General features: G+C 66.6%; 49 protein-coding genes and 6 riboswitches. Of the genes, 21 read left to right on the top strand and 28 right to left on the bottom strand.

The genetic code is table 11. The features are described from left to right. Positions 1–147 precede the first annotated feature (147 nt). On the bottom strand, positions 148–1356 hold the full coding sequence (locus tag ACFWCF_RS00830; protein WP_378555963.1) for a hypothetical protein: 1209 nt from the start codon (positions 1354–1356) through the stop codon (positions 148–150). A gap of 80 nt (positions 1357–1436) precedes the next feature. Between ACFWCF_RS00830 and ACFWCF_RS00825 the strand changes: the two genes are divergently transcribed. The 3 genes from ACFWCF_RS00825 to ACFWCF_RS00815 all read left to right on the top strand — a co-directional run bounded on the left by ACFWCF_RS00825 (position 1437) and on the right by ACFWCF_RS00815 (position 4153). Next, entirely contained in the window at positions 1437–1853 is a 417-nt protein-coding gene (locus ACFWCF_RS00825; RefSeq protein WP_378492625.1) for a DUF3151 domain-containing protein, read from the top strand. Between the two features lie 4 nt (positions 1854–1857). Beyond that, positions 1858–2982 (top strand): aromatic acid exporter family protein, encoded by a 1125-nt coding sequence (locus ACFWCF_RS00820; protein WP_378555961.1) that lies wholly within the window; start codon positions 1858–1860, stop codon positions 2980–2982. A gap of 241 nt (positions 2983–3223) precedes the next feature. Further along, positions 3224–4153, top strand: a complete 930-nt coding sequence (locus ACFWCF_RS00815) for a cation diffusion facilitator family transporter (protein WP_378555958.1) — start codon at positions 3224–3226, stop codon at positions 4151–4153. 3 nt (positions 4154–4156) lie between these two features. Here ACFWCF_RS00815 and ACFWCF_RS00810 read toward each other — a convergent pair whose 3' ends face one another. Then, positions 4157–4693 carry a histidine phosphatase family protein gene (locus ACFWCF_RS00810; RefSeq protein ID WP_378555956.1) on the bottom strand — a complete coding sequence of 179 codons (537 nt, stop codon included), beginning with the start codon at positions 4691–4693 and terminating at the stop codon, positions 4157–4159. A gap of 38 nt (positions 4694–4731) precedes the next feature. Beyond that, a riboswitch (cobalamin riboswitch) is annotated at positions 4732–4883 on the top strand. A 29-nt stretch (positions 4884–4912) separates the two neighbouring features. On the opposite strand from ACFWCF_RS00810, the gene ACFWCF_RS00805 reads away from it, so the two are divergent. From ACFWCF_RS00805 to ACFWCF_RS00790, 4 genes are read left to right on the top strand one after another with little or no spacing between them, the layout of a single operon-like run. Then, entirely contained in the window at positions 4913–5125 is a 213-nt protein-coding gene (locus ACFWCF_RS00805; RefSeq protein WP_378492621.1) for a CbtB domain-containing protein, read from the top strand. Positions 5126–5163: 38 nt separating this feature from the next. Continuing rightward, positions 5164–5943: a CbtA family protein gene (locus tag ACFWCF_RS00800; protein WP_378556651.1), complete on the top strand. Its 780-nt coding sequence runs from the start codon at positions 5164–5166 to the stop codon at positions 5941–5943. A gap of 9 nt (positions 5944–5952) precedes the next feature. Then, on the top strand, positions 5953–7446 hold the full coding sequence (locus ACFWCF_RS00795) for a cobyric acid synthase (RefSeq protein WP_378555954.1): 1494 nt from the start codon (positions 5953–5955) through the stop codon (positions 7444–7446). Then, on the top strand, positions 7443–8183 hold the full coding sequence (locus tag ACFWCF_RS00790; RefSeq protein WP_378555952.1) for a cobalt-precorrin-6A reductase: 741 nt from the start codon (positions 7443–7445) through the stop codon (positions 8181–8183). Before ACFWCF_RS00795 ends, ACFWCF_RS00790 begins: the two co-directional genes overlap by 4 nt. Here the strand turns inward: ACFWCF_RS00790 and ACFWCF_RS00785 are convergent. From ACFWCF_RS00785 to ACFWCF_RS00765, 5 genes are read right to left on the bottom strand one after another with little or no spacing between them, the layout of a single operon-like run. Further along, positions 8158–8712 (bottom strand): hypothetical protein, encoded by a 555-nt coding sequence (locus ACFWCF_RS00785; protein ID WP_378492618.1) that lies wholly within the window; start codon positions 8710–8712, stop codon positions 8158–8160. The two genes, ACFWCF_RS00790 and ACFWCF_RS00785, sit on opposite strands and share 26 nt — an antisense overlap. A 42-nt stretch (positions 8713–8754) precedes the next feature. Beyond that, positions 8755–9828 (bottom strand): cobalamin biosynthesis protein, encoded by a 1074-nt coding sequence (locus ACFWCF_RS00780; RefSeq protein WP_378555950.1) that lies wholly within the window; start codon positions 9826–9828, stop codon positions 8755–8757. Further along, positions 9810–12203 carry a cobyrinate a,c-diamide synthase gene (locus tag ACFWCF_RS00775; RefSeq protein ID WP_378555948.1) on the bottom strand — a complete coding sequence of 798 codons (2394 nt, stop codon included), beginning with the start codon at positions 12201–12203 and terminating at the stop codon, positions 9810–9812. Before ACFWCF_RS00775 ends, ACFWCF_RS00780 begins: the two co-directional genes overlap by 19 nt. A gap of 3 nt (positions 12204–12206) precedes the next feature. Further along, complete coding sequence (cobO, locus tag ACFWCF_RS00770; RefSeq protein WP_378492615.1) at positions 12207–12821, bottom strand: cob(I)yrinic acid a,c-diamide adenosyltransferase; 615 nt, start codon at positions 12819–12821, stop codon at positions 12207–12209. Further along, entirely contained in the window at positions 12821–14716 is a 1896-nt protein-coding gene (locus tag ACFWCF_RS00765) for a VWA domain-containing protein (RefSeq protein WP_378555946.1), read from the bottom strand. The genes cobO and ACFWCF_RS00765 overlap by 1 nt, the downstream gene beginning before the upstream one ends. Before the next feature lie 33 nt (positions 14717–14749). Then, a riboswitch (cobalamin riboswitch) is annotated at positions 14750–14946 on the bottom strand. A gap of 40 nt (positions 14947–14986) precedes the next feature. On the opposite strand from ACFWCF_RS00765, the gene cbiE reads away from it, so the two are divergent. Together cbiE and ACFWCF_RS00755 are read left to right on the top strand one after the other, a co-directional pair. Beyond that, entirely contained in the window at positions 14987–16186 is a 1200-nt protein-coding gene (cbiE, locus tag ACFWCF_RS00760; protein WP_378492613.1) for a precorrin-6y C5,15-methyltransferase (decarboxylating) subunit CbiE, read from the top strand. Then, the gene (locus tag ACFWCF_RS00755) at positions 16183–16938 is read left to right on the top strand and encodes a cobalt-precorrin-4/precorrin-4 C(11)-methyltransferase (protein ID WP_378492612.1); all 756 of its coding nucleotides are present in this window, start codon (positions 16183–16185) and stop codon (positions 16936–16938) included. Before cbiE ends, ACFWCF_RS00755 begins: the two co-directional genes overlap by 4 nt. On the opposite strand, the gene ACFWCF_RS00750 is transcribed toward ACFWCF_RS00755, so the two are convergent. From ACFWCF_RS00750 to ACFWCF_RS00735, 4 genes are read right to left on the bottom strand one after another with little or no spacing between them, the layout of a single operon-like run. After that, positions 16931–17767, bottom strand: a complete 837-nt coding sequence (locus ACFWCF_RS00750; protein ID WP_378555944.1) for a mycofactocin-coupled SDR family oxidoreductase — start codon at positions 17765–17767, stop codon at positions 16931–16933. The two genes, ACFWCF_RS00755 and ACFWCF_RS00750, sit on opposite strands and share 8 nt — an antisense overlap. Before the next feature lies 1 nt (position 17768). After that, on the bottom strand, positions 17769–18251 hold the full coding sequence (locus ACFWCF_RS00745) for a (2Fe-2S)-binding protein (RefSeq protein WP_378492610.1): 483 nt from the start codon (positions 18249–18251) through the stop codon (positions 17769–17771). Continuing rightward, positions 18248–19135 (bottom strand): FAD binding domain-containing protein, encoded by an 888-nt coding sequence (locus ACFWCF_RS00740; protein ID WP_378555942.1) that lies wholly within the window; start codon positions 19133–19135, stop codon positions 18248–18250. Before ACFWCF_RS00740 ends, ACFWCF_RS00745 begins: the two co-directional genes overlap by 4 nt. Next, positions 19132–21459, bottom strand: coding sequence for a xanthine dehydrogenase family protein molybdopterin-binding subunit (locus ACFWCF_RS00735; protein WP_378555940.1), 2328 nt, complete (start codon positions 21457–21459; stop codon positions 19132–19134). The genes ACFWCF_RS00740 and ACFWCF_RS00735 overlap by 4 nt, the downstream gene beginning before the upstream one ends. A 235-nt stretch (positions 21460–21694) precedes the next feature. On the opposite strand from ACFWCF_RS00735, the gene ACFWCF_RS00730 reads away from it, so the two are divergent. Then, a complete protein-coding gene (locus tag ACFWCF_RS00730; RefSeq protein ID WP_378492607.1) occupies positions 21695–23134 on the top strand; it encodes an MFS transporter in 1440 nt (479 codons plus the stop codon). Positions 23135–23141: 7 nt separating this feature from the next. Continuing rightward, entirely contained in the window at positions 23142–23687 is a 546-nt protein-coding gene (locus ACFWCF_RS00725) for a TetR family transcriptional regulator (protein ID WP_378492606.1), read from the top strand. A gap of 37 nt (positions 23688–23724) precedes the next feature. On the opposite strand, the gene ACFWCF_RS00720 is transcribed toward ACFWCF_RS00725, so the two are convergent. The 3 genes from ACFWCF_RS00720 to ACFWCF_RS00710 are packed head-to-tail and all read right to left on the bottom strand — an operon-like array spanning position 23725 to position 26965. Then, positions 23725–25245 (bottom strand): precorrin-2 C(20)-methyltransferase, encoded by a 1521-nt coding sequence (locus tag ACFWCF_RS00720; protein ID WP_378555938.1) that lies wholly within the window; start codon positions 25243–25245, stop codon positions 23725–23727. After that, positions 25242–25892 (bottom strand): precorrin-8X methylmutase, encoded by a 651-nt coding sequence (locus ACFWCF_RS00715; protein WP_378555936.1) that lies wholly within the window; start codon positions 25890–25892, stop codon positions 25242–25244. Before ACFWCF_RS00715 ends, ACFWCF_RS00720 begins: the two co-directional genes overlap by 4 nt. Next, entirely contained in the window at positions 25889–26965 is a 1077-nt protein-coding gene (locus ACFWCF_RS00710) for a cobalamin biosynthesis protein CobG (protein WP_378555934.1), read from the bottom strand. The genes ACFWCF_RS00715 and ACFWCF_RS00710 overlap by 4 nt, the downstream gene beginning before the upstream one ends. A gap of 25 nt (positions 26966–26990) precedes the next feature. Next, positions 26991–27207: riboswitch (cobalamin riboswitch) on the top strand. Between the two features lie 52 nt (positions 27208–27259). On the opposite strand from ACFWCF_RS00710, the gene cobN reads away from it, so the two are divergent. Then, positions 27260–30871, top strand: a complete 3612-nt coding sequence (gene cobN, locus ACFWCF_RS00705; protein WP_378555932.1) for a cobaltochelatase subunit CobN — start codon at positions 27260–27262, stop codon at positions 30869–30871. Continuing rightward, positions 30868–31632: a precorrin-6A synthase (deacetylating) gene (gene cobF / locus ACFWCF_RS00700; RefSeq protein ID WP_378555930.1), complete on the top strand. Its 765-nt coding sequence runs from the start codon at positions 30868–30870 to the stop codon at positions 31630–31632. Before cobN ends, cobF begins: the two co-directional genes overlap by 4 nt. On the opposite strand, the gene ACFWCF_RS00695 is transcribed toward cobF, so the two are convergent. Both ACFWCF_RS00695 and ACFWCF_RS00690 read right to left on the bottom strand, forming a co-directional pair. Next, a complete protein-coding gene (locus ACFWCF_RS00695; RefSeq protein WP_378492600.1) occupies positions 31624–32142 on the bottom strand; it encodes a hypothetical protein in 519 nt (172 codons plus the stop codon). The two genes, cobF and ACFWCF_RS00695, sit on opposite strands and share 9 nt — an antisense overlap. 99 nt (positions 32143–32241) lie before the next feature. After that, positions 32242–32517 (bottom strand): hypothetical protein, encoded by a 276-nt coding sequence (locus tag ACFWCF_RS00690; protein WP_378555928.1) that lies wholly within the window; start codon positions 32515–32517, stop codon positions 32242–32244. A 163-nt stretch (positions 32518–32680) separates the two neighbouring features. Here ACFWCF_RS00690 and ACFWCF_RS00685 point away from each other — a divergent pair, with 163 nt between their 5' ends. Next, a complete protein-coding gene (locus ACFWCF_RS00685) occupies positions 32681–33574 on the top strand; it encodes an SDR family oxidoreductase (RefSeq protein WP_378555926.1) in 894 nt (297 codons plus the stop codon). A gap of 76 nt (positions 33575–33650) precedes the next feature. Here ACFWCF_RS00685 and tatA read toward each other — a convergent pair whose 3' ends face one another. From tatA to ACFWCF_RS00670, 3 genes are read right to left on the bottom strand one after another with little or no spacing between them, the layout of a single operon-like run. Continuing rightward, positions 33651–33893 carry a Sec-independent protein translocase subunit TatA gene (tatA, locus tag ACFWCF_RS00680; protein WP_378555924.1) on the bottom strand — a complete coding sequence of 81 codons (243 nt, stop codon included), beginning with the start codon at positions 33891–33893 and terminating at the stop codon, positions 33651–33653. Then, entirely contained in the window at positions 33893–34567 is a 675-nt protein-coding gene (locus ACFWCF_RS00675) for a Rid family hydrolase (RefSeq protein WP_378555922.1), read from the bottom strand. Before ACFWCF_RS00675 ends, tatA begins: the two co-directional genes overlap by 1 nt. A 25-nt stretch (positions 34568–34592) precedes the next feature. Beyond that, positions 34593–36167: an FAD-dependent oxidoreductase gene (locus ACFWCF_RS00670; RefSeq protein WP_378556649.1), complete on the bottom strand. Its 1575-nt coding sequence runs from the start codon at positions 36165–36167 to the stop codon at positions 34593–34595. A gap of 250 nt (positions 36168–36417) precedes the next feature. Between ACFWCF_RS00670 and ACFWCF_RS00665 the strand changes: the two genes are divergently transcribed. The 5 genes from ACFWCF_RS00665 to ACFWCF_RS00645 all read left to right on the top strand — a co-directional run bounded on the left by ACFWCF_RS00665 (position 36418) and on the right by ACFWCF_RS00645 (position 41838). Further along, positions 36418–37935: an APC family permease gene (locus tag ACFWCF_RS00665; RefSeq protein ID WP_378555920.1), complete on the top strand. Its 1518-nt coding sequence runs from the start codon at positions 36418–36420 to the stop codon at positions 37933–37935. Then, a complete protein-coding gene (locus ACFWCF_RS00660; protein WP_378555917.1) occupies positions 37932–38675 on the top strand; it encodes an IclR family transcriptional regulator in 744 nt (247 codons plus the stop codon). Before ACFWCF_RS00665 ends, ACFWCF_RS00660 begins: the two co-directional genes overlap by 4 nt. Positions 38676–38731: 56 nt before the next feature. Beyond that, positions 38732–38901: riboswitch (cobalamin riboswitch) on the top strand. A 53-nt stretch (positions 38902–38954) separates the two neighbouring features. Then, positions 38955–39995, top strand: coding sequence for an ABC transporter substrate-binding protein (locus tag ACFWCF_RS00655; RefSeq protein WP_378556647.1), 1041 nt, complete (start codon positions 38955–38957; stop codon positions 39993–39995). An 86-nt stretch (positions 39996–40081) separates the two neighbouring features. Further along, complete coding sequence (locus ACFWCF_RS00650; RefSeq protein ID WP_378556645.1) at positions 40082–41044, top strand: FecCD family ABC transporter permease; 963 nt, start codon at positions 40082–40084, stop codon at positions 41042–41044. Further along, positions 41041–41838 (top strand): ABC transporter ATP-binding protein, encoded by a 798-nt coding sequence (locus tag ACFWCF_RS00645; RefSeq protein ID WP_378555915.1) that lies wholly within the window; start codon positions 41041–41043, stop codon positions 41836–41838. The genes ACFWCF_RS00650 and ACFWCF_RS00645 overlap by 4 nt, the downstream gene beginning before the upstream one ends. A gap of 20 nt (positions 41839–41858) precedes the next feature. Here the strand turns inward: ACFWCF_RS00645 and ACFWCF_RS00640 are convergent, their stop codons facing one another. Both ACFWCF_RS00640 and ACFWCF_RS00635 read right to left on the bottom strand, forming a co-directional pair. Next, positions 41859–42626 (bottom strand): SDR family oxidoreductase, encoded by a 768-nt coding sequence (locus tag ACFWCF_RS00640; protein WP_378555913.1) that lies wholly within the window; start codon positions 42624–42626, stop codon positions 41859–41861. 23 nt (positions 42627–42649) lie between these two features. After that, the gene (locus tag ACFWCF_RS00635; protein ID WP_378492458.1) at positions 42650–43102 is read right to left on the bottom strand and encodes an anthrone oxygenase family protein; all 453 of its coding nucleotides are present in this window, start codon (positions 43100–43102) and stop codon (positions 42650–42652) included. 87 nt (positions 43103–43189) lie between these two features. Here ACFWCF_RS00635 and ACFWCF_RS00630 point away from each other — a divergent pair, with 87 nt between their 5' ends. Next, a complete protein-coding gene (locus tag ACFWCF_RS00630) occupies positions 43190–43765 on the top strand; it encodes a TetR family transcriptional regulator (protein ID WP_054805766.1) in 576 nt (191 codons plus the stop codon). 55 nt (positions 43766–43820) lie between these two features. Here the strand turns inward: ACFWCF_RS00630 and ACFWCF_RS00625 are convergent, their stop codons facing one another. The 7 genes from ACFWCF_RS00625 to ACFWCF_RS00595 all read right to left on the bottom strand — a co-directional run bounded on the left by ACFWCF_RS00625 (position 43821) and on the right by ACFWCF_RS00595 (position 52154). After that, positions 43821–45038: a cobalamin-independent methionine synthase II family protein gene (locus tag ACFWCF_RS00625; RefSeq protein WP_378555911.1), complete on the bottom strand. Its 1218-nt coding sequence runs from the start codon at positions 45036–45038 to the stop codon at positions 43821–43823. Between the two features lie 26 nt (positions 45039–45064). Continuing rightward, entirely contained in the window at positions 45065–47347 is a 2283-nt protein-coding gene (gene metE / locus ACFWCF_RS00620) for a 5-methyltetrahydropteroyltriglutamate--homocysteine S-methyltransferase (protein WP_378555909.1), read from the bottom strand. Positions 47348–47493: 146 nt separating this feature from the next. Further along, positions 47494–47698, bottom strand: a riboswitch (cobalamin riboswitch). A gap of 183 nt (positions 47699–47881) precedes the next feature. After that, on the bottom strand, positions 47882–48442 hold the full coding sequence (locus tag ACFWCF_RS00615; protein ID WP_378555907.1) for a hypothetical protein: 561 nt from the start codon (positions 48440–48442) through the stop codon (positions 47882–47884). Continuing rightward, complete coding sequence (locus tag ACFWCF_RS00610) at positions 48439–49086, bottom strand: (2Fe-2S)-binding protein (RefSeq protein WP_378555905.1); 648 nt, start codon at positions 49084–49086, stop codon at positions 48439–48441. The genes ACFWCF_RS00615 and ACFWCF_RS00610 overlap by 4 nt, the downstream gene beginning before the upstream one ends. After that, positions 49079–49903, bottom strand: a complete 825-nt coding sequence (locus ACFWCF_RS00605) for an ABC transporter ATP-binding protein (RefSeq protein ID WP_378555903.1) — start codon at positions 49901–49903, stop codon at positions 49079–49081. The genes ACFWCF_RS00610 and ACFWCF_RS00605 overlap by 8 nt, the downstream gene beginning before the upstream one ends. Next, positions 49900–51000, bottom strand: coding sequence for a FecCD family ABC transporter permease (locus ACFWCF_RS00600; RefSeq protein ID WP_378555901.1), 1101 nt, complete (start codon positions 50998–51000; stop codon positions 49900–49902). The genes ACFWCF_RS00605 and ACFWCF_RS00600 overlap by 4 nt, the downstream gene beginning before the upstream one ends. Beyond that, entirely contained in the window at positions 50997–52154 is a 1158-nt protein-coding gene (locus tag ACFWCF_RS00595) for an ABC transporter substrate-binding protein (protein WP_378555899.1), read from the bottom strand. Before ACFWCF_RS00595 ends, ACFWCF_RS00600 begins: the two co-directional genes overlap by 4 nt. A 74-nt stretch (positions 52155–52228) precedes the next feature. Continuing rightward, positions 52229–52359: riboswitch (cobalamin riboswitch) on the bottom strand. A 73-nt stretch (positions 52360–52432) separates the two neighbouring features. On the opposite strand from ACFWCF_RS00595, the gene ACFWCF_RS00590 reads away from it, so the two are divergent. Beyond that, on the top strand, positions 52433–53011 hold the full coding sequence (locus ACFWCF_RS00590) for a TerD family protein (RefSeq protein WP_378555897.1): 579 nt from the start codon (positions 52433–52435) through the stop codon (positions 53009–53011). The last annotated feature ends 112 nt before the right edge of the window (positions 53012–53123 follow it).

The following is a 53123-nucleotide window of genomic DNA, read 5'->3' as shown; positions in this document are numbered from 1 at the left end:
CCCGCTGGCTTGTTGGGGGCTTCAACCCAACAATTGCCGGGGGCCCGCTGGGTGACCCCAATTTAAAACACCAGATTTAATCCTGACCCCACGCGGGGGCGCCGGCTCGAGCCGGCGCCCCTTCTTCGTCGTATCCGGTCTGCGCAGCTACTCGTCGCACACCTTCCACTCCTCACCCTGGAGCGCGAGGTCGAACGTGCGAGCGGTGACATCCGACGGCTCGCCCATCGTGTGAGCGGTGACCTCCGCGATCGCGGTGTTGTCGGTGATCTGCACTTTGTCGATACTCGACACGACGGGCACCGAGCCCTGCTCCACAGCCAACTCGTGAATGCTGTCGAACTCCGCGGGGTCGACCGTCGCATAGAACTCCGCCAAGCCCCCGCACGTCGAGGTCTGCAGGGTCGTGAGGTCGCCTGTACTCAGCGCATCCACGAACTCGTCGATGCTCGCGCGGATGTGGGCTTCCGGAGAGTTGCTCTCCCGATACTGCATGAATGCGATGACAGCAATGACGGCGATCACCAGCACGGCGGCGACACCGGCCAGGACCATCCACCTCGCGCGGCCCTTGCGCGGGGACGGAGGGATCCGTGTCGGTGCCGGGGTGGGCCGGAACGGTGCAGGCTCCGAACGCGGTGGTTCGGGTACACGCGGCGCGATGCGCTGCGGCTCGGCTTTCGGGGTATGGCTGGTGACGGGGATCTGCGTCGTGGGTGCCTCGGACGGATCCGGCGTGGGTGGCTCGGGCTGAGGAGTTTTCTGCGAGTGCTCGGTTTCGGGAGGCTCGGTTACAGGGGGCTCGGCTACAGGGGGCTCGGCCTTCTTGGCGATCGGCATCGCGACCGTCTTCGCCTCGGCGGGATCCGGCTCAGCGGTTTCGCCGGTTTCTACCGAGGTGTTCGGCTCGCTGTCTTCAGGCTCCGCAGCGACCGGGTCGTCTTTCGCTGACGTTCCACCGCTTTCCTGCTCGTCGTCCGAGAGGACGTCATCCGCGGTCTCCGCCGAATCTGCAGTCTCCCGCGAATGTGCAGTCTCCGCCGATTCGGCCGGCGCTTCGGTGTCCTCCTCATCTTCGGTGTCTTCCGTGTCTTCCACGAGCGCCGAGTCCTCGACCGCGAGCTGCTCGGCTGCGGGGGTGCTGGGTTTCGCCTCCTGAGCTGCAGCGCCCTCGTCTTCGTCATCGGGAGCCGGGGTCTCCCGCGCTTCGTCCGCGGTGTTCTCCGAATCTTTCTCCGAGTTCTTCTCCGTGGTGTCGACCTCGTCGGGAGTATCGGCCGGTCCGGTATCCGCGACCTCGCCTGCTGACGATTCCGTCGAGTCTTCGGTCGGGTCTTCGTTCTTCGGCTCCGGCACTCGCTGCACCTCGTTCGGATGATGGGTGATTATGTGGGGAGCTTATCGAGGGTGGGGGTGAGAAGGGCAGAATGGGCGCCATGACCTCATTCGGTGATCTGCTCGGACCCAAGCCCACTCTCCTCCCCGGCGACGATGAAGCGGAGTCGGACCTGCTCAACCACGAGGACCCGGCGAAGGTCGCGGCTGAGCATCCGACCGCATCGATCGCATGGGCATACCTTGCGGAAGCAGCGCTCGACTCCGGCGAGACGATCGCCGCCTACGCGTACGCGCGCACCGGCTACCATCGCGGCCTCGACCAGCTGCGTCGTAACGGGTGGAAGGGCTTCGGTCCGGTGCCCTACAGCCACGAGCCCAACCGCGGTTTCCTGCGCTGTGTAGCCGTGCTCGCGCGAGCGGCGAAGACGATCGGCGAAGCGGACGAGCACGCGCGGTGCCTCGATCTGCTCGAGGATTGCGATCCCCGCGCGGCCGAGGAACTTGGCGTCGAGTAGGTCGTTGCCCACCAGGGACGACTTCCGTCGGAAACTGCGGAAGTCGTCCCAGCGTCTCCGCTCGTCCGCACTGCCGATCGTGCAGTGCGCGCTCGCTGCCGGTATCGCCTGGTGGGTTGCGACGGCATGGATCGGCCATCCACAGCCGTTCTTCGCGCCGATCGCGGCGGTCGTGTCGCTCGGGTTGTCCCTGGGCGCGCGACTGCGACGGTCGGTCGAACTCGTGTGCGGCGTGACCGTCGGCATCGGTGTCGGCGACCTGATCGTGTCGCAGATCGGCAGCGGTCCGTGGCAGATCGCGTTGGTCGTGGTGATCGCCATGGGGGCGGCGGTGGCGCTCAACAGCGGGCCGATCTTCGCGATGCAGGCCGGCAACTCGGCGGTCCTGGTGGCCACCCTGATCCCTCCCGGCGGCACGGGTGGCATCGACCGGATGGTCGACGCACTCGTCGGCGGCCTGGTGGGGATCGCCGTGGTCGCGCTGATCCCCACCCACCCGGTACGTCGTGCGAGGAAGAACGCTGCAGACATCCTCGAGACCGCGGCCGAGGTTCTGCGGAAGGTGGAGACCGGTCTCGTCGAGAACAATCCGAAACCTATCGAGGCGGCATTGCGGCAGGCTCGTGCCACACAATCGGCAATCGACTCCATGCGCAACAACCTCCAGGGTGGTCACGAGATCAGCCGAATCTCCCCGCTCTACTGGAACAGTCGTCCGCGACTCGCGCGGCTGACGGCCGCGGCCGACCCCATCGACAACGCGGTGCGCAATATCCGTGTCCTCGCGCGGCGGTCACTGACCCTGGTCCGTGACGACGAGATCCTCGACTCTCGGCTCGTCGTCATTGTCAACGAACTCGCGGATGCGCTCGAGGTGCTCCGCGAGATGATGCTCGCCGAACCGGGTGAACAACCCGACGAGGCGGAGGCGGCCCGGGTGTTGCGCAGTGTTGCAAGGAAGATGAACCCGGAGCTGGTCGAGGGCGCCGGGGTCTCGGCCACGGTGGTGTTCGCGCAGATCCGTTCGCTGCTCGTCGATCTGCTCCAAACCGCAGGACTCAAACGCATTTCGGCGCTCGCGACATTGCCGCCCACCGTGGAGAAGCCCGGCTACCCGCCGGAGGAGTGATCGACCAGTCCCAGCAGGTCGAGGACGCGTCGGCCCTCGACCGTACGCATGAGCTCACTGTCGAATTCGACAGTCCACCGTTGCGGGTCAGCGCCGGATTTCGACCGGACTTCCCCTGCTGTGTGTGTCAGCAACGCCGGCGTCATTGTGCACGCGCCCGTGGAGCCCCACGTGGCCGGGACGTAGCGGTTGTATACATGCGCATTTGTGCATACGATGACGCGGATCTCGAAGGAGGGCCATGAGCTCGGGTCACGGACATTCACACGGCATCGGTCACGGCCATGGGCGCAACGCAGGGCCGTCGGACCGCACCATCCGCAGGATGGGTATCTCCCTCGCCGTTCTCGGTGTGTTCCTTCTCCTCGAAGCCGTAGTCGGGTTGTGGATCGGATCGCTTGCACTGCTCGCCGACGCCGGGCACATGCTCACCGACGTCGTCGGCGTGTCGATGGGCATGGTCGCGCTGATCCTCGCCCGCCGCGGCAGCGCCGCAGCTGCCCGCACTTTCGGCTGGCACCGGGCCGAAGTGCTCACCGCGATGGCCAATGCGGTTCTGCTGCTCGGCGTCGCGGCGTGGGTGATGTACGAGGCGATCAACCGGATCGGCGACACCCCCGACATCCCGGGTGCCCCGTTGATCCTCACGGCAGCGGCAGGTCTCGGAGCGAACATCGTCGTGATGTTGCTCCTGCGCGCCGATGCCAAAGGAAGTCTCGCGGTGCGCGGCGCCTACATGGAAGTGCTCGCCGACGCACTCGGCTCAGTCGGCGTTCTCGTCGCCGGCGTGCTGGTCCTGGCGTTCGGATGGAGTTTCGCCGACGTCGTCGTCGGTGTGCTGATCTCCCTGTGGGTCGTGCCGCGCGCGCTGCGGCTCGCCGCCGAATCGCTCCGCATCCTGACGCAGGCGTCGCCGAGCCACCTCGATGTCGACGCCGTCCGGGCCGATCTCGCTGCGTTGCCCGGGGTGTCCGGCGTTCACGACCTGCACGTGTGGACCCTGACCACAGGAATGGACGTGGCGACCGTGCACCTCGTCAGCGACCACGACGCGAACTGGGTGCTCGACTCGGCACGTACGACGTTGTCGTCGCACGGACTCGACCACGCGACCGTGCAGGTGGAACGGACGGTCGACGGGCGCAAGTGCGAGGAAGACGTGACGTGGTGAACCTCAGCTCAGCTTCAACGTCCAGCGACCGCCGCGACCGCTGAATCGCGTCACGCTCAGGGGACGTACGTCGACACGCCAGAATGCTGTGACGGGTGCCCCGAGTGCACAGACCGTCGCGGCTTTGACCACCGCCGGATGCGCGACCACCCCGATGCGCTCGGGCGACTCGTCGACCGTGTCCAGCCACGCCCCCACGCGCGTGATCAGGTGGGCGATCGATTCGCCGCCGTGCGGTGCTGCGTTGGGATCGGACAGCCACGCCGCGAGTTCGAGTTCCGGGATGCTGTCCATCGGTACACCGGACCAGTTCGCGTAGTCGAGGTCGCGCAGAGCCGGTTCGACAGTCGCCGGCCAGTCGAGAGCTGCTGCGGTGTCGACGGCGCGGATCTCGGGTGCCGTGAACGCGCGATCGACCACCGGTGGTGCGACACGTTCGAGCTCACGTCGTCCGCGCTCGGAGATCGGATCGTCGGCCGGGAATCGCACACGCTGCTGCGCGTGGGTGGAGGCGTGGGAGGTCAGGAACAGGCGGGTCACGGGCACAGTGTCCACCTCCCGGTGCCGCCTTCTCCGTTTGACATCGACTTACCCGTGGTGCCAAAGTTCGTCGGTAAGCATGTGCCGAGGTGCAGGGAATCCGGTGAGAATCCGGAACGGTCGCGCCACTGTAGACCGGAGATCGCAGATTTCCGGAAGTCAGAACACTCCCACGGCACGTGGCCTTTCGGATGGGACGCGTAATCCCAGGAGGTTGTCATGGCGGTAGTCCATACACCCGACGACTCACTCGGCTCGGCTGATTCACTCGGCTCGGCCGGGCTCGCTGTAGCGCTGGCCGCGACGGTGATCCTCGCCTTTGTCGTGCTCTATCTGGTCGGATTCGACCAGGGTGCGATTTCTCGTACGGGCATGTTCATGCACGAACTGATGCACGACGGCCGGCACCTCCTGGGCCTCCCGTGTCACTGAGCGATACTCGGCCGACGTCGCCGGGCGGACAGGCGATCCTGTCGGGAAGTTTTGTCCAGTTGTTGCTACGTGGCCTCCTCGCCGGCCTGCTCGCGGGTCTGCTGGCCGGTGCGGTGGCATTCGTCGTCGGCGAACCTCACATCGAGGCAGCCATTGCGATCGAAGAAGCCGCAGGTGAAGCGGCCGACCATGACCACGGTGGCGCCGCAGTCGTCGAGGAGGACGCGCACAGTCACAGCCACGGCGGCTACGCCGAGGTGAGTCGCACCGGCCAGAAGGCCGGACTGTTTCTCGCGACCAGCCTGGCAGGCCTCGCGCTCGGTGCGCTGTACGCGTCGGTGCTGCACTTCACCCGCCGCTACACCGACATGCCCGGCCGGAAGCTGGCGCTGACCGGTGCGGGTGCCGCGTGGCTGGCGATCGAAGCGGTTCCGTTCTTCAAGTACCCGGCGAACCCACCGGCGGTGGGCGATCCCGACACCATCAACGAGCGCACGTTGTGGTGGTTCGCCGCAGTCGTGCTCGGCCTTGTCGCCATCGCGGTGGCGGTCGCGGTCGCGAAGGCCCTCGCGAACCAGGATCTGCACACCGTCCGCATGGTCGGACCGCTGATCGCGTTCCTCGTAGTGGTGGGTGTGGGTTACCTCGTCATGCCGACCATCGACGAAGTGAGTGACGATTTCCCGGCAAGCCTGTTGTGGCAGTTCCGGGTTGCCTCGTTCACCGTGCAGGTCACCTTGTGGGCGGCACTCGGATTCATCTTCGCGTTTCTCACCGAACGTGCGTCGCGCGTTCGGGCCCGCGCGTTCGGGTCGTAGCCTGACGCCATGGGAACTGGGATTCTGGTTGCCGGAACTACCTCGGACGCAGGTAAGTCCGTCGTCGTTACCGGTATCTGCCGGGCATTGTCGCGGCGGGGCCTGACTGTCGCGCCGTTCAAGGCGCAGAACATGTCGAACAACTCGATGGTCGCGGTCGATGCCGCGACCGGCGACGGGGTGGAGATCGGGCGCGCCCAGTGGATCCAGTCCGTCGCCGCACGTGCGGTGCCGGAATCCGCGATGAACCCGGTGCTGCTCAAGCCGGGCAGTGATCGGCGCAGCCACGTCGTGGTGCGTGGTCGTCCTGCCGGAACTCTCGAGGCGGGAGAATTCGCGGGCGGGAGGAAGCATCTCGCGGAGGCGGCGTTCGCCGCATTCGACGATCTGCGCAGCCGTTTCGACGTCGTGGTGTGCGAAGGCGCAGGAAGTGCCGCCGAGATCAACCTGCGCGCACACGATTACGTCAACATGGGGCTCGCTCAGTACGGCGGCATGCCGACGATCGTCGTCGGTGACATCGACCGCGGCGGCGTGTTCGCATCGATGTACGGAACGTTGGCCTTGCTCGATGCCGCTGATCAGCAGTTGATCCGAGGGTTCGTGATCAACAAGTTCCGCGGCGATGTGGGTTTGCTGACACCGGGCCTCGATTCGCTCTGCGAGCTCACCGGACGTCCCGTACTCGGCGTCCTGCCCTGGCAACGCGACCTGTGGCTCGACTCCGAGGATTCCCTTGCTCTCACATCGCGACCCGCACACGACGGCGACGGTGCCCTCACGATCGCGGTGGTGATGGTGCCGCGCGTCAGTAACTTCACCGACGTCGACGCGCTCTGCCTCGAACCCGATGTGCGGGTCCGTTTCGTCGACGATCCGCGCGCACTTGCGGATGCCGACGTCGTGATCCTGCCGGGCACCCGCGCCACACTTGCCGACCTCGAGTGGCTGCGGTCGCGCGGTCTCGACACCGCCATCATCGATCACGCCCGTGCGGGCGGCGCCGTGTTGGGGATCTGCGGCGGATTCCAGATGCTCGGACGCGAGATCAACGACTCGCACGGAGTCGAGGGGCACCCCGGGGCGTCAGCGCACGGGCTCGGGTTGCTCGACGTCCGAACAGAATTCGGAACCGACAAAGTCCTACGGCTGCCTTCCGGAGCCGCGCTGGGTGCGTCTGCATCCGGCTACGAGATCCATCACGGACGCGTGGAAGTCGGCCACGCCGACGAGTTTCTCGGTGGTGCGCGCAGCGGCAACGTCTTCGGGACGATGTGGCACGGCAGCCTCGAACGAGACGAACTCCGTGGTGCGTGGCTGCGCGAGGTCGCTGCGGCGGCGGGACGTGAGATCTGTACGGGAACGGTGAGTTTCGCGTCGGCGCGTGACGAACGGATCGAGCTTCTCGCCGACATGATCGACGAGCATCTCGACGTCGATGCACTGCTCTCGATGTTGACGGACGCACCGGTGCTGCCCACCCTGTCGGGAACGCTGCGATGACGGTGCTCGTCCTCGGGGGTACGGGGGAAGCGCGGGCGCTCGCAGGTGCCCTGCACGACAGGGGAGTGGATTTCGTGTCGTCGCTCGCGGGCCGTGTCCGGAATCCGCGACTACCGGTGGGGCCGGTCCGCATCGGCGGTTTCGGAGGCGTTGACGGGCTCGCGAACTATCTGCGCGACAACGGCATTGATGCTGTCGTAGACGCGACACACCCGTTTGCCGCGGGGATCAGTGCCAACGCGGCAGCAGCATGTGCGCATGCGAACGTCTCGCTCCTGCGGTTGCAACGCCCCGGGTGGGCGGACGACGGCACTTGGGTCTGGGTCGACGGCCACGACGCCGCTGCTACCGCAGCCGCGACCGGCGAGGGCATCTTTCTCAGTACCGGACGTCAGACACTGGACCGCTTCGTCGGCCCACTCGGTGGGCATCGGGTGACGGTGCGGGTCGTCGAACCACTCGACGACGAGGTTCCTGCGTCCTGGACGGTGGTGCAGGCCCGCGGGCCCTACACCGTCGAAGGTGAGCGCAAGCTGATGCGGGACAACGGGATCGACACCCTCGTCACGAAGGACTCGGGTGGGGAACTCACCCGGGCGAAGCTTGCTGCCGCCGGTGAACTCGGGGTGCGGGTCATCGTGGTGCGTCGCCCTGCAGCACCTGCCGGAGTCGCACTGGTGGCGTCGGTCGACGAGGCCGTCGCCTGGGTACTCAGATCTGTGGCCCCTCCGATCTGAGGTCGTCGACCTTCTTCATCGCCTCCCGCAGTTCGGTGAGCCATTCGTCGGTGTGTTGTCCGGCGAGTCGCACCGTCCACTTGAGCGCGTCGGAGCGTGATCGGGCTACTCCGGCGTCGACGAGAGTGTCGAGGACCTTGCGTTCGGGTTGACGCAGTCGCGTCATGACAGGCACCGCGAGATGGGTGAACAGGACGTCGTGGCCGCCGAGCGTGACACCCCACGCGACTTTGCGGCCGTATCGGGCCTCGGCCTCGTCGGCGATGCGCATCCGTTCGGGGCGGGTGCTTTCCCGGAACCGGGAGATGCGTCCTTCGACGGCTGCGTCGGAGGTGTCGTCGGGTGTGGGAAGTTCGCCGGTCACGATGATTTCTTCGCGGTCGACCTCCACCGTGGCAGGCCCGGTGAACCAGTCGTCGGGTAGGCGGCCGGAGAACCATTCCTCGGCGTCGCCGGCATCGGGCACATCCGCCTGTTGCCAGCCCCCGGGGCGACCGAAGCCGTGTGAGTGCATACGTGGATTTCGCATGATCGTCCTCCTCGGACGGATCGACGTGCAGTTTTGCACTGATTACAGTGTTGCACTCAAGCGTGATCTACGCCACAACCGGCCGGGTGTTTCCCCCCGTCGAGAGATCGAGTGTGCACTTCGTGATTCCGCCACCTGGACTTTCTCAGGTAGTGGGCGCAACAACTGCACACTCGATTCCCGAGACCCGCAGGCGATGAGCGCGGCCACTGCCAGCGCGCCCAGCCCCACCCGGGACGCGAGCCGCGCGGTGGGACCGATGTCTTCGGGCTTCGGTGCCGGTCCGTCGCCGAGTGTGCCGCGGTCTTCGGTGCCGCCGTCGTAGACGTTGACACCACCGAGTTGCACACCGAGAGCGCCCGCGAACGACGCCTCCACCGGCCCGGCGTTGGGACTCGGATGCTTGTGCGCGTCGCGTCGCCACGCACGCATCGCAGCCCCCGGCCGGGGCCCCAGGCCGACGGCGAGCAGCGCGGACAACCGCGCGGGCGCCAGATTGAGTAGATCGTCGAACCGTGCCGACGCCCATCCGAACTTCTCGAGACGTGGAGTGCGATGACCGACGCGGGCGTCGAGAGTGTTCGCGGCGCGGTAGCCGAGGAGCCCGGCCGGGCCGAGCAGTGCACCCCAGAGGAGCGGCGCCACAACGGCGTCCGACGTGTTCTCGGCAACCGACTCGATGGTGGCGCGGGCAATACCGTTCGCGTCGAGTCGGGACGGATCGCGCCCCACCAGATGCGTCACCTGCACCCGCGCGGCCGCGAGATCACCGTCGCGCAGCTGGGCGTCGAGGGTCCGTGCTTCGCGGCTCAAGGAGCGGCCCCCGAGCACCACCCAGGTTGCGCCGGCGGTGACGGCGGTGCGCAGCCAAGGCCGCGATCGGGTGGCACGGTCGGCAGCGCCGCCGAGTGCAACCGCCGATCCGACGAGCACCGACGTGAACACCACACCTGCGGCGCGGTTGTCGGAGTGGAGGGCCTTCTCGGTGGCGCGTGCGAGCCGGCCGAATCCGCTCACCGGATGCCAGCGACGTGGATCGCCGAACACCTGATCGGCTGCGTATCCGAGCACCAGGCCCGCGGCTCGTGACGGGACGCTCACAAGATCGACCGCCATGCGTCGACCAGGGCTGCGGTCGTGGCACGATCGCGGACGGCGATCCGCACCCACTCGTCGCCGAGCCCGGGGAACGTGTCGCCGCGGCGTAGCGCGAATCCCTTCGAACGCAATTCTTCCCGTGTCCCCACCGCAACCCGGACGAGAACGAATGGAGCGGCGGGGTCTCCCGCGACCTCCAGCCCGAGACCTATCAGCGCTTCCACGAGCGCGGCTCGGTCGGTCACGATCTCGTCGGCGAGCACGGTTGCCTCGTCGATGGCTTGCGGTGCGGCGCATGCGATCATCGCTGCCGCAGCGGGCGTCGACACCGACCACGGCGGTTGTTGCGCCGCGAGATCGGCGAGCACCGCGGGGTCACCGACGACGTATCCCGCGCGCACCCCGGGGATCGCCCACGTCTTCGTCAACGACCGCACCGTGATCAGACCGGGGATGCTCTCGTTCGACAGCGATTCCGTTTCGCCCGGCACCGCATCCATGAACGCCTCGTCGATCACCACGACACGGCCCGGACGCACCAGCGACCGCAGCGTCGAAGCCGGGTGCAGCACCGACGTGGGATTGGTGGGATTACCGACGATCACGAGATCCGCGCCGCCCGGCACCGCGTCGGCATCCAGTCGGAACCCCTCGTCGGCGCGCAGCAACACGCGCCGCACCTCGTGACCGGCAGCGAGCAGGGCCGCCTCGGGTTCGGTGAACTGCGGATGCACCACCACCGGCATCCGCCAGGGTCGCGCCCGCGCGATCAAGGTGAACGCTTCGGCGCCTCCCGCGGTGGGTAGTACCTGGTCGATGCTGCGCCGGTGCCGCCGTGCGAGTGCGGCGCGAGCAGCACCGGAGTCGGGATAGCGGTCGAGAGAATCGAGCGAGGATCGCAACGCGTCGTCGAGCCACTGCGGCCGCGACCTCCGCGACACGTTCACCGCGAGGTCGACGAGACCGTCGGTGGCGTCGCGGTCGCCGTGATGATGCAGGTCCACCCCCGCGACACGGGGCTTCCGAGGTGGTGCGGCCACCGGAGTGGCCGCGCGAGCAGCAGCGACGAAACGCTCCGCGAGTTGCGGATGCCCCGCCCAATGCGTGTGCAAGTACGACGCGTGCAGCGTCGCGGTCGCGAAGCCGTCCGGACGTCCGTTGAGCAGCCAGGCGGGGGAGGAGCCGGGTTCGACGGTGGTGCGGTGGAATTCGTGACCCGTCACCCGGGTTCCGGCAGGACCGAGCAGACCGTCGGCGGGCGCGATCGCGGTGCGGTAGCCGAGTGTCAGCCGCGGCGTCATATGTGCGGAGACGTCCAGCGCTGCAACCATGTCCGTGCCATCGACGTCGCGACACAGGTACAGCAGGCCTGCACATTCGGCGACGGTGGGTACCCCACCTGCGATGGCAACGCGAAGGTGTTCGCGCAAGGGCGCATTGGCGGAGATGTCTGCGGCATGCACCTCGGGGAATCCGCCACCGAGATAGACACCGGCGGTGTCGTCGGGTAGGGCCTCGTCGCGCAACGGGTCGAAGGTGACCGTCCGGCAACCGGCTGCGCGCAAGATCTCTTCGGCCTCGGTGTAGCGGAACGTGAATGCCCGCCCGCCTGCCACAGCAATCACGGGACCGTCGGCGCCGATGAAGGGAGGCTCCCACGGTGTATCGGGAAGATCGGATGCGGAATGCGCGATCCGGAGGACCTCGCCGAGATCGATGTGTTCGGAGATCTGCGCGGCGAGACGGTCCAGCTGCCCGGCGGCCTCGACACGTTCCTGAGCGGGTACGAGTCCCAGATGCCGCGACGGCGCCGAGATCCCGTCGTCGCGCTGTAGTACACCGAGGACGGGGATGCCGGTGGACTCGAGCGCGGCGATGACCTCGTCCGAGTGCCGCGTCGACCCCGCCTTGTTCAGAACGACACCGGCGAGGCGGACACCCCGGTCGTACGACGCCATGCCGTGAACGATTGCGGCAATCGACCGCGACGCGTGCGAGATATCGACGACGAGAATCACCGGCGCGCCCAGCAAGCCGGCGACGTGGGCAGTGGACGCATATCCGTCCGTGCCGAGCATCCCGTCGTACAGCCCCATGACGCCTTCGACTACCGCGATGTCGGCGCCGTGCGCGCCGTGCAGAAACAGCGGTGCAACCAGGTCGTCGCTGACGAGGTGCGGATCGAGGTTGCGTCCGGGGCGGCCTGTCGCGAGCGCGTGGTACCCGGGGTCGATGTAGTCGGGGCCGATCTTGTGCCCCGAAACGTTGTGCCCGGCGCGCCGCAAGGCGGCCATGAGACCTGTTGCCACGGTTGTCTTTCCGTGTCCGGACGCCGGTGCGGCAACGACGAAGCGCGGAATGGCTACCACGCTGCACCCTCTACCATGCTGCATCCTCTACCATTCGATGCCCCTCTGGCCCTTCTGCCCCGCATCCATCGGATGCTTGATCTTCGTCATCTCGGTCACCAGATCGGCGACCTCGATCAGCTTGGGATCGGCGCGCCGCCCGGTGATCATCACGTGTTGATGCCCGGTCCGCGACGTCAACGTCTGCACGACCTCGTCGACGTCGATCCAACCCCACTTGATGGGATACGTGAACTCGTCGAGGACGTACAGGCCGTGTTGCTCGGCGGCGAGGCGTCGCTGGATCTCACGCCACCCCGCGAGCGCGTCGGCGGCGTGGTCCTCGTCGCTGCCTTCCTTGCGCGACCACGACCAGCCCGAGCCCATCTTGTGCCACTCGATGGCGCCGCCTGTACCGCGCTCGTCGTGCAGTTCACCGAGGGTTTCGAACGCCGTCTGCTCACCGAGGCGCCATTTCGCGGACTTGACGAACTGGAACACCGCGACCGACCAGCCTTGATTCCAGCCGCGCAACGCCAACCCGAACGCGGCGGTGGATTTGCCCTTGCCGTCGCCCGTGTTGACCATCAGCAGCGGTCGGTTGCGGCGCTGGCGGGTGGTGAGCCCGTCGTTCGGTACGACCTCGGGTTGTCCCTTCGGCATCAGGCTGCCCTTCCACGCACGATCGAGGTGAGGGCATCGGCATGTACCTCGCCCACCTGCACATATTCGGCGCCGAGCCGGTCGGCGAGCTGCGCCGCGAGTCCCATCCGGAAGCGACCGGTCTCGGAGTCGACGACCACCGCCGCGACTCCTTGGGTAGCGAGGACATCGGCGGCTTCGAGCGAGCGGGCGACCGCGTCGGCACCCGAGGTCGCGCGCCCGTCGGTGACGACGACGAGCAGCGCCCGCCGATCCGGGTCGCGCAACCGATGCCGGCGGAGGGTCTCGGCGGCCTCGGCCAGGCCCTCCGCGAGGGGAGTGCGGCCACCGGCGGGAAGCTCCCGTAGGCGCGCCGCCGCGATGTCGACCGAGTTCGTCGGGGGTAGTACGAGGGTCGCGTCGTCGCCGCGGAAAGTTACGAGACCGACCGTGTCGCGACGTCGGTACGCGTCGAGCAGCAGCGATAGGATCGCGGTCTTGACCTGCGTCATCCGCTGCTTCGCTGCCATCGAACCGGACGCGTCGACGCACAGCAGCACGAGGTTCGCTTCCCGCCCTTCGACGACCTTGCGTCGAACCTGCCACCCGTCCGAACCGAGGGCGCTGGCGCGGATGGTGGCGGGCAGGTGGACGGGGCCGCTGTCGCCCGCACGATCGCCGACGGTGCGCCCGATGGTGGTTGCCGCCTTCGACCGGCGACCCGCGACACCACGCCCGGTGCGGTCGACGGAGAACAGTCGTGTCCGGTACGGATCGGCCGGCGCATCCACCGAGGTCGGGGCGCTGCCACTCGAGCCGGACGCTGAGTCTGCCGGGGAGTCTTCCGGGTCGGGCGCGCCGCCACCGTCGGGGTCGTCGTCGGGATCGAGGTCGGGATCAGGCTGCGAATCGGGACGATTCAGCAATTCGTCGAGCAGATCATCATCGGTATCGGGATTGTCGAACGGGTTGCGGCGCCGCCGATGCGGCAACGCGAGTTTCGCGGCCACGGCCACGTCCTCGCGGGTCACCTCGTCACGACCGGCCCACGCCGCATGTGCGACCGCGGTCTTGGCGGTGACGAGATCGGCGCGCATGCCGTCGACGTCGAACGCCGCGCAGATCTCGGCGATCGACACCAGGGCAGCGTCGCCCAGGCGCACCGTCGACACGCGGTCGCGCGCTGCAGCGATCCGCCGGGACAACTCGGCCTCGGCCTGCGCCCACTGCGCGACGAACGATTCAGGATCCGCGTCGAATGCCATTCGGCGACGCACGATCTCGACGCGCAACTGCGGGTCGCGTGGAGCCGCGACGTCGACGGCGAGACCGAACCGGTCGAGAAGTTGCGGGCGAAGCTCGCCTTCCTCCGGGTTCATGGTGCCCACCAGGACGAACGAGGCGGCGTGGCCGACGGACACCCCGTCGCGCTCCACCGTGGACCGACCCATGGCGGCAGCGTCGAGCAGCAGATCCACCAGGTGGTCGTGCAGCAGATTCACCTCGTCCACGTACAGGACTCCGCGATGAGCGAGGGCGAGCAGACCGGGTTCGTATTCGGCAGTTCGGGCAGACAGGGCCTTGCCCAGATGCAGCGACCCGGTGACCCGGTCTTCGCTCGCGCCGACGGGGAACTCCACGAGCCGTGCCGGCCGGAGGTGCGACTGCGCGTCGACCGGATGAGGACCGTCGGGGCAGTGCGGGTCGGGGGAGGACGGGTCGCACGCGAACCGGCAGCCCTCGACCTCCGCGACCTGCGGTAACAGCGCTGCTTGTGCGCGAACCATGGTCGATTTGGCGGTGCCCTTCTCGCCGCGCACCAGCACTCCGCCGATCGACGGCGACACCGCGCACAACGTCAGGGCCAGCGACAGGTCGTCGGAACCGACGACCGCGCTGAACGGATACACGAGCATTCCAACCTCCACAGGCTCCCGCTGGGATGTCCACTTCGGCAACTGTTCGAAGGCCGGTATTCGGACTTCCCGGTCGAGCGTCGTGCGATCACCTTCCCGGACCTGACGGTCCAGTGGTTGCGCTCACGCGCATGATCGACGACTCCCGGGTCACCGCAGCGGGCCTGTGCCGGATTCTCACCGGCTTCCCGATTATCCCTGTGAAGGGCACCTTCGAGTGTCTTGCCGCGGACGAGTCTAGCCACACGTCCTGAGTTAGGGTTCACGGCCATGGGTTCACGGATCACGGTCGTCGGTATCGGCGCCGACGGGTGGAGCAGTGTGTCGGCGATCGGCCGGGAGCGCGTGCTCGCTGCCGGCACGCTCCTCGGCGGCGCACGACACCTCTCGATGATCCCGCCGACCGACGCGGTCCGCGAGCCGTGGCCGTCCCCGCTGCTGAGCGGTCTCGACGACCTGCTGGCCCGGCATACCGGGATGGTCGTGGCACTCGCGTCCGGCGACCCGCTGACCTCGGGTATCGGCTCGACCCTCATCCGCAGGCTCGGCCGCGACGCCGTCGAGGTGATCCCCACGGTGTCATCGGTGACTCTCGCCAGAGCCCGCATGGGGTGGGCCGCCGAGGAATGCGACACGGTCACCCTCGTCGGACGCGACGTCGACGCCCTGCGCCGTTATCTGACGCGCGGCCGACGCCTGATCGTGCTGACCTCGACGTCGTCGAGCCTCGGCGAGATCGCGCGGCTGCTCGTGGAGGAGGGGTTCGCGGATGCCGCAGTGACGGTGCTCGCTGACCTGGGCGGTGAAGAGAATCGAATCGACGGCACAGCAATCACTTTCGTGGGCTCTCTCGCCCCGGAACTCAGTCTCCTGTGCATCGAGTGCGTCGGGGCGGAAGGGCTGTCCACGGCCCCCGGACTCCCGGACGAGTGCTTCGAGAACGACGGTCAGCTCAGTAAGCGCCCGATCCGGGCAGCCGCGGTATGCGCACTCGCGCCGCGGCCGGGAGAACTGCTGTGGGACGTGGGTGCCGGTGCCGGATCCGTCGGCATCGAGTGGGCCCGAACGGATCCGCGCTGCCGCACCATCGCGATCGAGAAGGACCCGACTCGCGCCGACGCGATCGCGCGCAACGCGGCCAGGCTCGGTGTGCCGTCGCTGACGATCGTGAGAGGTGGTGCACCCGAGTCGCTCTCCGAACTGGATACCCCCGACGCGATCTTCGTCGGAGGTGGTGGGAGTCGGGACGGTGTGCTGGACACCTGCTGGGAGGCACTGCGACCGGGTGGTCGCCTCGTCGTGCATTCGGTGACCCTCGAGACCGAGGCCGTGCTCGTGCAGTGGTGGAAGAAATATGGAGGCGAGCTGTCGCGGTTGTCCGTCGAACAGGCCTCATCGATAGGAACATTCACCGGCTGGCAGTCGCTGCGACCGGTGGTGCAATGGAATGTCGTGAAAGGCGAAAAATGACAGTACATTTCGTGGGATCAGGCCCAGGCGCTGTAGATTTGTTGACGCTGCGCGCCGTCGGCCTGCTCCGCGCCGCTCCGGTCGTGCTGTACGCGGGTACCTATCTCGACGCCGAGATCCTCGCGCACTGCAACGACGACGCCGAACTCATCGACACCCAGCATCTCGACCTCGATCGGATCACCGCGCACCTCGTCGACGCCGACCGTCGCGGACTCGACGCGGTGCGATTGTGCTCCGGCGACCCGTCGCTGTACTCGGCGCTGACCGAGCAGACCCGGCGCCTCGACGCCGAGGGCGTGGCCTGGGACGTCACGCCGGGTGTCCCGGCCTACGCCGCTGCCGCCGCGACCCTCGGCACCGAACTGACCGTGCCGGAACTCGTGCAAACGGTCGTGCTCACCCGCACGCAGGCGAGGTCGACGTCGATGCCCGACACCGAGGCGCTCACTCGGGTGGCGGGGCTGAAGGCGAGCCTGGTGCTGCATCTGGCGATCACCCGGATACGCGTGCTCGCAGCCGAACTCGCCGAGACCTACGGTCCGGACTGTCCGGCGGCGGTGGTGGCATTCGCGTCGCGCCCGAATCAGATCGTGCTGCGCGGCACGCTCGCCGACATCGCAGACCAGGTCGAGGCTGCGAAGTTGAAGCACACTGCGGTGATCCTCGTCGGGCGTGCCCTCGGTGTCCGGGACACACCCGACGTGGCGTGCTCACATCTCTACGATCCGGCGCGCGACCGGTCTATTTGAGCATCGCGCCGGCGTCGACCGGCAGCGAGACGCCGGTGATGAAGCGCGATTCGTCGGACGCGAGGAACAGCACCGCGTTGCTGATGTCGATCGCGTCGACCCACGGGGTCGGCAGCACATGCATCATCTGCGACAGCGGAGCGAAGTCGTCCTTCGTCGGGTGCTCGAGATCGGGACGGAACATCTTGAACGTCGGCTCGTTGAGAAGCATCGGGGTACTCACCTGCGTCGGGCAGATGGCGTTGACGCGGATGCTCTCCTCGCCGAGCTCCATCGCCAGAGTGCGCATGATGCCGATCATGCCGTGCTTGGCGGAGACATAGTGTCCGACACTGGGCAGTGCCCGCAGGCCACCGACCGAGCTGGTGAGGATGACCGAACCGCCGTTGCCTGCTTCACGCATGTGCGGCACCGAGACTCGGGTCGTTATCCACACACCGGTGAGGTTGACGTCGATCATGTCGCGCCAGCCCTTCTCGTCGAGCGCATCGAGGCGATCGCCCGAACTTGCGAGTCCCGCGTTGGCGCAGATGATGTCGAGGCGCCCGAACTGCGCGACACCGTCGTCGACGATGGCCTGCATCGCGGCCATGTCGCGGACGTCGGCCTGAGCGGCGTAGATCTTGCCGCCCGCCTTCTCGACCAGCGACACGGTCTCCTCGAGATCTTCGGGCGTCGACATCGGGATCGGCACCCCGTCGAGTTGCCTACAGACGTCGACTGCGATGATGTTGGCTCCTTCTTCGGCCAATCTCACTGCGTGACTGCGCCCTTGGCCACGTGCTGCGCCCGTGATGAAGGCGACCTTCCCCTCGACCCGTCCCGTCATGTCATTCCCCTGTGCTCGTGGTGGACGCGGCAGACTTCACTGCCGCGATGATTCCCTGATACCCGGTGCATCGACAGATGTTTCCGGACAGTGCTTCCCGGATCTCACTGTCGGTCGGCGACGGGTTCTCCTCCAGAAATGCCGTCGCCGATATGATGAACCCGGGTGTGCAGAAACCGCATTGCAGACCGTGATGGTCCCGGAACGCGGCCTGGACCGGCGAGAGCGTCCCGTCGTCGGACGCCATCGCCTCGATGGTGGTGACCTCGGCGCCGTCGGCCTGGACCGCGAAGACGAGGCAGGCGCGCACCGCCTCCCCGTCGAGCAGGACCGTGCACGCACCGCACACACCGTGTTCGCAGCCGAGATGCGTACCGGTGAGGCCGCAGTCGACCCGGAGGTAGTCGGCGAGAGTCAAACGCGGCGGCACCGAGTGGCGACGCGAACTCCCGTTGACACGAACTTCGATGTCTACATTGGTCATGCGGAACCCTCCTGAGTGGTTGCCTCGTCCACCGCACGACGCCACGCACGTGCTGTGATCGTCGCTCCCACCCGACGGCGGTAGGCAGCGGGGCCGTGCAGGTCGTCCGAGACCGTGTCGAGGGAGTCCAGTGCGCTTCGCCCGACCTCGTCGGCCTCGATCTCTCGGATGTTCCGTCCGAGGAGTTCCGACTCGACCGCGGTGGCGCGGACGGGCGTCGGAGCCACACCGAACAGCGTGATCGCACAACGGTCGAGTGTCGACGCCGCGTCGAGGCGGATCGCGATCGCTGCCCCGGCGAGTGCGAAGTCGCCGGTACGGCGGGCGAATTCCTCGATCGCGAAACCACACCGGCCGGTCCACGTCGGAAAGTGCACGCCGGTGAGCAGTTCGTCGGCTTCGAGATCGGTGGTCCACATGCCGGTGAAGAACTCCGAGGCCGGAATGGTGCGCCGGCCCCGGGGCGACAATGCCTCGATATCGGCGTCGAGTGCCAGTGCGACCGCAGGGTATTCGGCTGCGCCGTCGCCGTGGGCGATCGAGCCTCCCAGGGTGCCGCGGTTGCGGATCTGGAAGTGGCCGATCAACGGTGTCGCGCGGGCCAGCAGCGGAACCGCGGTCGCGAGCTCGGCGGAGCGCCCGACCGTCGAGTGCGTCGTGCCCGCACCGATCCACACCGCGTCGCCGCGCTGTTCGATGCCGCGTAGCTCTGCGGGTTTGCGCAGGTCCACAAGGTGATCGAACACGGCGAGACGCAGGTTGAGCATCGGCATCAGGCTCTGTCCGCCCGCTATGAACTTGGCTTCGTCGCCCAGCTCGGCGATCAGCGCGACCGCATCGGCTGCGGTGTCGGGTGCGTGATAATCGAACGCCGAGGGTTTCATGCCTTCACCGCCTGCACTTCGTCGAGCATCTTGATGATCGTGGCGGGGGACAAGGGCAAGCTGCTCACTTCCACTCCGAAGGGTGCCAAGGCGTCGGCAACGGCGTTGACCACGGCGGGGGACGCTCCGATCGCGCCGCCTTCACCGACGCCCTTGTATCCGCCGGGCCCGGCGCTGGGCGACTCGACGTGCCCGATCTCGATGTCGGGGACGGTGTCGGTAGTGGGGAGCAGGTAGTCCATGAACGTCGTGGTCACGGGGTTGCCGTCGTCGTCGTATGCCAGGTGCTCGTACAGTGCGCCGCCGATTCCCTGGACGGTGCCACCGTAGATCTGGCCCTCGACGATGTCGGGGTTGATCATCGGACCGCAGTCCTCCCCGACGATGAATCGGAGGATCTTCACGGCCCCGGTCTCGATGTCGACCTCGCACGTACAGACGTGGGTGGCGTTGGCCCACAACATCATGGACGGGGAGTGGTAGCGGCCGCTGGATTCGAGTCCCGGAGGTACCCCGGCCGGCAGAGTCTCGGCCTGGAAGTAGGAGATCTCGGCGATCTCTTTCAGCGTGATTCCGACGCTCGGGACGCCACGGACCGTCGCGCGACTGCCGACGAACTCGATGTCCTCGACCGCGGCTTCGAGCTTGTGCGCGGCGATCGCGAGGATCCGGTCGCGTAGCACCGACGCGGTCTCCCGGACGGCCCCCGCGATCATCGACCCGGAGCGGCTACCGCCGGTTCCGGCGCCGAACGGGGTGATCGCGGTGTCGCCCTGGATGGTGTGGACATCGGAGATGTCGACCCCGAGGGCATCGGCCGTGAGCTGAACGGTGGACGTCTCGAGGCTGTTGCCCGTGGACCCACCCGCAACGTAGACGTTCACCTTGCCGGACGGTTCGATGCGGATCGTGGCGCCCTCCGTGGAATGGAACGGTGTCGCTCCCGTGGTCGGTTCGATGTAGGTGCATGTACCGACCCCGATGTAGCGACCTTCGGCGCGGGCGCGCTCCTGCTCCTGCCGGAACGCGTCGTAGTCGAGAATCGACAGGGCGTGCTCGAAGGTCTCGAGGGGCGTCGAGTCGTTGTAGGGCATGCCCAGCGGGTTGGCGAGCGGCAGGTCGGCGGCGCTGAGCATGTTGCGTCGCCGGAGTTCGACGGGGTCGATGTCCATCTGACGTGCCGCGACGTCGAGCAGCATCTCGCGCGCCAGGGATTCGAACTGCCACGGCCCGCGATACGCGACCCGGCCGACGGTGTTCGTGTACGTCAGCTTCATCGAGAACGCGGCCGCGGGCACTCGATAAGGTCCGGGGAACAGCATCCCGACAACCGCCCCGGACGTCACCGGGGAAGGAATCGGGTAGGCGCCCACGTTCTGGACGTGGTCGATCGAGGCGCCGAGCAGCTTGCCGTCGGCGTCGAACGCGAAACGCGCGTCGCCGCACTCCTGGCGGGCCATGCCTGCCGACATCATGTGTTCCTGCCGGTCCTCGATCCATTTCACCGCGGCCGGGAGTTTCCTGGCGGCGAGCAGCACGGCGATGTCCTCGCGTTGCGGAACGACCTTCTGTCCGAATCCGCCGCCGGTGTCGCGCATGATCACCCGGACGCTGTGCTCGTCGAGCCCGAGGAGCCGGGCAGTGAAGCCTCGGACCTCATGCGGGGATTGAGTGGAGGCCCAGACGGTCATCTCGCCGGCCGACCATTCGGCGACGAGGCCGCGCGTCTCCATCGGCACGGCGATGTAGGCCTGTTGGTGGATCGTTCGGGTCACCACGTGGGCGGCGGCGTCGAACGTCTTCGCCAGCTCGTCCGGGAGTGGGCCGCCCATGGCCGCGGCGATATTCGCCGGATGGGCGGCGTGGACCAGGTCGTCGGACCGATCCGCGGTGGTGTAGTCGACGACCGGTGTCAGCGGGTCGTAATCGACGGCGACGAGTTCGACGGCGTCCTCCGCGATGTACCGGTCGTCGGCCACGACCAGCGCGACGGGATCGCCGACGAACCGCACTTCGTCCTCGGCAAGTGGGGGCCAGTTCAGGCTCGGCATGTACGGGCCGTCGAGCGCGTAGGTCTGCTCGTGGATTCCGGGTGCGAGGTCGGCGGCGACGTACACCGCATGAACCCCGTCGAGAGCGAGGGCCTCGGAGACGTCGATGTCGACGATCCGGGCGCGTGCGAACGGGCTGCGCACGAAGCAGGCGTGGAGCATGCCGGGACGTGTCACGTCGTCGACGAACATGCCTGCGCCGGTCAGGAGTCGGGGATCTTCGACTCGCTTGATGCGAGTCCCGACGTAAGCGGAAATGCTGGGCCTTGTCACAGAAATTCTCACCTCGGCCTTCGGTGGATGCTGAGCAAGTGTCTAGCACCCTCCGAAGTGAGGTGTCAATCACATTCTCTTGAAGAGAGCATGTTCTTCTCGCAGGTGCGGGGCCCGGGTGTGCCGTGTGACGTCGCAGAACGGCGCCTCCTGGGGTGATTGACATCCGAGGGGTGAACGACGTTCACTGCGTAGTGGTGAACGTCGTTCACCCCGTAGGCGATGGAGGAGCGGGATGGATGCAGCGACCCCGTCGCGAAGACCGATGTCGAGCGGTGTGATCACGGCGCTGCTGAGCGTGGCCGGTCTCGTCGTGGCGCTCCAGACCACCCTCGTCGTGCCCCTGCTTCCGGATCTCCCGGAGCTGCTCGACGTCACCGCGGGTGATGTCGGCTGGCTCATCACCATCACCTTGCTGACCGGAGCAGTGGCCACGCCCATCGTCTCCAGGATGGCCGACATGTACGGCAAGCGACGCATGATGGTGCTGTCGTTGGCGATGATGGTCGCCGGTGCACTGATCGCCGCGATCGGAGCCGACTACTTGTCCGTTCTCATCGGGCGCGGCTTGCAGGGGTTCTCGTCGGCGCTCATCCCGGTGGCGATGGCCGTACTGCGTGACGTGCTTCCACGTGAGAAGGTCGCCGGTGCTGTGGCGATGACGAGTTCCACGATGGGAATCGGCGGCGCACTGGGCATGCCTGCTGCGGGCGCGTTGTACGACAACTTCGGCTGGACGTCCGTCTTCTGGGTGTCCGCGGCAGTCGGCGCGACGCTCATGCTGGGCATCCTGCTCGTCGTTCCCGCATCCGCCACGGGAACCCGTGGCCGCTTCGACATCGTCGGTGCCCTGCTGCTGACGCTCGCCCTGACGGCTCTGCTCCTGGGGATCTCGAAGGGGCCGACATGGGGCTGGTCGAGTGTGCCGACCGTCGCGTGCTTCGCCGTCGCCATCGTGATCACGACGGTCTTCGTGCCGTACCAGCTGCGCGTGTCGTCGCCGATGGTCGACCTGCGGGTGTCGGCACGGCGCACTGTGCTGCTCGCCAACCTCGCCGGACTCTTCATCGGATTCTCCGCATACGCAAGCCTGTTGGCGACCACACAACAATTGCAGCTACCCGAGATCACCGGGTTCGGGTTCGGGCTCAGCGCCGCGACCGCCGGGCTGTGCATGATCCCCGGCAGCCTGGCGATGTTTCTGACCTCACCGATAGCCGGACGACTCACCACGCGGTTCGGTGGGCGCTTCACGCTCACGCTCGGGACGCTGGTCATGACCGCGGCCTACACCTTCCGCATCGCCTGGGACGACACCGTTGTCCTCATCATCATCGGCGCGGCGATGGTGAGCATCGGCAACGCCTTGGCCTATGCGACCCTTCCTGCACTGATCATGGGTGCCGTTCCGCTCACCGACACCGCCGCCGCGAACGGCCTCAACAGCCTCGCGCGAACCATCGGAATGTCGAGCATGAGTGCGGTGGTCGCCGCGTTGCTCACCAGCATCACCCTCGAGGCGGCAGGCGGAACATTCCCGGCGCACGGGGCCATCATCGTCATCTTCGTGATCGCGGGTGCCTCCACGTTCATGGCGACGCTGTGTGCCGTGTTCCTGCCGAAACATCGACCCGTGCACACGACGTCGGTCGTCGATGCGACCGAGGGGGCGTGAGGTGGCGATGAGCGAGCGAACCACCCGCGACACCATCCTCGACGCCGCGCGACCGCTGTTCGCCGAGCGAGGGTTCAACGGCACGACCATCAGGGATATCGCCGACGCCGCCGGGGTCTCACCGGCTCTGGTGATGAAGCTGTCGGGCAGCAAGGCCGCGCTCTTCCAGGCTGCTGCACCCGACTCTCCGGGGCTGGGTCCGGATCCCTCCGAGGAATTGCCGGGATACCGGTTGGTGCGGGCACTCGTCGAACGCCGGAACTCGGGAGACTACGAATTCTGGGCGATGGCTCCTAATCTCGTGCAGGAGGCCCCGGATCCCGAGGCCGCCCGCGCGAAGATGACGGAACGACTGGTGCCGCGCATCGCGGCGGCGATCGGCGAACAGACGCCAGGGCTGGTGCGGTCGCGGATGGTCGTCACACTGCTGCTGGGGCTCGGGAGTGGACTACGCACGTTCGAGATTCTGACACCCGACATGATCGACGGCGCGACACTGATCGACACGTACGGTGCACTCGTGCAGAAGATCATCGACGACACCGAGCTCTGAGCTTTCCGGTGCGAGCGACGAAGTGACTCTTCTCGTGTCAGCCGGCTTCCACGGACCGCTTCGTCCACACGGCACCCGACTGCATGGTCGAGGTCCCCGCTGCACCGACGATGAGCAGGCACCTCATGTCGATACTCGCGGGATCCAGTTTCTCGAGCGTGGTGACCTCGAGGGATTCACCCACCCGTCCCACATCGCGTCCGACGACGACGACGGTGTCGGCGGGACGGTGCCGCAGCAGCACGTTCATGGCGTCCGCGACCTGCGCGGTCCGTGACCGGGACGCGGGATTGTAGATCGCCAGTACGAGATCGGCTTCCGCGATCGCAGTGAGCCGCTTCTCGATCACGCTCCAGGGCTTGAGTCGATCCGACAAACTCATGACTGCGAAATCGCCGCCGATGGGTGCACCCGCGCGGGCAGCAACGGCCTGTACCGCCGACACTCCCGGCAACACCCGGATCGGCACCGACGCGTACTTGTCGTCCTGCGCTGCCTCGAACACCGCCGACGCCATCCCGAACACCCCGGCGTCGCCGCCGGACACCACGGCGACCTTCTCACCGGACAGCGCCAGGTCGAGTGCGAACCGAGCGCGATCGACCTCGACTGTGTTGCCACTCGAATGTCGTTGCAGACCTGGCCGTACCGGAACCCGATCGACGTACGGCCCGTACCCGACCACATGATCGACCGACGTGAGCGCCGCCGATGCCTCGGGTGTGAGCCATCTGTCGTCGGCCGGGCCGAGCCCGATCACGAGAAGTTCGTGCGTCTCGACCGGTGCTGCGATCTCTGCCGTCGCCGGGCGTGACCGGTCTACCACTTCGCGGTTGCGGGGAGCCCGATCGCCGGGCGCGAGAATCACCGAAAAGTACGGCACCGAATCAGGATCCACGTCCGCTGCCGCGATGATGCGTTGCCCGTCCATCGTCGCGCGCTCGACGTACACGGCGTCGTCGAGTCGTCCCGTCTGTTCCAGCGCGCTTCGTACCGCAGGGAACGTGCGTCCCAACTTCATGATGACTGCGCCGTCGGTATCGGCAAGCCGCCTCGCCAATTCGGGCTCGGGGAGCGTGCCAGGGAGGATGGTGAGCACATCGGTGCGCCGCACGAGCGGCTCCGCGGATGCGGCCGCCGCGGCCGAGAACGACGTGACTCCGGGAATTACCTCGGCCGCATAATGTTTCGAAAGTCGGTCGTGGAGGTACATGTAGGAGCCGTAGAACAGGGGGTCTCCCTCGCACAGCACGACGACGGTGCGGTCGGCATCGAGGTGAACGGAAAGTCGTGCAGCGCATTCGTCGTAGAAATCGGCGATCGCCCCGTCGTACCCGCCGGGGTGATCGGTGGTGCCGACGGTGACGGGATACACGAGCTTCTCCTCGATCACCCCGTCCGGGATCAGGTCGGCAGCGATGCCCCGCGCGATCGAGCGGCCGTGCGTGCCCGAATGGTAGGCGATCACGTCGGCTTCGGCGACCAGTCGTGCAGCCTTACGGGTGATGAGTTCCGGGTCGCCGGGACCGAGCCCGACACCGTAGATCCTGCCGGTCATTCCGCCTCCTGAGCAAGTGCGTTGAGCGCCGACGACGCCATGGCCGAACCGCCCCGCCGCCCGCGCACCACAAGATGCGGGATCTGCAGAGCGTGCGCGATCAGAGCTTCCTTGGATTCGGCGGCGCCGATGAATCCCACGGGTACGCCCACGATTGCCGCAGGACGCGGCGCACCGGCATCGAGCATTTCCAGCAGGTGGAACAGTGCGGTGGGCGCGTTACCGATCGCGACGACCGCGCCGCCGAGCCGGTCCGCCCACAGCGATACGGCCGCGGCCGAGCGCGTGGTGTTCCACTGTTGCGCGAGTTCCGGCACACGAGGATCGCCGAGCAGGCACAGGACGTCGTTGTCTGCGGGCAACCGTTTACGGGTGACCCCGGCGGCGACCATGTTCGCATCGGCGATGATCGGCGCGCCTGCATTCAGGGCTGTACGGGCCGCGGACACCAGATCGGGGTGGATCACCAAATCCTTCGCCAGGTCGGTCTGGCCGCTGGCATGGATCATCCGCACCGCGACTTTCTCCGCGTCGCCCGGGATGGCTGCGAGATCGGATTCGGCGCGGATCGTCGCGAACGAACGGACGTAGATCTCGGCGCCGTCCGTCTCGTACTCGTAGCGGCGCGGTGGTGGCTGAAGGGTCACGTCGAGCTCCTGTGTGACGTCGAGCGACTGGAAAAAACTAGGGTGTGCGGGGAATTCGGTGCACCACAGGCACGTTCGCAACCGACGATATGAATACGGTCAGCTGTGGTGTCGGAGGCGGCGGTGCGGCGGGCCAGAGCCCGGGTATCACCTCGGGCGAGGCTACACCCGGGCGACCCGGTGCATGCGGTGACCCTGGGCCACGCGGAGTCGTCCGACAACACGAAGCCCGCGTCGGACAGCGCGCCAGGATCGGCGCCGGAAGGGAGCACGAGGCCGCGCCACGGTGTGACGATCACGTCGTCATCGGGGAGTGTCGCGATCATGGACGACGTCAGGATACCCAGCGGGACCAGCAGTGATACCGCACCGCCGAGCGCTCCGTACGGCATCGCATGCGACGCGAGCGCGGGAGCCGGGCCGTCGCCTCCGAGTTCGGCGCCGCGGCCCGGCAATTGCCGGACGTGCCACACCGTTCCGCGCGTCTGTACGAACCGAAGAGCCAGGTCGATCAGAGTGTCGACGACCTGCGGCATCGGTACCGTCGGACCGACCAGTTCGCCGATGCCGACCCGCATCGTGTGCGTGTCCACGGCGATGGCTGCAAGATCGCAGCGGAGCCCCGCGACGTCGCCCCGACCATCGTCGAGACCGAACAGGAAGCGGCCCGGCAGCTCGACGAGGGCCGGTTCGGCGCACAGCGCGGTATCGAGCGCACCGATCAACGGCCGGATGTCGGAGACCCCGCCGACGAGCCCCGACAGGGGTGATGCGACCACGTTGCGGACTCGCTCATGCGTCGGCGACGGCAGGTACCCGGCTGCGGCAATTGCGTCGACCAGATCGGCAGGAACTTTGCCGCACTCGTCGAGCAAGATACCTCTGACCTGCAAATTTCCCCGCGATGTGAGGTGCACGTCGCCGTCGGCGAATTTCTGGGAGGCGGCCGAGAGTTGCTGCAGACCGCTGGACGGCACGCGGCCGCCCGGAGTGCGCAGACGCACCAGCGCCCCGTCGGCGGCGAGGTGCGGTCGCAGCAATCCGGGGCAGCGATCGGGGGGAATTTCGGGCAAGACGTGCTCCACGGGTGCACATGGTTGCACATGCTCAGGAAATGGTGCGCTACGCTGGCGACGTCGTGGTTACGGGAAGCCGGTGAGAAACCGGCGCGGCCCTCGCCACTGTGAGCGGTAGTTGCTCGCCCTCGTCCGTACCGGCTCGCCGGAACGGAGACCACTGGACGCAAGTCTGGGAAGGTCGGCGCAGCAGCAATGATCCGTCAGCCAGGAGACCGGCCACGACATGAGTAGTCCACGAGGGTTTTGGAGACTGAACATGGCCGTGTGCCTTGGGTTTTGCGGTGCGTCGTGACGCGCCTTGCTGTGCTGTCGACGTCCGACACCGACCTGCTGTCGGCCCGTGCCAGCGGCGCCGACTGGGCGGTCGGAAACCCGTCCCGCCTCGACGTCGACACCGACCTGAGCGGGCTGCTCGAGGGCGCCGACCTGGTCATCGTGCGGATTCTCGGCTCGGCCAAGTCGTGGCAGAACGGGCTCGATGCAGTCCTCGCGCGGGGTGTTCCCGTCGTCGTCCTGGGTGGTGAACAGACTCCCGACGCGGAGCTCATGAGCTACTCGACGGTGCCGATCGGCACTGCTGCAGAGGCACATCGCTACCTTGCCCACGGCGGCCCCGCGAACCTCGCGCAACTCCACGCGTTCCTGTCCGACACCGTCCTGCTCGGCGGTGAGGGGTTCGAACCGCCGGCCGAGCTACCCGAATGGGGTGTGCTCGAACGTCCTGCTCCGGCTGTGGACTCGCTGCCACGGGTGGGTGTGTTGTTCTACCGAGCCCACCACACCAGCGGAAACGTGCAGTTCGCGCATGATCTGGCCGACGCGATCGATGCGACCGGTAAAGCGCATGCCGTGGTCGTGCACTGCGCCTCACTGCGCGGCGCTCCCGACGATCTCCTCGCCGAACTCGGCACCCTCGACGCCCTGGTCGTGACCGTGCTCGCCGCCGGCGGCACCAAGCCGGCCACTGTCAGCGCCGGCGGCGAGGACGAAGCATGGGACGTCGGGGCCCTTGCCGCACTGGATATTCCGATTCTGCAAGCCCTCTGCTTGACGTGGAGCCGCGAGAGCTGGGCAGACTCGGACGACGGCGTGTCCCCACTCGACTCCGCGACCCAGATCGCGGTACCCGAATTCGACGGCCGCATCATCACGGTGCCGTTCTCGTTCAAGGAACTCGACGTCGACGGTCTGCCCCGGTACGTCACCGATCCGGAACGCTGCCGGCGGGTGGCGGGAATCGCGGTCGCGCACGCCCGATTACGGCACGTCCCGCCCGCAGAACGACGCATCGCGATCATGCTGTCGGCATATCCCACGAAACATTCACGCGTAGGCAACGCCGTGGGCCTCGACACTCCGGTGTCGGCGATCAAGATGTTGCGAGCGATGCGCGACCTCGGATACGACCTCGGCGACGGTTTCCCCGGTGTGAATTTCGACGACGACCCTGAACTCGATGACACAGCAGCCGGAAACACCCTGATCCACGCGCTGATCGACGCAGGTGGGCAGGATGAGGAATGGCTCACTGCCGAGCAGATCGCCGGTAATCCGGTGCGGGTCACCACATCCGATTACGTGGAGTGGACGAAGGATCTGCCCGCCGAGCTCACCGACGCGATGACAGAGGCGTGGGGGCCGGCCCCCGGCTCGTTGTTCGTCGACGGTGACGCGATCGTGCTGGCCACATTGCAGGCAGGCAACGTCGTCCTCATGATCCAGCCGCCCCGCGGATTCGGCGAGAACCCCGTCGCGATCTACCACGATCCCGACATGGCACCGTCGCACCACTACCTCGCCGCCTACCGCTGGGTCGAACAGGGCTTCGGTGCCGATGCCGTCGTCCACCTCGGCAAACACGGCTCGATGGAGTGGCTCCCCGGCAAGAACGCCGGCATGTCGGCGTCGTGCGCGACCGACGCCGCGATCGGGGATCTGCCGCTGATCTACCCGTTCCTGGTCAACGATCCGGGCGAGGGTGCGCAGGCCAAGCGACGCGCGCACGCCACGATCGTCGATCACCTGATTCCGCCGATGGCGCGCGCCGAGTCGTACGGCGACATCGCCCGCCTCGAGCAACTGCTCGACGAGTACTCCAACATCGCGGCGATGGATCCGGCGAAGCTGCCCGCGATCCGCGCGCAGATCTGGACGCTTATCCAGGCCGCGAAACTCGACCGCGATCTGGGACTCGACGACCGGCCGCACGACGCCGAATTCGACGATTTCCTCTTGCACGTCGACGGGTGGTTGTGCGAGGTCAAGGACGCGCAGATCCGCGACGGCCTGCACGTACTCGGCGCCGCCCCGGTCGGTGAGGCCCGGGTCAACCTGGTTCTGTCGATCCTGCGCGCCGCCCAGGTGTGGGGCGGTAAGAGTCACGCGGTGCCCGGCCTGCGGACCGCACTCGGCCTGAAGCCGGACGCGTCGCTGACCGAGGTCGATGCGATCGAAACCCAGGCCCGTGCGCTCGTGCAGGCGATGGAGGATGGCGGCTGGAACGTCGAATCCGTCCCCCGGTCCGTCGAAACCGTTCTCGGTCAAGCTGATACCGAGGTTGCGCGTGTGCTGGTGTTCGCCGCAGAACAGGTCGTGCCACGTCTTGCGCAGACCACGGACGAACTGGATGCTGTCCTGCACGCTCTCGACGGTGGATATGTTCCGGCCGGGCCGTCGGGTTCGCCGTTGCGCGGCCTCGTCAACGTGCTGCCCACAGGCCGCAACTTCTACACCGTCGATCCCAAGGCCGTGCCGAGCCGACTCGCCTACGACACCGGTGTCGCTCTCGCGAACGCACTCATCGAGCGGTATCTGGCCGACTCCGGTGAGCATCCGCAATCGGTGGGGCTGTCGGTGTGGGGCACGTCCGCGATGCGCACCGCCGGCGACGACATCGCCGAGGTGCTCGCGCTCATCGGCGTCCGCCCGGAATGGGACCCGGAGTCCCGTCGCGTCCGCGAACTCACGGTCGTACCGCTCGAGGAACTCGGCCGTCCACGTATCGATGTCACGGTGCGCATCTCCGGATTCTTCCGCGACGCGTTCCCGCACGTGATCGGTATGCTCGACGACGCGATCCGCATGGTTGCGGCGCTCGACGAACCCGACGAGATGAATTACGTCCGCGCTCATGCCAGGTGTGACGAGGCCGAGCACGGCGACGCCGATCGAGCCGTACGCCGCATCTTCGGATCCAAGCCGGGTTCGTACGGTGCCGGCATTCTGCAACTCATCGATTCCGGGAACTGGCGCACCGACGCCGATCTCGCCGAGGTGTATACCGCGTGGGGTGGTTTCGCGTACGGACGCAACCTGCACGGCGTGGCTGCGGCCGACGACATGCGTGCCAATTACCGTCGGATCGCCGTGGCCGCCAAGAACACCGACACCCGCGAACACGACATCGCCGACTCCGACGACTACTTCCAGTACCACGGCGGCATGGTCGCCACGGTACGTGCGCTCACGGGCAACGACCCCAAGGCGTACATCGGGGATTCGACGATCCCCGACGCCGTGAGGACCAGAACGCTCAGTGAGGAGACTGCACGCGTGTTTCGTTCGCGCGTCGTCAACCCGCGCTGGATCTCCGCGATGCGTCGGCACGGCTACAAGGGTGCGTTCGAACTCGCCGCGACCGTCGACTATCTGTTCGGTTACGACGCCACCGCCGGTGTGGTCGAGGACTGGATGTACGAGTCTCTGGCCCAGAACTATGCACTCGACCCCGAGAACCAGCAGTTTCTGCGCGACGCCAATCCGTGGGCACTGCGTGGCATCGTCGAACGCCTCACCGAGGCGTCCGATCGTGGACTGTGGGCGGAACCCGATCCGGAGACCCTGAAGGCGCTGCAGCAGGCGTACCTCGACGTCGAAGGTGATCTCGAGGATCGCGGATGAGGTTGCGGCTGATCGGGATCGGACCGGGTGGCCCGGACGATCTCACAGTCACGGCCGTCAAGGCGCTCGAGAGCGTCGACGTGTTCCTCGTCGCCGACAAGGCTCGCGGTGTGGACGATCTCGTAATGGTGCGCGAACAGATCCTGCGCCGACACACCAGCAGCCGGTACCGCACGATCGTGGTGCCCGACCCGCCGCGAGACCGCGCACCTGAGCAGTACGCCACGGAGGTACGCGACTGGCACGCGGCACGTGCCGACGCATACGAACAGGTGCTGCGCACCGAGGTCGACGACAGCGAGACCGCCGGTTTCCTGGTGTGGGGTGATCCGAGCTTGTACGACAGCACCATTCGCGTCGTCGAACGTATACGTGAGCGTGGTGTGCTGGACATCGACTACGACGTCATCCCCGCCGTGAGCAGCATCCAAGTCCTCGCAGCGCGACATCGGCTCGTGTTCAACCGTATCGGTGGCCCGATCACGATCACCACCGGGCGACGACTCGGCGTGGAGGTCGCGTCCGGCGCCGACAATATCGTCGTCATGCTGGACGGAAAGCTCGCCTGTCGGGAACTCGACGGCAACTGGGACATCTGGTGGGGAGCGAACCTCGGGACGAGCGACGAGGAGCTCGTCGCGGGACGCCTGGGCGAGGTGCTCGAGACGATCGAGACCGCCAGGGCACGGGCCAAGGCCTTGCGCGGCTGGGTGATGGACACCTACCTGCTGCGCCGAGCCGACCGAGCGGTGTCAGGGTGACCGGATCAGCGTCGGGCGCGGACGCGTGTCGGTGGGGGACTTGCTGAGCACGATCGGCAGCCACTGCGACGTCATCGCGATCATGACGAGCCAGTTCAGGACCATGCCGACGCTCGGTGCGTGCGGTCCGTCGGCGATCATCCCTGTCTGCGACCAGTAGCCGAACAGCCCGAACAGCGACGCTAGCCCGGAGCCGAGCATCGCCGCCGATGCCAGCCGCCACCGGCGCAGACACAGAGCTGCGGAAGAGACCAGCACGCCGAACACCACGGTCAACGTGGTGAAGACCCGCATCAGCATCGATACCGGGGCACCGTCGTCGAACCAGCCGGCCAGAACGGTCCACGACCAGGCCGACGATGTCTGCGGGAGAACCAACCCCACGATCAGCAGCCCGATACAGCCGACGAGAACCCAGCGACGACGCCCGGCATCGAACTCTCCGGCGATTCTCTTCTCGATCCGCGCGAAGTCGTTCCGGTATGCCGACAGGTTCTCGCTCACGTGCATGCCTCCTCGTTCGACCACACGAGAGGCTATTATGGCCGTCTGTGCCCGAGCCCGTGGAAGGTGTCGACTACCAGGGTAAACCCAGAACGAGTAGAGGCGTCAGTCCTTACCGGTATCGGTTGCAGGTCCCGATGGTGTCGCGCCACCTTCGTCGGTCCATTCGGACGATTCGTCCTCCGTCGATTGCGCGGGATCGGACACGACATCGGACGCTGCGTCGACCTTCCCCCTGTCGGTGTCAACCTTCGCACTGCCGGTGTCGGCCTTCGCACTGCCGGTGTCGGCCTTCGCACTGCCGGTGTCGGCCTTCGCACTGCCGGTGTCAGCCTTCGCACTGCCGGTGTCGGCCGTTTCCGGAGACTTGTGTTCGCTCACGTCGGTGTCCTTTCGTCGGGGGGACCCCATCGTCGGAGGTCATGGAGTCGGAGGTCATGGAACAGCTGCGTGTCCGCATACCCAGGTGTGAACTCCGCGAACCGTGTGTGCTGATGCGTCGGACCGGGTACGAGGAAAGTGCACCCTACGTCCGGAGGAACCGATGCCCGATCAGTACCGCATGCAGCACCCGGGGGAGCAGTATCCGACGCCACCGCTCGACCGGCAGGAGGAGATCCCGTATCCGGGTCTCACCTCGGAGATGGCGTCGGAGCCCGACCACGGAGAGCGAACGTATCGGGGCAGCGGCCGGTTGGAAGGCCGACGCGCTCTCGTCACCGGCGCAGATTCGGGCATCGGTCGAGCCGTCGCCGTGGCGTTTGCGCGAGAAGGCGCCGACGTCGTCGTCAGTTATCTCGATGAGGAGGAGGATGCGCGCCGCACTGCCGCGCTGGTCGAGGAAGCGGGGCGCCGGGCAGTGACAGCGCCGGGCGACATCCGGGCAGAGGAGTTCTGCCGCGACTTGATCCGCACGACCGTGTCCGAATTGGGTGGGATCGACATCCTCGTCAACAACGCCGCCTACCAGCACATGGAGCCGGGCGGTATCGCGGACATGACCACCGAGCAGTTCGACCGTGTGATGAAGACCAATCTGTATGCGCTGTTCTGGTTGTGCAAGTACGCGGCAGCGGAGATGCGTCCGGGCTCCACGATCGTGAACACCACCTCGATTCAGGCCAGCAGCCCTTCTCCCGGCCTGCTCGACTACGCGACAAGCAAGGCCGGGATCGTGAACTTCACCAGAGGTCTCGCCGCGGATGTCGCTGCGCAAGGGATACGCGTCAATGCGGTCGCACCCGGACCCATCTGGACTCCGCTCATTCCGGCGACGATGACCCGTGAGGCGTATCAGCAGTTCGGTGCCGACGTTCCCCTCGGCCGTCCGGGGCAGCCGGCCGAACTCGCTCCCTCGTACGTCTTCCTCGCGTCCCAGGAGTCGAGCTACATCACCGGTGACACCATCGCGGTCACGGGCGGGACGCCCTTCGGCTGATGGGCGGGATGCCCTTCGGCTGACGGGCGGGGCGCCCTTCGGCTGACGGGCTCACCGCGTGCCACCGGCATCGCCGTCACTGCAACGCTTTCCCTTCCGTGCTCGCTGCCTGCGTAGTGCTCACGGTCTCGTGCGACGGTTCCGGAATCCGAGTACCGAGAGCCGCGGGCTCGTCCGTATGCATCTCGCCGACCTCCGACTTGAGGATCCGCAGCGACCGGCCGAGGCCACGGGCGGCCTCGGGCAGCTTCTTGGACCCGAACAGAACGAGCATGACCACCGCGACGATCGCCCAATGTGCGGGGCTCATCGCGCCCATCAGCCGACCGCCTCGTCCGTGGGATACACCGCGTCGACCTCGACCTCGACGAGCCAGCCCGGGACGGGGAGGCTGCCGACCTCGAGTGCGAACCGGCTCGGGCGGGCCTCGTTCCGCTCGAGCGGCGCTGCGGGGTCGGCGGTCCCGAGCGGAACGAGTTCGGTGTCGCCGGTCTCGAGGTTCGTGTTCGCGAAGAATTGGCGGTAGGCGCGGTTCCAGCCGGCGTAGTCGGCCCGATCGGAGCCGGGCGCGTTGTCGAGGAACACCCGCATCGTGGTGACGTCGGCGAGTGTCAGGCCTTGCAATTCGAGGTTGGCTCGAATGTTCTCGAGCACGTTGATGCCCTGCGCTTCGGTGATAGTGACGCCCTCCGGTAGCGCGCCACCGCTGAACTGTGAGGGGATATACGATTCCGGGCTACCCTGCGGTGCAGCCGAGTTCGACGCGGTCGGGCCGAGACCGCTGGACTTGTAGACGGTCGCGCCGGAACTGATCGTCACGCCCTCGGCAATCATCGGGTTCGTCTCACCGGGTGAGATCACCGCCTGAGCGACCGCGGTGGGCTCGCTGGGTGCATCACTGTCGTCACTCTCGGACGAGCAGGCGGTCAGGACGACGGCAGCAGTTGCGAGGCTCGCGGCCAGTGTTGCAGTACGGAGGGTGTTGCGCTTCATGACTTCTCCTGAAGGTCGTTGGTTGTCAGGCTGCTGCGACGCGCTGGTGCAGCGCGGTGACGACGTCGCGGGCGGAAGTGAACGCGCCGTGCTGCCACGCGATCGCATTCGAGAGGTGGTCGCCGGCGAAGTAGATTCGGTCGACAGGCTTCAGCAGCAGTTCGTACTCGGGGGTGGCACTGTCGCCGTGCCCGTAGCTCGATCCCTTCCAGCTCATCCAGGCCCCTTCGGAGTACTTCATCCGGCGCCAGCTTCCGGAGAACGAGGAGGCGATGTCGCGGCCGTACTTGTCGCCGTGGATCGTCATGCCCTCGGCGACCGCCTTCGCCAGACGTTGTTCGTGAGTGAGGGATTCGAAGGCGAGGTGCCGTCGCCCGCTGGTGTAGTACCCGACGACGACACCGCGGTCCGAGCCGTAGTGGTCGTACGGGAACATGATCTGGCTGATGTCCTTGTCTGTGTTCGATGCCCCGCCGTAGATGCGGTCCTCGGTTTCCCACCAGCGGCGGGTGTACTCGATTCCGAGTTTGCCGCCGGAGGCGGGCACGGCCGCGGTCAGGGCGTTCAGGACATCGGCGGGCAGGTTGTTGTCGAAGCGTCCGATCAGGTTCGGCGGGACCGTGCAGATGCAGTAGTCGGCGGTGATCGACTTGCGCGAACCGTGCTGCGTGTAGGCCACGGTGACCCCCTCGGGGACGTTCTTCATCGACGTCACCTCCGCACCGAACTGGATCTTGTCGGCGCCGATCTTCTCCTGGAATGCGTAATAGATGCGGTCCATGCCGCCGACCGGCGTCATCATGATCGTGGCCTGGTCGTAACCGAACTCGAAGCTGATGTTGCGGCCGAGTCCGGAGCGGATGACATCGGGCATCGCGAACGGCTCGGTCCTGGTGCCGAAGTTCAGGCCGGCGCCGGGCTCGTCGGAGAACCCGCGACGCGACGACCCGATGTAGCGTCCGTCGCTGGACAGATCGCCGAAATCGCTGAGGAACTCCGACAGTGCGTCCTTGTCGTCGGGGGACAACACGTCGTCCAGTGCGCCTCTCGACGCCGCCTTGTGCAGCAGTTCCGACATGTAGCCGAAGGTGTCGGCTTTCGCGGCGCGATACTGGACCGACTGCCCCGAGAGTGGGGTGTCGCTCTGATAGTTGACGAGCGTGTTCGCGTTCTGGTTGCCGAACGGCTGGATCTCCACGCCGAGTTCGTGGCAGTAATCGAGGGCGATGTGACTCTGCGGAATGCGCGTGGCACCGAGGTTGTAGTAGTGCCCATCGGCGAACGTGCAGGTCTGGGTCTGTCCACCGATCTCGGTTTCCGTGGTGCCGCCTCGCACCGAGTAGACGCGCCCACCCGGCCGGGTGCGTGCCTCGAGGACCGTCACGTCGTAGCCGGCCTTACCGAGTTCGTAGGCTGCGCACAGGCCCGCGGGTCCGCCACCGAGTACGACCACGGACTGCGAGCCGGGTGCCTTTCCGATGAGGTCGCCCATCGCGGGAGCCTGAAACCGGCTGGGGGCTCCCACCGCCGGCGCGAGACCGAGTGTGGACATCGCCCCGTAGGCCAGCCCGACGCCGCCGGTGATGCCCAGGCCTCGCATGAATGATCTTCTGGTGACGCTCACTTCGTGTCTCCCATCGCCCTGTCGCTGTCGGGACCAATCGTGGAGTGGACGTGATTCCGGATCGATACGGCGACGCAACGGTTGCGCGGCGGCGAGTGGGAACGATCGGACGGCGGCTTCTCACTCGGATCGGCGGCGCACGACTCACGCCCGAAACACTCGGGAAACACATCGTGGCTAGGTTCTGCGAGGCCGGTGTCGAGCTCACCGGAAAGAGGGAGGTGTCATGACCGAGACATCTGCATTGGCGGATGCCATCGCGCGGTCGTTCGCGTCTCGAGAACCTCGGCATGCCGCGGTCTCGCCCCTCCATGCGCTCGGCCGCAGGCAGCTGTCGGGTTGGGAGGTTCTCGCTCAATCCGTCGCCACCACAGCGCCGGCAGCCTCCATGGTGCTGCTGCCCCTCACGATGCTGACCCACCAGGCGCTGGCCTCGGGTCTGATCGCGATTGTCGTGGCGACGGTCTTCGTCACGATGATCGCCTGGTGCACCACACAGTTCACTCGGCGGATGGTCGCGTCCGGGGGCTTCTACGCGTTCGTCGCGAAGGGCCTCGGTGCACGTGCTGCTCTGGCCGCCGGCATAGCGATGGCTGTGAAGTATCTGGTCAGTGGCGCGTTGAGTCTGTATTCCGGCGGGCTGGCGGTGATCACCATCGCGGCCCTGTGCGGGATCGAGATCCGTGGTCCCGCGACCCTCGCGGTATACCTGGTGATCGCTGCGGCGATTCTCGTCGCGCTGCTGCGCGGTGTTCGGTTCGCGGCACTCGCGATCCTCGTGATCGAGGTCTGCTCACTGGTTTTCATCGTCGGGCTGATGATGGTGTCCGGTGTGGAATCGACGCCACTGCAACCGCTTCCTGAGGGCGGCTCCGGAATGTGGCTTCCCGTCGTCCTCGCTGCCCTGTTCGCCTTGGCCGGCTTCGAGAGTGCGACATTCATCGGACCCGAAGCGCGGCGCCCGATGGTCACCGTCACCCGTACTGTGCTCGCCACTCCGATCATCTGCGGAACCCTGTTCGTATTCGCCGGATGGGCCGCCTGGAGCGGGCAAGCCGACACCCTGGTCGGGGCATACCTACACGGCACGTCGACCGGTGTGAACCCGGCGGTGGTTGCGTTGCTGCACATCGGGATGTGCTGCTCGTGGCTTGCCTCCTCGATGGCCTCGTCGAATGCCGCATCGAGACTGCTGTATTCGATGGGCGTCGAAGGTGTCCTGCCCAGAGCGTTCGGGGTGGTGCACAGCGGATTGCGCACTCCGTGTGTTGCGCTCGTCGCTGCAGTGTCGGTCCTCGCGCTCGTCGCGTCGGCTCTTGCCGCAGTCGACGCCAGACCGGACTGGATCAACGTCACGTTGCGCGTCGCACTGCTCATCGCCTACGTCCTGGTAGCAGCCTCGGCGGTGGCGTTCCTCTCCCGGATCCGGGAGTCGACGCCGGCGATCGCCCGGATAGGTGGCCTCGGAGCCGCTATCGGCGTCGCGACGATCGGATTCATCGTCGCGGATCACATACTGGACGGCCGGTTCGCAGGACTCGTCGCCGTCGTTGCTGTTCCGGTGAGTGCGACGCTCTGGTATCGATATCTGAGCCGCGCGCGCCCGGCGAGTCTCGCCGCGGTCGGGATATTCGACAGTCCCGGTTCGGAAGACGTGCTCCCCGGTTCGGGCGCATTCGCCGAGAACGCTCGAGGCGACATGGCTCTCGTCGGTGTCGACCATCCGGGTGCGGAGCAGCGATGAGTGTCGGCTCGGGAGGGCATGAGCCGCGAGCCGTTCAACGCGCCCTCGCGATGCTCGAGGCCGTCGCCACTCTCGGTGCGGGCGCGTCGGCGCGAGACATCGCGACACTGACCGGCACCCCGCCTGCGACCGCATACCGGCTCCTCAACCTCCTCGTGGCCGACGGGTATCTCGTGCGCGTGGAGGACCTATCGGGTTTCGCGCTCGGGTGCCGGATCCGCGAACTCGCCTCTGCCGCGCCCGATCCGTTGCAGGACGTCGACTCGGGCCCCGTCGTCGAAGAGTTGCGGAGCCGGACTCGGTACGGCATCTACCTCGCCTCCTACAGCGGTGGGCGAGTACACCTGGTGGATCGCGACCCCGACCACGAACTGCCCGGCGAATCGACGTGGACCACGCACCTGCATGCGTCGGCGATCGGCAAGTTGCTCCTGGCGCAGCGGCCCGAACTGATCGGGGCCGGCCGGCTGCGCCGCGTCACCGAGCGCACCAAGATCGAGCCGTCGGAACTGATGGCGGAACTGCGGGGCGTCCAGGACTCGGATGCTGCCTACGAGGTCGACGAGAGTCGTATCGGGCGGACCGCACTCGCCGTGCCCGTGCGTTCGAGCGACGGACGGCTCACCGGAGCACTGACCGCCACCGGACGCACAGGAAGGCTCGACGTGAATGATTCGGCCGTCTGGGAGCTGCTGCGGTCGTACGCCTCGCTGCTTCGGGAGTCACGAGCCGTCCTCTGATCACGAGCGGACTGAGGTAGACGAGGCATCCATGCGCTCGGAGGTCGAGGCCGGTCTTGTACTGTTCGAACCGACGTAGGGAACACCGGTGCGAATCCGGGGCTGTCCCGCAACTGTCACCGAGGAGCGATCCCCCAATTCATGGTCACGGCCCGTACGGGTTGGAAGGCCGGGGGAGAGCGTCGATCCGGGAGCCAGGACACCTGCGTCGACCGAGGCAACACCACGAGGATGGACATGAACACTTCGATATTCGCCGCCCGCACGGGGCGGCCCACAATGCTGCGTGTCGGTGTCGCACTCATCGCTGCGGCGATGACCGTGGCAGGTTGCTCGTCGAGCGACACCGAGACCGATACCACCGAGCAGGACATCACCGCGTCGTCGACGTCGAACTACCCGCTGAGCATCGAGAACTGCGGGCGCACCGTCACGATCGATGGGCCTCCCCAGCGGGCTGTGTCGCTCAACCAGGGGTCGACGGAGATCCTGCTGTCGCTCGGCCTGGCCGACCGCATGGTCGGCACCGCGACCTGGACCGACCCGGTGCGCGAGAACCTCGCGGCCGAGAACGAGAAGGTCCCGCGCCTCGCCGACAACAATCCTTCCTTCGAGGTCGTGCTCGACACCGAACCCGACTTCGTGTCGGCGTCCTTCGGTGGCACTCTCGGTGAGGGCGGTGTCGCGACGACGGAACAGTTCGAGCAGCTCGGGGTGCCGTCGTACCTGTCGCCCACCGATTGCGACGGAAAGGACGACAACAGCGTCAACTCCGACGGCAACCGCACCGAGCCCCTGACGATGGATTCGGTGTACAAGGAGATCCGCGACCTCGCCGCGATCTTCGATGTGGCGGAGCGCGGCGAAGCATTCGTCGCCGAACTCGAGCAGCGGTACGAGACCGCTGCGGGCGAGATCGATGCCTCCGGAGTGTCGCTCGCGTACTGGTTCGCCGACACCGCCACCCCGTACGTTGCGGGCTGCTGCGGATCGTCAGGCATCATCACCAACTCCGTCGGTGCGGAGAACGTGTTCGACGACACCACGAACGAGTGGCCGCAGGTGAGCTGGGAGTCGATCCTCGACCGGGATCCCACCGCACTGGTGCTCGGAGACCTGAGCCGGCGCAGTATCGCGGGCGACGCACTCGACAGCAAGATCGAATTCCTCGAGTCGAATTCGGTGACCCAGCGTCTGACAGCGGTGCAGAACAAGCGGTACATCGTCGTCAACGGTGCCGACATGAACCCGTCGATCCGTACGATCGACGGGATCGAGAAGGTGGCCGACGCGCTGCGCGAGTGGAACCTCGCGGGCTGATGGCGTCGGCGACGAAGTCCTGGTCGCCTGTGGAGCGTGCCCCGGTCGCGGCGGCCGTCGTTGCGATCGGGCTCGCGGTACTGGCGATGTCGATCGCTGTGACGGTCACGATCGGCCCCGCTGAACTATCCGTGACGGACGTGTACGCGGTGATCTTCGATCGGATCGGTCTGGCGGACAGTTCGGTGAGCGCGATCCGCGAAGGGATCGTGTGGGAATTGCGACTGCCGCGGACCCTGCTGGCTGCGGTGTGCGGAGCGGGTCTCGCGGTGTGCGGTGTGATCATGCAGTCGTTGCTGCGCAATCCGCTGGCCGACCCGTTCGTCCTGGGTATCTCGTCCGGCGCATCGACCGGCGCCGTGATGATCGCGGTGCTCGGCATCGGCGGCGGTGCCGTGTCGCTGTCGGGTGGTGCCTTCCTGGGTGCGCTCGCGTCGTTCGCGCTCGTGCTGCTGCTCGCCACCGGCGCAGGGGGCGGGACCTCACGCGTCGTACTGGCGGGTGTTGCAGGAACACAACTGTTCTCGGCGTTGACGTCGTTCATCGTCATCTCATCTGCCGACGCCGAGCGGACCCGCGGTGTGCTGTTCTGGTTGCTGGGGTCGTTGTCCGGGGCCACCTGGAGTGATGTCGTGCTCTGCGGAGCGGTATGTGCGCTGGGAATCCTGGTATGCCTGTTGCGGGCTTCTGCCCTCGACGCGTTCACCTTCGGTACTTCGACGGCCGCGACGCTGGGTATCTCGGTGGGGCGTACCCGCCTGATGTTCCTGATGGTGACCGCGCTGATCACCGCGGTCCTGGTGAGTGCTGCGGGTGCGATCGGGTTCGTCGGACTCGTTCTGCCGCACGCCGCGCGTTTCCTCGTCGGACCCCGGCACAGTCACCTCGTGCCCGTCACCGCCGTGGTGGGTGCGGTCTTCATGGTATGGGTGGATGCGGTGGCCCGCACCGTGTTCGCGCCGCAGGAGGTACCGGTGGGTGTGGTGACCGCCCTCATCGGCGTGCCGGCCTTCGCGCTGATCCTGTTCCGTACGAGGAGTACGCCGTGACACTGTCCGCACAGTCGCTGCGATGGAGCCGCGGTGGGAATCTCGTGATCGACGATGTAACGATCGACCCCGTGCCGGGGGAGACGATCGGGCTGCTGGGGCCGAACGGGTCGGGTAAATCGTCCCTGCTGCGCTTGCTCGCAGGCATCGATCATCCCGATGGCGGGACGGTGGCTCTCGATGGAAGGGACATCGGGAGTCTCGGGCGCCGCGATCTGGCGCGCCGGGTCGCGATGGTCGGGCAGCACGCGCACACCGAGGTCGACATCCGGGTGCGAGATATTGTGAGGCTCGGTCGAATTCCGCACTCCGACGTCTTCGGACGTGACGAGGGTGGAACGGACGCCATCGAGCACGCGCTCGTGGTGACGGGGATGGCTGAGTTCGCCGACCGGTTGTGGCGCTCGATGTCGGGTGGGGAACGTCAACGAGCGCAGATCGCCCGCGCTCTCGCGCAGGAGCCCGAGGAACTGCTGCTGGACGAGCCGACGAACCACCTCGACATTCAGCACCAGCTCGACATTCTCGAACGGGTCGCGGCACTGCCGGTCACCAGCTATGTGGCGCTGCACGATCTCAATCTCGCAGCGATGTTCTGCGATCGGGTCGTGGTGCTCTCGAAGGGAATGATCGTCGCGCACGGCGCACCGTCCGAGGCGTTGACCACCGACATGATCGAGCAGGTGTACGGGGTGCGGGCCTCTGTCACCGATGATGGCGGCATTCCGGTCGTCCGCTACCACCGAGTGGGCCGATCTGCGGCTCCAGGATTTGGTGTTCTCGACCGCGGATAGCGGTCGAGAACACCACACTTTCAGCCGGAGCGACTCAAGGTCAGATACTCGCTGAAGGTCTGGGTACCGACCGCGCGTTCCGGGGTCAAATTGTGTCCTGCGCGGAAGGCCGCAAATGCCCGTCCAGGGATGTGTATTGGCCAAATGCGTTTTCGTGCATTGATCGAATAGTTGTAGGTGCGGGCGAGGTCGCGAGTACTGACGATCTCGGGGCCGCCGATTTCGGGGACTCGACCGGCCGGTGAAGCCGACGCCAGCCGGGCAAGCTCGTCGGCGACCTCGGCCGCGGCGATCGGCTGGATCCGGATATCCGGTGTGAGAAGGACGGGTAGGCGTCTCTGGAGGGTGAACACGCGGGCCACCAGTTCGTGGAACTGCGTGGAACGCAGGATGCTGTACCCGAGCCGGGATCGTTCGAGTTGTTGTTCGACCTCCACTTTGCCCGTGTAGTACCCGAAGGGGATCCGGTCCACGCCGACGATCGAGATGAGCACGACGTGCTCGATGCCGGCGACTCGTGCAGCCGAGAAGAGGTGCCGAGCGGCGCGGACGTCCGCACGTCGAGAGTTGCCGGTCGCGCAGTGCACAACCGTGTCGGTTCCCGCCAATGCGTGCGCGATGCCTTCGTCGCGGCCCAGATCGGCGACTGCCCACTCGAGCGCAGCTCTCGTGTCGGTCGCTCTGTCGCGACGGCTGACGACGCGCACCCGACGCCCGGCGTCCAGTAGACGGTCGACGACATGATGGCCGACGGTGCCGGTGCCGCCCGTGACGACTATCGGTGACAAATGATCCGTAGCAGTCCTTCGGGTCAGATCAGGAGTAATCCAACTGCCGACAGTGCGAAGCCGAGCGCGATGACGCCAACCCGCACATAGTGGTAGCGGTCCCAGGTGTCAGCTTGCTCCTTCCAGTCCGGCGGCGCTCCCTCTTCTGCCCATCGGATCGAGCGATTGTTGATCGGTACGAGAAGCAGGACCGACATCACGACGCTGACCAGCAACAACGCCGACGCCCCCAACGTCATCCATGCAGTGGTGTCGCCCCACCCCAGAATCGTCCACAGAATCGCAATGGCGAGCGTGCCGATGTACCAGAACGGCATCACGCGTCCGAGCACCCGCGCGCCGTCGCTGCGAGCAGCCACACCGGCATCGTCAGGAATTCGATACATGATCGGATTGACGAATACTGCGATGGCGAATTCCACTCCCACCAACATGCCGAAGACCACGACCGTGGTGACTGCAACTGCATTCAGCATGGAAACCTCCTAGATATAGCAATGCTAGAAATTAGATCGACGATAACATTTCGACGACCCAAGATCTAGCGCTGCTAGAATCATGGAATGTCAGTGCAGGAGCGCAAAGCGCGTGAGCGGGCTTCCCGCCACAGGTCGATCATCGCGGCAGCGCGTGAGATGGCAGAGGCAGAAGGGTGGGACGCCGTCACCACTCGGCGATTGGCCGAACGGATCGAATACAGCCAACCCGTGCTCTACAGCCATTTTCGGGGTAAGGACGAGATCATCGCGGCTGTCGCACTGGACGGATTTTCCGAGATGACCCTGGAGTTGTCCCGAGCGGTCTCCGGAACCCACTCGCCACGCGCCGCTGTCGCTGCCCTCACGAGTGCCTACATCGCGTTCGGAGAGCGACATCCTGCCGTGTACGACTCGATGTTCAACCTCGACAACGGACTGCCTTTCGCGGACCCTGCGACCCCGGCCCCGATGCGTGAGTCCTTCCAAGTCCTACACGACACGTTGACACTGGTCGCGGGAACCGTCGAACCGGGTCTGCTGGCCGAGGTCTACTGGGCTGCAGTGCACGGTCTGGTCGAGCTCACCCGAACGGGCAGGGTTCCTCCGCAGGACACCGCACGTCGCATCGAGGTGCTCGTCGATCGCTTTGCCGTCGAATGAGGGGCCGGGCGTGGTCCGGGAGGATTTCTTCCGGACCACGCCGGTTCAGCGTCGACTACCAGAGGCGCCGGGTAGCCAATTCTGCGCCCTTGGTGAGTGATTCGAGCTTCGCCCACGCGATCTGTGGGTGGATGCGACCGCCGAGACCGCAGTCGGCCGAGGCAATCACATTCTCGGGGCCGACGACGCTCGCGAACCGCTCGATCCGGTCGGCGACGAGTTCGGGGTGCTCGACCACATTCGTGGCGTGACTGATCACGCCGGGCACGATCTGCTTGCCATCGGGTAGCGTCACGTCTTCCCATACCCGCCATTCGTGCTCGTGACGGACGTTCGCGGCCTCGAACGAATACGAACCGGCGTCGATCGTCAGCATCGTCTCGACGAGGTACTTGAACTCGAGATCGGTGGTGTGCGGGCCGTGCCAGCTGCCCCAGCACAGGTGGAAACGGATCCGGTCCTCCGGTAACCCACGCAGGGCGTGGTTGAGCGCCTCGACGCGGATGCGGGTGAATGCGAGATAGTCCTCCACCGTGGGTTCCGGGTTGATCTGATCCCAGTTCTCGGCGATCGACGGGTCGTCGATCTGCAGGATCAGCCCGGCATCGATGATCGCCCGGTACTCCTCGCGCATCGCGTCCGCGCAAGCCCAGATGAACTCTTCTTCGGATGTGTAGAACTGATTTCCGATTCGCGATGCGCTGCCGGGTGAGAGCGAGGTGATGAAGCCGTTCTCTGCCCCGGATACAGACAGGGCGGCCTTCAAGTTCGCAATGTCCGACGCGATCGCATCATGTCCGGTGTAGGTGACGGGACCCGTCGCGGTCGGAAACACCGGCGCCTCGTCACCGACGGAGACACCGCTCTTCGGATCGCCGTACGCCTCGGCGAACGTGATCCAGTCACGTCGGTCCGGGAACGTCGTGAGCTGCACGTTACCGGGTGTCGACCGGACAGGATCGTCGCCGAACGGTCCACCTTCGGTCAGTTCCAGCCCGGACAGACGCTGGAACGAGTACGACCACCAGGCGCCGTAGTCGACGGCCGAAGACATCGCTTTTCCGTATTCGCCGTCGCCAGGTGTGGTGATCCCGAGGTCGACCTGGCGACGGACCAAGGCCTCGACCTGTCCGGCGAGTAGTTCCGAATAGTCGCTCGTCGTGTCGAGCCTGAAGCCGTCTGCGGCCTCCCGGCGTGCCCGGTTGGTAGCCACCAGTACGTCGGTTCGAGGCAGGCTCCCGGCGTGCGTGGTGCGAATGTGCTTCGTTGTCATGATGATCGAGTGCTTTCTGTGAATCGTTAGCGGTCGAGCTCGGACCGAACCGTTGCCGCCGCAGCGACGAGGTTCGTCAACGACGCTGTGACCTCGTCGGTGCCGCGCGTCTTGAGTCCGCAGTCCGGGTTGACCCACAGGCGTTCGGCCGGAACTGCGCGCAGGGCTTCGCGAAGAGATTCGGCGATCTCGTCCTCGCCCGGAACTCGCGGTGAGTGGATGTCGTAGACGCCGGGACCGACGCCGAGGTCGAACCCGACCGCATTGAGGTCGTCGAGAACCTCCATATGCGAACGTGCAGCCTCGATGGAGGTGACGTCGGCGTCGAGTTCGGCGATCGCCTCGATGACCTCACCGAATTCCGAATAGCACAGGTGGGTGTGGATCTGGGTCGAATCCGCTACGCCGGACGTCGCGAGCCGGAAGGCCCCCACTGCCCACTTCAGGTACTCCGTCTGCTCGGAGACACGGAGCGGCAACAGTTCTCGCAGAGCGGGCTCGTCGACCTGGATGATGCGGACTCCCGCGGCCTGCAGGTCCACCGTCTCCTTTCGGATGGCCAGGGCGATCTGATCGGCGGTGTCGGCGAGGGGCTGGTCGTCGCGGACGAACGACCACGCGAGAATCGTCACGGGACCGGTGAGCATGCCCTTGACCGGCTTCTCGGTGAGCGACTGCGCGTAGGTGATCCAATCGACGGTCATGGCGTCCGGGCGCGCAACATCGCCGTAGAGGATCGGCGGACGCACGCAACGGCTGCCGTACGACTGGACCCAGCCGTTCTCGGTTGCGAAGAAACCGTCCAGCTGCTCGGCGAAGTACTGCACCATGTCGTTTCTCTCCGGCTCGCCGTGTACGAGCACGTCGATTCCGAGCTTCTCCTGCAGTGCGACCACCTCGGCGATCTCGTCACGCATCCGCTGCAGGTACTCGGCCCGCTCGATCTCGCCCTTGCGCAGTGCAGCTCGGGCGACGCGGATCCGGGTGGTCTGCGGGTACGACCCGATCGTGGTGGTCGGCAGCAAAGGCAGGTCGAGGTGCTGGCGCTGGATCTCGCGGCGCTGATCGGCCGACGTGCGAGTGCGGTTCCCCACGATCGAGTCGAGCATGCCGCGCACCTGGTCGTTGCGCAGGCGAGGATCGGACGCGCGTACTTCGGCGGCGGCACGAGCCGCGTCGAGCTCGGAAGCCACGGCGTCGCGACCCCTGCGCAGTGCTTTCGACAGCGTCGCAACCTCCGCGACTTTCTCCGTGCCGAATGCCAGCCACGTGCGCAGCGACTCGTCGAGGCCCGATTCCGCCTCGATCGTGTACGGAACGTGCAGCAACGAACACGACGACGACACAGCCACCGAGCCTGTGGAGCCGAGCAGTGTCGCGAGCGTGGCCAGTGCCTTCTCCAGATCGGTGCGCCACACATTGCGGCCGTCCACCACGCCCGCCACGATCATCTTGTCTGCCAGGGCGGGCAGTCCGGCGATGTCGGCCGAGTCACCTGCGACCAGGTCGACCGCGAGGCCCTCGACACCGGTGCGGGCGAGTGCGCCGAGCGCAGGACCGAGGTTGCCGAAGTAGGACGCGACGAGGATCGCGGGCCGGTCCTGTGCCTGCGACAGCGTGCCGTACACCTGCTCGACTGCGGCGACGGTCGCGTCGTCGAGATCGCGGACGAGTGCGGGCTCGTCGAGCTGCACCCACTCGACCCCGACGGCGGCGAGCTGCGACAACAGGTGCTGATAGAGCGGGACGAGTTCACCGACACGGTCGAGCAGCAGGTCCTGTCCGTCGACGGACTTCGACAGCAGCAAGAACGTCAGCGGGCCGACGACGACCGGTCGGGCCGGAACACCGAGCGCGTGGGCCTCGGCGACCTCGCCGAGAACCTTCGACGCGTCGAGCGTGAAGACGGTGTCGGGGCCGATTTCGGGTACGAGGTAGTGGTAGTTGGTGTCGAACCACTTCGTCATCTCGAGCGGTGCGACGTCGTCATTGCCTCGCGCGGCCGCGAAATAGCGGTCGAGGTCGTCGGCGATACCGGATACACGCGGCGGCAGTGCGCCGAGCATCGCGGCGGTGTCGAGGACGTGGTCGTAGAACGAGAATGTATTGACGGGAATCGAATCGAGCCCTGCGTCGCGCTGCGCAGCCCAGGTGCCGGCGCGCAGATCGGCAGCGACCTTCTCCAGTGCGTCGCGATCGATCTTTCCGGCCCAATAGGATTCGACGGCTTTCTTGAGCTCGCGGTTCGGTCCGATCCGTGCGGATCCGAGAACGGTGGCGTGGAAAGCAGGTGCAGAGGATGTAGACACTGGTGGTACTCCGGTGGTCGGTCGTGGATGGCCCACCGCCCGTAGAGTGCGCGAATCCGACCGAGCCCCGGTGTCTCCGACTGTGTCGGAGCGAAAGCGCAGCGGGTCCGCGCGCCCAGTCCTCGAGGCGGCACACCGCCGGGCACGGCGTGCCCGGCGCAGATGGCAGGTATTCGGACTTGCAAGCGCCCGAGCCGATGGGCCCGTACCTACTGGCCGTCGCTTCCCGGGGCGGTGCCCAGTGCTGATGACGGCGGTCGTTCTTGCATACCGCTGCGGGACAGTCCCGGATTCTCACCGGGTTCCCTCTTCCACACCCCGCTGAGGGGTGCTTCGACGCCGCCACGGTCTTCGGGGCTCCTCACGACCGGCACGGCGAACCAACTACATCCCGGAGTATAGCCACGTCCTCGTTCGAACGGGCAAAGCAGAAAGAACAGTGACAACGCAGCCAGACAGATGCAACCGTTCCGCAGGGTTGTATCTGTCTGCGCGCGTTGTATTTCGGTCGGTGAGAGCCGTCGGCTGTGCTGGTCAGGAGTGGCGGAAGCCTGTGCCTGTTCGGTCACGGGGATCCGGCTCCAGGCCGAGGAATTCCGATCGAATACGGTCCCATGCCTCGAGGTGCGCCCATGCCGGTTCGTCCGTCAGCTGCTGCATGTTGGTGAGGAACGGGGTGGGCAACATGACGGTGAGCATCTGTTCGCCCCGGCCGTTGAACAGGCGCGCACCCCACGACGTCGGTGCGTCGTCCTTACCGATCCTGCGGTACAGCTCAGCCCGGCTGCAGCGACGGATACGGCCGAGCTCCGGTCCGCTCGCGGTGTGTTCGCCGATGCACAGGTGGAAATGCCAACGGCCGAAGTCGACGGTCGCATATCCGTCGTACATCGAGATCTTCTTCGGAGCATTGGGTGCCGCGACCTCGAGCGCCGAGCCCTCGATGAGCAGGCCGAACCACATGTCGTTCCAGTACTCGTCGAACAGCAGCCGGATCAGTCGCAGCAGTGAGTCCTCGTCGGTGGGAAGCGGCCAGCGCTGTTCACGGCCACCGTCCTCGGTGTCGACGACCTCGGGGTCGAATGCGACTGTCACAGAATCTCCTTCGTCGGTGCTTTCGGTGGGCTGGGGAAGACGCAATCGCCGCACACGCCGCCGCCCGGGACGCGGTAGTACAGGCAGCAACTGCGACGTCGACCGGTGGATCGGACTATCGCGGCGACCAGACGTGGATCGTCGAAGAGGGCGTCGATGTGTGCCTGCGCCGCGTAACCGATCACGCGTCCGGCCCCGATCAGCGCGGACGCGGAGTTACCCCACATCAAACCCGGCGCGACGATGTCGCTCCACGCGTCGATGAGCGGTTCGAGCTGGGTGTCGAGGATTTCGCCGGTGGAGGACCCGAACTCTGGGTTGACGATGTGCAACCGCAGACCGTCGTCGTTGCACCACAGCAACGTGCTCGGGTCGAGGCGGACACATCGCCCCGAATCGACGATCGAACCCAGCGCGACCGACCACAATCGGGCGGCGTAGCCGAAGAACAGGGTCGACGCGGCCACTCGCGTCTCGTCGGTTCCCATCCGCTGTGCGGTATCCGACACCAGCGCGTCTCGAATCATGCTGTCGTGCAGCGCAGATGTCGGCCGCCACAGGCCGTCGGGCACAGGGCCGGTACTCACCGAGAAGTAGGGACTTCGCGCGGCGATGCGCTCGAGTACTGCAGCAGCGTCAGGCACGGCTGTCCCCACTGTCGAGAGCGACGGAATCGAGGTCGAACACCAGTGTGCGCGGATCGAAGCGCATCCGTCCACGATCGAATGCTGCCCCGATCCGACCGGACTCGGCCAGAGCTGCGGGGGAGTCGCACGTCAGCGTGCGATCGGCGTCGAGCAACCACATTCGGTCCGACACACGCAGCGCGAGCTCGAGCTCGTGGGTGGACATGATCACGGCGAGGTTCTGTTCGACAGCGAGGCGCCGCAGTACGTCGACGAGTTCGACCCTGGACGGCACATCGAGGAACGACGTCGGTTCGTCGAGCACCAGCAACGACGGGTCCTGAGCGAGGGCGCGTGCGGTGAGCGTGCGTTGTCGCTGCCCGTCGGACAGCTCGCTGAACTGCCGGGACTCCAGTTCTGTCGCGCCGACCGCGTCGAGCGCCCAGTCCACCGCGGCCTTGTCCTCGGGCGAAAGTCGTGCGCTGGCAGGGAGGTGTGGCGTTCGTCCGAGAGCGACGAGTTCGCGCACCGTCAGCAGGCCGGGATCGATGCGTTCGGTGAGGACCACCGAAATCCGGGTTGCGAGGTCGGCGGGACGCACAGACGCCACGTCATCGCCGTCGATCAACACCGTGCCTCGCAGGGCCGGCTGCAGACCGCACAGCGTACGTAGCAACGTCGATTTTCCGGCACCGTTGGGACCGACGAGAGCGGTGAGCTCACCGCGGCGGGCTACGGCGTCGAGACCGGCCGCGACTTCGGTGACCTCAGTGCGTCGCAGTGTGCGTCGACGGGTGTAACCGATCGTCACGTCACACAGTTCCACCCCGTTCACAACGCTGCTCCCAATGCTCCACGCCGGCTGCGGACGAGTACGACGATGACGACCGGTGCGCCGACGAGCGCGGTCACCGCGTTGAGCGGGAAGACCGTGTCGGTGCCCGGCATCTGGCTCGCCACACCGCATACCAGCGCCACCACCGCACCGAACAGTGCGACTCCGGGCAGCAGCACCCGATGATCGGAGGTGCCGAATGCCATGCGCGACAAGTGCGGAACGATGAGACCGAGGAATCCGATGGGCCCGCAGAAGGCAGTGGTGACGCCCGCGAGCAGTGCAGCCGATACCACCGTCGTCAACCGGACGACGCGGATATCGATGCCCATCGACCGCGCGTACCCTTCCCCGATCAGCAGCGCGTTGAGGGCCCGAACGGTCAACAGTGCGACCGCGATGCCGGCGACCACTACGGGAACCAGCAACTTCAGGTCCGACCACGTGGTCGCAGTGAAACTGCCGAGGCCCCATACGAGGAACTGCTGAGCGCGCTGCGGGTCGGTGTAGACGAGGAGCACCGAGACGACCGCTGTGGTTGCCGATCCGAGCATCACACCGATGAGCAGCAGCGTCACCGCCGAACGTACCCACCGCGACAGCACCACGATCAGCATCAGTACGCCTGCCGCGCCCAGCGCTGCGGCCATGACGATTCCGGCTCTGCCGAGTCCGGCGAGATTCGCGGTGAATCCACTGGCTCCACCGGCACCGGCCACGACGACCAGCGCGACACCGAGACTCGCACCGGAGCTCGCGCCGAGGATGTACGGGTCGGCGAGCGCGTTGCGGAACAGGGTCTGCATCTGCAATCCGGCGATACCGAGCGCCGCGCCCACCGCGATCGCGGTGAGCGTGCGAGGTAGCCGAAGGTCGCGGATGACCATGCCCCAGCGGGGATTCTGTGCGTCCTGGCCGAGCAGCACGCGCAGGGTTTCGCCGAGCGGCACCGTGACCGAACCCACCGTCACCGATACGACGGTGGCGATCACGAGCGCCGCGATCAGTGCGGCGAACACCACTGCCGCGCGCCGGACACGGGCCGGGGGAGCGGAGGTCTCAGTGAGTGGAGGTGCCGCACCGAGTACGGCGGTCATGCCGGGAGTTGCTGATAGAACGTGAACTCGTGCTCGGGCAGCAGCTCGGGATGCAAGATGGCGACGAGGTCGGACAGGACCAGATCCGGTCGCAACACGCCACGTTCGTAGTAGTCGTTACCGCCGCCCGGTCCGAGCGCTTTGTTCGCGTTCCACACCTGACCGGTGCCGGCCGCCGCGAGCTCGCCGTAGCGTTCGTCGTCGGCGAGGGCGTCGCCGATGGAGGTCCAGCTGTTGACGACAAGCCAGGTCGGTGAGTCGGAGGCCTCCGCAACCACGGCCTCGAAGTCGAGGGGCAGCGACCCGGTGCTGGTGACGTCCTGCCACGGCCACGTCGCCCCCGCATCGCTGAACAGGCGGCCCATGTAGCTGCCGCCCGACGACATGTACCAGGTGCCTTGCGACATGCTGCCCAGCAGCACGGGAAAGCCTTCGGTATCCGCCGCTTTCGCAGCGACCTCGAGGTAATCGTTGCGGATTCCGTCGTAGACCTCGGCTGCACGGACTTCCGTGCCGGTCAGTGCAGCCATCACCTTGATCCACTCGGCGCGACCCAGCGGCGACGCTTCGAGCCACTCGGCGTTCGCGACCACACCGATCCCGGCGTCGCGCAGCTGCGCGTATGCGGGGTCGTCGGTACCGCCGGTCATCACGACGTCGGGTGCGGCGACGACGACGGCCTCGGTGTCGATGGTGCCGCCGCCCGCGTATTCGGCGACGTCTCCGGATGCGATCCGATCGACGACCGCGGTGTCGCTTACATAGGATCCGTTGGACACGCCGGTGAGTGCGTCGAGCACGCCGAGCTCGGTGACGAGCGGCAGGTGTGTCGTCGAACCCGAATACAGGCTGCTGATCGGCACCGAGATCTGCTGAGCATCGGCGAGATCGTCCGACAGTTCCGGTTCCGGTGCGCCACACTTGACCAGCACGTACGACTCCGGTTCGGCACCGGGAAACGGCTCGTCGACGGTGAGTACCTGGTAGCTGTTCTCGTAGGTGATCGAGAAATTCTCGGCGTCGGCGATCTCCGACTTGTCGGGGAAGTAGTCGACTCTCGAATCGAAGTCGGTGATACAGCCGTCTGAGGCAGCTGTGTCGGTATCGGTGGTGGCGGTCGAGCACCCTGCGAGTGCCAGACCCGCGACTGTCACAGCGCTGAGAAATCTGAGTGGTACGGCGCGAACGCGCATGGCGAAGACGCCCTTTCTCGGGGTGATCCGCCCCGTCCAGGTGAGTACGGCGACGTGAGTATCTGGCTCCCGGGAAACTGTCCCCGGTCACAGTGGCGGGACCGCGCCGGAATCACACCGGCTTCCTCATGCGTCGTCGCATACGACGTCGGGAACCTAACACACGGACCAAGGCGGCAATACGGACCGGGCTGTCCATGGCTATCGTGGAGATCACCACAACGATCGAAAGGACCGGTATGGGTGTCAGCTTGGCCAAGGGTGGAAACGTTTCGCTTTCGAAGGAGGCGCCGAACCTCACGGCGGTGACGATCGGACTGGGCTGGGATGTCCGGGCCACGACGGGAACCGACTTCGATCTCGATGCCAGCGGACTGGTGGCGGGTGCAGGCGGAAAGGTGCTTTCCGACCAGCACTTCGTGTTCTACAACAACCTGCGTTCGCCCGACGGCGCAGTCGAGCACACCGGCGACAACCTGACCGGTGAGGGCGACGGCGACGACGAGTCGATCAACATCGACCTCGTCGCCCTGTCTGCGGACGTGCAGTCGATCGTGTTTCCGGTGTCGATCCACGACGCCGACGCGCGTGGCCAGTCGTTCGGGCAGGTGCGCAATGCGTTCATCCGCGTCGTCGACCGTTCCAACGACCGTGAACTCGCCCGATACGACCTGACGGAGGACGCTTCCACCGAGACCGCGATGGTCTTCGGTGAGCTGTACCGCCACGGCAGCGAGTGGAAGTTCCGGGCCATCGGCCAGGGCTACGCATCGGGGCTCGCGGGTATCGCGCGGGACTACGGCGTCAACATCGGCTGACCCGGTAGCGGTCCGCCGACGAGGCGTGTGGGGTGCCCGGCGGCCCCCCCGCCCCCCCCCCCCCGGGTTGGGGGGGGGGCAGGATGAGGTGAACCCACCCCGGGGCGCCCGG

The sequence above is a fragment of the Rhodococcus sp. NPDC060090 genome, assembly GCF_042729855.1.
In the GTDB taxonomy this organism is placed as follows: Bacteria; Actinomycetota; Actinomycetes; order Mycobacteriales; family Mycobacteriaceae; genus Rhodococcus.
Note: the sequence above shows the minus strand (reverse complement) of the source record. Positions and strands in the feature narration are given on the sequence as shown.

What these genes read in the sequence shown, in the direction of transcription:
- ACFWCF_RS00825 (WP_378492625.1), top strand. Translation starts at nt 1,437, where the DNA reads ATGACCTCATTCGGTGATCTGCTCGGACCCAAGCCCACTCTCCTCCCC.
- ACFWCF_RS00815 (WP_378555958.1), top strand. Translation starts at nt 3,224, where the DNA reads ATGAGCTCGGGTCACGGACATTCACACGGCATCGGTCACGGCCATGGG.
- ACFWCF_RS00805 (WP_378492621.1), top strand. Translation starts at nt 4,913, where the DNA reads ATGGCGGTAGTCCATACACCCGACGACTCACTCGGCTCGGCTGATTCA.
- ACFWCF_RS00795 (WP_378555954.1), top strand. Translation starts at nt 5,953, where the DNA reads ATGGGAACTGGGATTCTGGTTGCCGGAACTACCTCGGACGCAGGTAAG.
- ACFWCF_RS00790 (WP_378555952.1), top strand. Translation starts at nt 7,443, where the DNA reads ATGACGGTGCTCGTCCTCGGGGGTACGGGGGAAGCGCGGGCGCTCGCA.
- ACFWCF_RS00785 (WP_378492618.1), bottom strand. Translation starts at nt 8,712, where the DNA reads ATGCGAAATCCACGTATGCACTCACACGGCTTCGGTCGCCCCGGGGGC.
- ACFWCF_RS00780 (WP_378555950.1), bottom strand. Translation starts at nt 9,828, where the DNA reads ATGGCGGTCGATCTTGTGAGCGTCCCGTCACGAGCCGCGGGCCTGGTG.
- ACFWCF_RS00775 (WP_378555948.1), bottom strand. Translation starts at nt 12,203, where the DNA reads ATGCAGCATGGTAGAGGGTGCAGCGTGGTAGCCATTCCGCGCTTCGTC.
- cobO (WP_378492615.1), bottom strand. Translation starts at nt 12,821, where the DNA reads ATGCCGAAGGGACAACCCGAGGTCGTACCGAACGACGGGCTCACCACC.
- ACFWCF_RS00765 (WP_378555946.1), bottom strand. Translation starts at nt 14,716, where the DNA reads ATGCTCGTGTATCCGTTCAGCGCGGTCGTCGGTTCCGACGACCTGTCG.
- cbiE (WP_378492613.1), top strand. Translation starts at nt 14,987, where the DNA reads ATGGGTTCACGGATCACGGTCGTCGGTATCGGCGCCGACGGGTGGAGC.
- ACFWCF_RS00755 (WP_378492612.1), top strand. Translation starts at nt 16,183, where the DNA reads ATGACAGTACATTTCGTGGGATCAGGCCCAGGCGCTGTAGATTTGTTG.
- ACFWCF_RS00750 (WP_378555944.1), bottom strand. Translation starts at nt 17,767, where the DNA reads ATGACGGGACGGGTCGAGGGGAAGGTCGCCTTCATCACGGGCGCAGCA.
- ACFWCF_RS00745 (WP_378492610.1), bottom strand. Translation starts at nt 18,251, where the DNA reads ATGACCAATGTAGACATCGAAGTTCGTGTCAACGGGAGTTCGCGTCGC.
- ACFWCF_RS00740 (WP_378555942.1), bottom strand. Translation starts at nt 19,135, where the DNA reads ATGAAACCCTCGGCGTTCGATTATCACGCACCCGACACCGCAGCCGAT.
- ACFWCF_RS00730 (WP_378492607.1), top strand. Translation starts at nt 21,695, where the DNA reads ATGGATGCAGCGACCCCGTCGCGAAGACCGATGTCGAGCGGTGTGATC.
- ACFWCF_RS00725 (WP_378492606.1), top strand. Translation starts at nt 23,142, where the DNA reads ATGAGCGAGCGAACCACCCGCGACACCATCCTCGACGCCGCGCGACCG.
- ACFWCF_RS00720 (WP_378555938.1), bottom strand. Translation starts at nt 25,245, where the DNA reads ATGACCGGCAGGATCTACGGTGTCGGGCTCGGTCCCGGCGACCCGGAA.
- cobF (WP_378555930.1), top strand. Translation starts at nt 30,868, where the DNA reads ATGAGGTTGCGGCTGATCGGGATCGGACCGGGTGGCCCGGACGATCTC.
- ACFWCF_RS00695 (WP_378492600.1), bottom strand. Translation starts at nt 32,142, where the DNA reads ATGCACGTGAGCGAGAACCTGTCGGCATACCGGAACGACTTCGCGCGG.
- ACFWCF_RS00685 (WP_378555926.1), top strand. Translation starts at nt 32,681, where the DNA reads ATGCCCGATCAGTACCGCATGCAGCACCCGGGGGAGCAGTATCCGACG.
- tatA (WP_378555924.1), bottom strand. Translation starts at nt 33,893, where the DNA reads ATGGGCGCGATGAGCCCCGCACATTGGGCGATCGTCGCGGTGGTCATG.
- ACFWCF_RS00675 (WP_378555922.1), bottom strand. Translation starts at nt 34,567, where the DNA reads ATGAAGCGCAACACCCTCCGTACTGCAACACTGGCCGCGAGCCTCGCA.
- ACFWCF_RS00670 (WP_378556649.1), bottom strand. Translation starts at nt 36,167, where the DNA reads ATGCGAGGCCTGGGCATCACCGGCGGCGTCGGGCTGGCCTACGGGGCG.
- ACFWCF_RS00665 (WP_378555920.1), top strand. Translation starts at nt 36,418, where the DNA reads ATGACCGAGACATCTGCATTGGCGGATGCCATCGCGCGGTCGTTCGCG.
- ACFWCF_RS00660 (WP_378555917.1), top strand. Translation starts at nt 37,932, where the DNA reads ATGAGTGTCGGCTCGGGAGGGCATGAGCCGCGAGCCGTTCAACGCGCC.
- ACFWCF_RS00655 (WP_378556647.1), top strand. Translation starts at nt 38,955, where the DNA reads ATGCTGCGTGTCGGTGTCGCACTCATCGCTGCGGCGATGACCGTGGCA.
- ACFWCF_RS00650 (WP_378556645.1), top strand. Translation starts at nt 40,082, where the DNA reads ATGTCGATCGCTGTGACGGTCACGATCGGCCCCGCTGAACTATCCGTG.
- ACFWCF_RS00635 (WP_378492458.1), bottom strand. Translation starts at nt 43,102, where the DNA reads ATGCTGAATGCAGTTGCAGTCACCACGGTCGTGGTCTTCGGCATGTTG.
- ACFWCF_RS00630 (WP_054805766.1), top strand. Translation starts at nt 43,190, where the DNA reads ATGTCAGTGCAGGAGCGCAAAGCGCGTGAGCGGGCTTCCCGCCACAGG.
- ACFWCF_RS00625 (WP_378555911.1), bottom strand. Translation starts at nt 45,038, where the DNA reads ATGACAACGAAGCACATTCGCACCACGCACGCCGGGAGCCTGCCTCGA.
- ACFWCF_RS00600 (WP_378555901.1), bottom strand. Translation starts at nt 51,000, where the DNA reads ATGACCGCCGTACTCGGTGCGGCACCTCCACTCACTGAGACCTCCGCT.
- ACFWCF_RS00590 (WP_378555897.1), top strand. Translation starts at nt 52,433, where the DNA reads ATGGGTGTCAGCTTGGCCAAGGGTGGAAACGTTTCGCTTTCGAAGGAG.